Genomic DNA, 57,671 nt, shown 5'->3' with positions numbered 1-57,671 from the left:
AATCCAATACAAACTGAAGTGCTTTATAACAAAGCTTTAGAATATGCAAGCTTAACAGGTAATGAAACTGTATTTGATGCTTACTGTGGAACCGGGACAATTTCTTTATTTTTATCACAGAATGCCAAGAAAGTTTATGGAGTTGAAATAGTTCCTGAGGCTATAGAAAATGCTATAGAAAATGCCAAACAAAATAAGGTTAGTAATGTAGATTTTATTGTAGGACAATCTGAAAAAGTTATTCCTGAACTAATAGAAAAAGGTATAAAAGCAGATGTAGTGGTTGTAGACCCTCCAAGAAAAGGCTGTGAAAAAGTACTTTTAGATGCGATAGCTAAAATGCAGCCAAAGAGAATAGTATATGTATCCTGTGACCCAGGAACACTAGCTAGAGATTTAGGAATATTAAATGATTTAAATTACAAAACTGTAGAAGTTCAACCGGTAGATATGTTTCCGCAAACTGCTCATGTCGAGTGCGTGGCGTTGATAGAGAAAAAATAAGCTGATATCAAAGGGTTTGAAAGTTTTTAAGTAAATAATGAAGTGTGTTTTATATTCCCTCAGACTGATGGTTTGGGGGGATTTTTTTGTCTGTTACTTTAAGTAATTCGGTAAATCGCTGGGTAAAAATAATAGCTGATTATGTACTATTTTACTTTAAAAGAGTAGAATAATTTCGATTTAGAAGTTGTTATAATAATTTTTGGCGGTGTCCTCAAAATGTTGTCAAAGGTATAGTAACTCCTTCTATGATTTTAGTATTCTACCATAGAAGGAGGTGATAAGTTTACATAAAATATTTTACAACCTCTATATGACACCGCAATATAGGGATTGATATTTATCTAGCCTAATTAATCTTGCGCTTGAACATTAATTTTTCATGCCAGTTTTTATCGTACTTAATAGAGATATAACCTATTACAGACATTGCAAATGCACCAATACAGTCTACCAACAAATCCGCCATTGTATCTGAAAGCGCATAGTGCCCTACGAACAAGGTTCCGTTCTCCGTTCCGAATTTCTGCATATTGGTTCCCAATAATCCGTCTGCAGCATACTCATAAAACTCCCAAACGACACCAACAGTTACAGCAAAGCAAAAGGAGAAAAATGCGACAAATACAGGTGTAAGATAAATCGGGACTTTTTCGGTTTTGTTCAGAAAACTTATTACGGTAAATCCTAGTGCACCTATCATAGCACCACTGAATGTATGTAAAATCATATCCCAGTTGGGAATTCTGTAGTAAAAGTTCTTTACCTCTCCCAAATAAATTGCACAGTAAAGAAATGCAGAATAAACAAATATCATATTTGTTGGTATGTTTACTTTTAAACGTTTTTCTGTAAAGCCCGGAAGCAGCATTGCAAATGTGCCGAGTATACACTGCAAAAGCATCAAAAAGTAATCGCTCTTTACTCTTACATCGGGATTATAAAAGGATGCAACTGTCGGTGCCATAATCATTCTGATTGTTACAAAAACAGAGGATAATATCATTGTTACAAAAACAAATTTTATAAAATTCCTTTTGCTAAATATTTTTTTCATTCGTTTACCTCCTATTTTCAATATTATTATCATCAGAAAACAATATTTCAACATCTTGATTTCTATCGTCACTTATCTTTGAAAAATATATCTTTCTGTACAAATATTTTATTATAATTAATAATCGTTCTTAATAAATTATATCACTTTTATACACTCAAGGCACGTTGAAACAGTAATTAAGCTAGAGCGGAAATTATAGCCAACGACCCAAGCTAGTTAGAATATAGCAGCTAACAAATAAGTATAATGAAAGCGAAGGTAACATAAAAAAATACCTTCGCTTCATTGTATTATCTTGGTTCTGGTGCCACTATAGCTTCTAAAGCCGGAGACTTTCCAGTTAGACCAACTGTATAGATAGTATAGTAAGTATTAGGCTCTAGATTAACATTAGAAACGGTTAATACTATATCTTCAGTATCAGTAAGAGTGATTATGAAGGTATATGTTCCTGGAGGAATACAAGCGTAATCTGTAATGCCTTTATAACCCACATTTCTGAATACTTTTGTACCATCAGATAACTTTATATCGACAGCTGGTGAATTTGGAGAAAGATTAATAAATCTTATACAAGCTCTTCCAAAATTTTGAGCAGTGGTTGGTTCCTGTATGGTATATAAACTAATGTTAGGAAAAGTTCCTATTATGGCTATATTAAATACAGTATTTGCAGGAATATTTATATTACTATCTATAACAGGATTCGTAGTTTGTCCTGAAGGATAAACTTTAATATTATAGTTACCAGGAGGAACAGGAATATATTGTGAAAATTCCTTGTAAGCAAGATTCGTTACTATAAGATTTCCGTTGGCATAAATGTCTAGAGCTGGGGAATTGGGAGAGGCATTGAATATTCTAATATAAGAATTTATTTGATTAGCTCTGTAGTAATAATCTGTCATATCTGCTGATGGACAATAAAACATTGACTTTCTCCTTTATATTTTTAATCTATATTATAATATGAAATAAGTATTAAAATGTTCGTTTCATAAAGAATATGTAACATAATATTTCATTTGCAATATTATGATAGAGGAACTAAAAAATAAGGAGATTACTTAATGGGTAACTATAGATAATTACATAATCAAGACTGTGTAAAAAAATTGTACGTAAATATTAAAATTTTAGTTTGATAATCTATTGACAATTTTACATTTATGTCTTATCATATAAAATAAATTTAAAAAATTTCAATATTACAAAAATAAGGAAGAGGATTAGTAGAAATTTAAGCTTTTTTAAAGAGAGGGAATGTAAGGTGAGAGATTTCCAAAAAGCCATTTTGAACCTACCTCGGAGTTCTGTACTGAAATAGTAGTAGGATACAGCGGCTAATTTCCGTTAAAAAATTAAGAGTGAATATATTTTTGCAAGTATATTAATAAGGGTGGTACCGCCGATACAGCCTCGGTCCCTATTTGGGATTAGGGGCTTTTTATATTGCATTTAATTACCTTTTATTACTAAATTGCGCAATGTTGGTAATAATATCAGTTGATGATTGTTTTAAGTATCAAATTCTAATTAAACTCAAAAATTATTGGAGGAGTATTCAAATGGATAATGGAAAGAAATTAGTAGAACAAATAACACCTATGGATGTTGATTTTGCACAATGGTACACAGACATTGTTAAAAAAGCAGAGCTTGCCGATTACTCAAGCATTAAAGGATGTATGATCATTCGTCCTAATGGTTATGCAATTTGGGAGAACATACAGAAATATGTAGATGCAAAACTTAAAGAGTATGGACATGAAAATGTTTCTATGCCAATGTTCATACCAGAAAACCTATTACAAAAAGAAAAAGATCACGTTGAAGGATTTGCACCTGAGGTTGCATGGGTAACTCATGGTGGAGATGACGAGTTAGCTGAAAGATTATGTGTTCGTCCAACATCAGAAACATTATTCTGTGAACACTATGCTAAGATTGTTCAATCTTATAAGGATTTACCAAAGCTATACAACCAATGGTGTTCAGTTGTAAGATGGGAAAAGACAACTAGACCTTTCTTAAGAACAACTGAATTCTTATGGCAAGAAGGTCATACAATCCATGAGACTAAAGAAGAAGCAGAAGGTCATACACTTAAAATATTAAACATGTATTCTAGATTATGTGAAGATATGTTAGCAATGCCAGTAGTCATGGGTAAAAAGACGGAAAAAGAGAAATTTGCTGGTGCAGATGACACATATACGATTGAAAGCTTAATGCATGATGGAAAAGCACTACAAGCAGGTACTTCACACTATCTTGGTCAAAATTTCTCAAAGGCATTTGCAATTCAGTTCTCAGATAGAAATGGAAAACTAGAGTACCCACACTATACTACATGGGCAGTAACTACAAGATTAATTGGAGCAATAATAATGGTTCATGGTGATGATAGTGGTTTAAAATTGCCACCAAGAATTGCACCAACTCAAGCGGTAATTATTCCTGTTGCTCAGCATAAAGAAGGAGTACTTGAAAAGGCAAAAGAATTAAAGGAAAGATTAGCTAAGGTTGTAAGGGTTAAGCTTGATGACAGTGATAAGATGCCAGGTTGGAAGTATAGTGAATATGAAATGAAGGGTATTCCACTAAGAATAGAAATTGGTCCAAAGGATATAGAGAAAAATCAAGCTGTGTTAGTAAGAAGAGACAACAGAGAAAAAATAATTGTTTCATTGGATGAAATTGAAACAAAGGTTCAAGAGATGTTAGATATTATTCATAATTCAATGCTAGAAGAAGTTACAAGAACTAGAGATGAAAAAACTTATGTAGCAACAACTATGGAAGAATTTGAAGATATCATTGAAAATAAACCAGGATTTATTAAGGCAATGTGGTGTGGAGATAGAGCTTGCGAAGATAAGATAAGAGAGGTAACTGGAGCTACATCTCGTTGTATGCCATTTGAACAAGAGGTTGTTTCAGACACATGTGTATGCTGTGGCAAAAAAGCTAAACATTTAGTTTACTGGGGAAGAGCATATTAAAAATAAAGTTGTTATAATTATAAAAAGTAGATTTTTGATGAATAAAGAATGAGGAGATACTAGCCTCATTCTTTATTCATTAAAAGTTAATTTAAGTTATTGAAGCTTTAAGCAATAATTACTATATAGATTAAGTTTGACTTTATTTTTAATTAGCTAGATAGTATACTTTAATAAAGATTTTAGAATAAAAGAGGTGAATCTCTGTGTATGAAAGTATAATTTTAAAGAAGGCAGAAGCGGTAAAAGATAAACTTATAGCTATAAGGAGAGATATACACGCCCATCCCGAAATAGGATTACATGAAACTAGAACTGCAAAAATAATAGCAGAGATGCTGGAACAGTACGGTATAGAGGTCCAAAGAAATGTTGGAGTTACAGGTGTCGTTGGTCTACTTAGAGGCAAATACCCAGGTAAAACCATACTTTTAAGAGCAGATATGGATTGTTTAAAAATTGCAGAAGAAAATAATATTAAATATAAATCTGAATACCCTAACTTAATGCATGCCTGCGGGCATGATGCTCATGTTGCATGGCTTATTGGTGCTGCTGCAATTTTGTCTGAGCTTAAGGATAAAATAAAAGGAAATGTAAAGTTCTTGTTTCAGCCTGCAGAAGAGAAGGAAGGTGGAGCAGAAAAAACAATACATAGTGGGGTATTAGAGAATCCCAAAGTAGATGCGATTATAGGAGCTCATGTTTGGCCTAATATTGAAGCTGGTAAAATAGGGATCAAATCTGGACCATTAATGGCTGCGTCAGATAACTTTAAGATAAGCATATATGGGAAAGGTGGGCATGGAGGACAGCCGCATAAATGTATAGATCCAATAGCTGTTGCTTGCGAGATATATATGGCCCTCCAAACTGTAATAAGTAGGAAGGTAGATCCATTAGAGCCTGCTGTTATAACCATAGGAAAATTTAATTCAGGCTCAGCTCATAATGTAATACCGGATAAAGCAGAGATGGAGGGAACTATAAGAACGTTAACCTATGAAGTTAGAGATAAAATCCCTGATATTATGGAATCTATTATCAAAGGTATAAGTTTAGCCAATGGTGCTAAATATAATTTTGAATTCATTCCATATCATGCACCAGTGATAAATGATAGTGAAGTTACATCAGTTGTAGGAAAGGCTGCCAGCAAACTACTAGGACATAAAAATGTAATTATAGTTGATAAGCCTACTATGATAGGTGAGGATTTTTCAAGCTTTGAGGAGAAAATACCAGGGACATTTTTTTGGGTAGGTACATACAACTCCAAGAAAGGAATTATTAAGCCTCTTCATAATCCAGAATTTAATATAGATGAAGACATAATATATAAGGCCGCTGCTGTTTTTGCTGAATGTGCCATAGTTTACTTGAATGAGAAATAAAATATAGATAATTTAAAAATTACTTTAAAACAATTTGTAAAAACTATTAGTAAAAGTAGTTTTATTGTTATAATATAATTATGTAATTTATAATTATGTTGATATGGAGGCTCGACATGTTTGGTAATAAAAAGTTTGATGGTAATAAACTTAAATATGGAATTTATTATGCAATAGCGGTTGCTATTATTATGTTTTTTCTTAATGATTATGTGGTTAATGTAAAAACTCAACATATAAAGTATAGCGATTTTATGACATATGTTTCTCAGAATAAGGTCAAAGAGGTGCAAATAACAAGAGATAAAATAGTTATTACTCCTAAAACTAAAGAAGGAGAAAAGAGCAAAATATTATATACTGAGAAAGTTGATGATCCTGATTTAATTAAAAAACTAGATGCAGCACATGTACAGTATGGGGGAGCCCCTCAAGAGAATAATCCAATAAAGAATTTTTTTATAAATTGGATACTTCCAATAATAATATTTATGTTTCTTGGTAGAATTCTTTTTGGAAGACTTGATAAGAAAATGGGAAGTGGGGTTATGTCATTTGGGAAAAATACAGCAAAGATATATGCAGAAAATGAAACAGGCGTAAACTTTAACGATGTAGCCGGGCAAGAAGAGGCTAAGGAATCTTTGGTTGAAATTGTAGACTTCCTTCATAATCCTAAGAAATATACGGATATAGGAGCTAAGCTTCCAAAGGGAGCTCTGCTTGTAGGTCCTCCAGGAACAGGAAAAACCTTATTAGCAAAAGCAGTAGCTGGAGAAGCGAAAGTACCATTTTTCTCTATATCAGGATCAGCATTTGTAGAAATGTTTGTAGGAATGGGAGCTTCCAGAGTCAGGGATTTGTTTGAACAGGCACAGGAGAAAGCACCTTGTATAATATTTATAGATGAAATAGATGCTATAGGTAAAAGCAGGGATGGTAACATAACTGGAAATGATGAGAGAGAACAAACCTTAAATCAATTGCTGGCAGAAATGGATGGATTCGATTCATCTAAAGGTGTTGTAATCCTAGCGGCGACTAACAGACCAGAGGTATTAGATAAGGCTCTTTTAAGACCAGGTAGGTTTGACAGAAGAGTAATAGCAGACAGACCAGATTTAAAGGGTAGAGAAGAAATACTAAAGGTTCACTCAAAGGGTGTTAAAATGTCTGAGAGTGTTGATTTAAATGCTATAGCTAAAGGAACTCCAGGTGCGGTAGGTGCAGATTTAGCTAACATAATTAATGAGGCTGCTTTGAGAGCGGTGAAAAGTAACAGGAAAGAAGTAATGCAAGAAGACCTAGAAGAAGCTGTTGAAGTAATAATTGCTGGTAAGGAAAAAAAGGATAGAATATTGTCTGATAAAGAAAAAAGATCAGTAGCTTTCCATGAAGTAGGTCATGCGTTAGTAGCAGCACTTTTAAAGAATACAGACCCAGTTCATAAGATTACAATAGTTCCAAGAACTATGGGAGCATTAGGATATACTATGCAGCTCCCAGCTGAAGAAAAATACCTAATAACAAAGGAAGAAATGATAGATCAAATATGTGTAATGTTAGGTGGAAGAGCTGCGGAAGAAGTAGAGTTTAACACTATGTCTACAGGAGCTTCCAATGACATAGAAAGAGCAACACAAACGGCAAGAAGTATGGTAACAATGTATGGAATGTCAGAAAGGTTTGATCTGATGGGTCTTGAATCTATTCAAAATAGATATTTAGATGGAAGGCCAGTGTTAAACTGCAGTGCTGAAACTGCTGCTATTATAGATGAGGAAACACTGAAAATAATAAAAGAGGCCCATAAGAAGGTTATAAACTTACTTAAAGATAATAGAACTTTGCTAACAGAGATATCCGAGAGGTTGTTAGAAAAAGAAACACTTATGGGAAATGAATTTATGGAGATGGTAAAAGGGGATAAATCATTGGAAAATTCTTCGGTAGAAGAACAAGAGTAGAATGGAGATTTTCACTATGAAAAATAATGATTTGGAAAAGGAATTGAAAAAGGAATTTGAATTTGCTGTTGAGCAAGAAAAGCTTAATGATGTAGTTGAAGAAATAAAAAATCAAATTCTTAAATATACAAATAAAAGAAGAGAAGTTACAGAAGGCATTATAAATCTAAGAAAAAAGAATATTGAAGAATATAGAGATGATGAAGATAAGTTAATAGAATATTTTGATCATGAAAGATTTGTCAGGGAAGAAACATTTAGAATTATTGATAGAAAGTTAAGGGAGCTTACTATACTTAGTAACTCTCCTTACTTTGGTAAAGTTAATTTTGAAGATGAATTTGGAACTGAGGATATGTACATAGGCAGATTTGGATTAACTAGAAGTGATGAGTATGAGCCTGTAGTAATTGATTGGAGATCACCTATTGCTGCTTTGTTTTACGCAGGTAAACTTGGAGAAATAACTTATAGGGGACCTTTAGGAGAAATAAATGCCAATGTTTTATCTAAAAGGCAGTTCATAATAAAAAAAGCAGAGTTACTTGGAATGTTTGATACAAGTGTAGATGTAAAAGATGAGATACTTCAAATGGTATTAAGTAAAAATACCGAAGAGAAGTTAAAAGATATAATAATGACAATACAAGCTGAGCAGGACAACTTGATAAGACAGCCACGTAATCAAGTTACTGTAGTTGATGGGGTTGCGGGAAGCGGTAAAACCACTATAGCACTACATAGAGTAGCTTATCTATTATATAATTATAGAAATGTATTACAAGATAAGGTTCTAATTTTAGGACCTAATAGCATATTTATGGATTATATATCAACAGTTTTACCTAGTCTTGGAGAAGTAGGAGTAAAACAGCTTACATTTAAAGATTTTGCTATGGATATTTTGAACTTGGAAGAAGTAATGAGCTTCAAAGATTATATGGAGAAAATATTAAGTGGAGATAAGGTATTTAATGAAGATATAGCATATAAAGGATCGTTAGAATATATCAAGAAACTAGATAAGATCATAGAGGATTTGGATTATAAACATTTTAAAATAGAAAGTGTAAAATTCTATGACAAAGCTATAGTTAATGTGGAAGAAATAGATGAAATGTTTGATTACCACTTTAAATCCATGCCTTTATTCAGAAGAAGTAGAAAAATAAAGAGAATAATATATTCTAAAATAAAAGACGAGAGAGATAACATAATAAGGCAGATAAAAAAGGAACATCAAGAGGCAATTAGCAAACTGTCAGAAGAGGAATTAAAGAATCAGCGTAACAATCTTGAGTTTATAAAAAGAAACAGAATAAGAGAAACGATACAAGAAGTAATTAGAATTAAGAGGAAATTGCTATGGCTAGATAACCCGAATATTATCGAACTATACGATGAGTTTAATCAGGGTAAGGAATTAACCTACGATGATTTAGCAGCGATTATTTATCTAAAGATAAAGCTAGAAGGATTAAAGTACAGTAGTGAAATAAGACATATTGTTATAGATGAGGCACAAGATTATTCTCCATTACAGTTTCGCATAATACAGGAGTTAACAGCATGTAAATCTTTTACTATAGTAGGTGACAGCAATCAGAGAATAATGCCTATAAGTGGAAATCCAGCGATGTTAGATTTGGAAAATATATTAGTTGGTTTAGATGTACACACCTTTACCCTTTCAAAAAGCTATAGATCTACAAAAGAAATAATTGACTATGCTAATAAATACATAGAAAATAATGAAATTGCTGCTATTGTTAGAAATGGTGAAGAGGTCATAGAAAAACAGGTAAATAATTTGAATGATCTTGCATATGAAATAATTGAGGATGTTTCTGAGCTGAGAAAAAAGGGTTATGAAAGTATTGCTATAATTTGCAGAGACTTAGCGGAAACAGATACTATAGGTAAGCTCCTTAAGAAAAATATTCATATAAAGGAGTTAGATAGGGAAGACATAATTTATACAAGCGGAGAAGTTATATTGCCTAGCTATTTTGCTAAAGGCTTAGAATTTGACGCTGTTATATTTATTGACACTGAAAAAGATGTTTATAATGAAGAAAATAAATTAAAATATGTAATGGCCACAAGGGCATTACATCAACTACATGTTTATAGAACTCCCTCGATTAAATAAAAGAGCTTTCAAATTTTGAAGGCTCCTTTATTTATATAATTTTATTATGTAATTTGTAAAATTATATAAATAATTTAGTATATTTTATAAATTTAAAATATACATCTAGTTAAATTTCAATTATTTTATTAAAATAATTATAGATAGATTAAAATTATTTAAGAAAGGATTTGTGTAAGAGATGAGTACAAGCATTGAATTAATAAAAAAAGCAGAACTGGCTCATATTTTAGATAGGGAAGAAATAATTAAAATATTAGAAGATGATAACTGTAATGAGGAACTTTTTAATGCAGCAGATAGAGTGAGAAAAGAATATGTTGGAGATGAAGTGCATTTAAGGGGATTAATAGAGTTTTCTAATATGTGCAAAAGGAATTGTTTATACTGTGGGCTAAGGGCATCTAACAAGAACGTAAAAAGATATAGATTATCACCAGATGAAATAGTAGACTTGGCTAAAAAAGCAGTTAGTTATGGATACAAAACAATAGTAATGCAATCCGGAGAAGACGATTTTTATACTGTAGACAAGATGAAATACATAATATCTAATATTAAGAAACTAGATGTGGCAATTACCGTAAGTGTAGGAGAGAAAACTTTTGAAGAATATAAGGCTTATAAAGAAGCTGGAGCTGATAGGTATCTAATCAGAATAGAGACTACCGATAAAGCCTTATATGAGGATATGGATCCGGGGATGAGCCATGAGGAGAGAAAAAGATGCTTAAAGGATATAAAAGAATTAGGTTATGAGGTTGGTACAGGTTGCTTAGTTGGTTTGCCAAATCAAACATTAAGTTCACTAGCTGATGATATTTTATTCTTTAAAGAAATAGGAGCAGATATGATAGGAATTGGACCCTTTATTCCCAATGAAGATACTCCTTTGAAGGATGAAAAAGGTGGAGAATTTACGACAAGTTTAAAAGTTATGGCAATAACAAGATTATTAATGCCTGATGTGAACATTCCGGCAACTACTGCTATGGAGAGTCTCAATAAAAATGGAAGAATTATAGCACTTAGGAGTGGAGCTAATGTAGTTATGCCAAATGTAACTGAAGGTGAATATAGAAAATTGTATGCTCTTTATCCAGGTAAGATTTGTACAGGTGATACTCCTGCACACTGTAGAGGCTGTATCACAGGGAAAATTACTTCAATAGGTAGAATTGTTTCAGATACTAAAGGATTCAGAATAAAGAAATAAGGAGAACAGGGTTTATGGTTATAAACCCTGTTCTTTCTTATAATCTTCTTCATATTTTAAAAGTTTATTTATTAAATTATTATAAGTCTCATCTATATCTTTAAAAAGCATATTACCTATATAATATATTTCAAGGTCATCATGAAGTTTTTTAGCAGAGGATATAATAGAAAGTCCTTTATTTAAAAGATCATAAAAAATCTCTTTATCCCTTTGTAATTCATCTTTATCAACAAGAGAATAGTCTACAAGGTTTTCCATATAAATTTGAATACCATTAAATTTCTTATTGTTTATTTCGTTTGAAGTTACTATTGCAGTTTTTAAAGCTGGTATTATAATATGCTCAATTCTTTCAGGAATAAGAGGATCATGATATATTTCAACAAAAAGACCTCTTTTCAATGATTCGTTTACCATAAACTTTAGAATTTGTGTTTTACCAGTACCTGGTCCACCATTTAATACATATACTTTCTCACAATCAGCACATAGTTCATCCATGAAAGTTATAATACCATTAGGTGTAAATGCTGTAGCAAATAAGTGCCTTTCACTTCCTATATTAGTAGGTTCATATTGAGATAAAATCTTACTCTTTAGCTCTTCTTCTAATGATGCCAACTTTGAATAGTCTAAAAAAACTTTATTATAATTACTCCAATCATCATGCACAAGCTTTGCAGCGCCTATAAATCTATATGCTCTTTGAAATGTAGCTTGAATCTGCTTGTTTGTTTTTATTATATTTTCTCTATACTTTTTAAAACCTTCTTCATTCCAATGGGCTCCCATATTTAATACTTCATCTACTGCACCAGGATTTTGAGGGTCCACTACATGAGGTGAAGCTTCTTAAAGACACATGAAGAATTACATTCTTTTTTTCGATTCTAAATAGAGAACCCTAACAAATTTTTTTGTGTTAATACGAATTCTAGATATTGAAGGTTTAGTGTCATTTTCTAATTCCAACATTACTTTTCTAATTTCAGTAAAATCAAAGAACTTTGTTGCATACTCCTCAAATTTAGGATTGGAATAATCAGTAAGGCCAAGAGAAGCAAGATGATTCAAAGCCTGAAATATTGCTCGTCTAACCCTCTGTTCAGAAGCTTTTATCTCCTTTTGTAAATCTGGAGCAGTAGCTGATATTCCTAATTTCTTACTTGCTACAGTAGTAAAAATGTCTTTAAGAGGAGGAAATTCATGTTCAAAGGGAGATTGCTTCTCCTGTTGAAATAAATATTCTAGCATATCTAACAAATCTTTGCTTCCACTTTCGCCGATCATTCCTAATTCTGTTAATAGAAACTGACCTGCCAAGGTTATATTTTTATTTATAAAGTTATTTTCATCTTTTTGTTTTTGTTTACCAAATTCTAATACATTCAAGGTTTTTTGAATATCATATATAGATTTTTGCAGTTTTATATGTTCAACTACTTTTTGAATGACACTTATTACTTCTAAACGATTAATTGGCTTAGTAATGTAATATTCAACGCCCAGAGAATACGCTTTACCAACCATTTCTTTATCTTCAACCTGAGAAATCATAATAATTTTTCCGGGAAAATCTCCACTTAAATCATGTATGGTTTGAATTCCATCTTTAATAGGCATTAATAAGTCAATAACAAGAATATCTACTTTCTTCAAGCTAAGTAAGTGACTATCTATAATAGAACCATTATCTGCTTCGCCAACAATCTCACCAAGATCATAATCCTCAATTATTTCAGCTAACATTGAGCGGATAGCCTCATCATCGTCAACAATAAAAAATCTCATATTACCACCCTTTCTCCACTAGACTGCTAATTGGTAGTTGTATAGTAAAAACGGTTTCATTTTTTTCAGGGTTACTCTCAACAAAGATGCAGCCTTTAAGATTATTTACTACTTCTTTAGCGTAAGGAAGGCCCATGCCAGTTGAAGGTTTACCAGTTACATCATATTTCGTAGTATACCCCGGCTTAAAAATTAATTCGGTTTTTCGTTTTGGAATGCCTGCGCCAGTATCGAAAACTTTAAATTCAATATGCTTTGCACTTCTGCTGATAGATATTTTTATTAAACCTGTATTTTTTATAGATTCTACAGCATTAGAAACTAAATTGTTTACAAGAGATAAAGTAGTATAAACATGTAAAGAAGGTATTGAATCCTCAATATTTAGAATAAATTTAATATCTTTTCCCAAAGACTGAGCATATTTATGATTTGTTTGAATAATAATATTTCCTATTTCAGTTATACTCATATAATCCGTTGAGTTTTCTGCAGAAATCATCTCTGAAAGACCAGAATAGATTCTTTGGTTATCCTTCTTGATTTCATGTACCTGACCAGCAATACCTAATATTTTTTGAGTTAGTCCTTCTGAGTCTAAGGAACATTCATTATTTAGTAAGTTCTCATATAATTCATAACAATCTCTAGTAATTTCCTCAGCATCTTTCAGAGACTTTTTCAGTTGAATAGATTCCTCATATAAACCAGATATAAGTAAAAGCATATGCTGATTTTGCTTTTGCTGTTGTATTGATGATATTTCAGCTTCATGAAGTTTTATGGCATAAAAGAACCCAAGAGCGAAAAAGCTCCTTATAATAGCAATAATGACAACTTCATTTAAAATAGGCAAAGTAATAATATCTCTTAGAAAGTAGTGTCTAATAGATAACTCAACAATGCTGGAAGCTGTTTCTATTATAACAGATAAAAGGCCAACTATCAGTGGATGGCGATGTAAATTATTCAATCGAGTTACATGAAACATGTAAGAATAAGTCATGTAATAAAAAAATGTTGGAAAATGAAGCGTAAAAGAGTAATCAAATGGAAGTCCTCTGGCGCTAGAATCTAAAGCGATCCGGAACAGAAGAACAGAAGTTCCAACAAGAACTCCACATATAACTAAAGGTATTTTTCGTATTCCTAGTAAAAGTAAGAAAAATACTGGAATACCAAAGCTAATTCGAAAGGTATTAGGAAAAGGATATAGTTTTAATTCGCCAGCTAAAGGCACTACAATAATCATTAAAATAATAATATACAAATTCCCCTTTAATGAAACATTTCTCAACTAGTCTACACTCCCTTAAATTTAGTACAAATTGATATTCTGTAAATAAGAATATCAAAAAAAATGTCAATATACTAGTATAATGATAAACTTTTGTATTTACTAGGCAAAGCAATCAATATACTAAAATGAATTTTAGTATATTGTATATTTTATTTATCAGAATGATTTATACTTTAAATAATTACAACTAGGATTAAATCATTTGGCAGAAATGATTTAATTCTAATTATTTTTAAAAATTTCAAAAACTATTTTATAGATTTTCGTTAGATTTTATAGTTTGGACTATAAAATTCTAATATAGAAACTAATAGTGCAATTAGTAAAGCATAATTTAGTAAAGCATAATATGGAAAATAATAATTAAAAGAGAAAGGTGAGATAGAATGAAAAAATTTAAACTTGGGTTAGCGACACAAATTGTTATTGGTCTTATTCTTGGAGTTATAGTTGGTGCTGTGTTTTATGGTAACCCGGCAGTTGGAGTTTACTTACAACCAATTGGAGATATCTTTTTGCGTTTAATTAAAATGATAGTTGTGCCAATTGTATTCTCAGCACTTGTTGTTGGTATTGCAGGGGCAGGAGATATAAAACAAGTTGGTAAATTGGGCGGAAAAACTATACTTTATTTCGAGGTAGTAACTACAGTAGCTATAGTATTAGGATTAGTTATAGCAAACCTGTTCCATCCAGGTACAGGGATTAACATGAATGAACTTGTAAAAACAAACATTTCAAGTTATGTAAGTACAAGTGAATCAGTTGCACATCATGGATTTGCTGAAACATTTGTAAATATAGTTCCTACAAACGTAGTTGATGCTATGGCAAAAGGAAATATGCTTTCAATAATATTCTTCTCAGTTATGTTTGGCTTAGGGGTTTCCGCAATTGGAGAAAAAGGAAAAGTAGTTCTTAAATTTTGTCAAGGAACTGCAGATGCTATGTTCTGGATGACAAATCAAATTATGAAAGTTGCTCCATTTGGTGTATTTGCATTAATGGGTGTAAGCGTTTCCAAATTTGGAGTTAAATCTCTAGTTCCGCTTGGTAAACTAGCTATTACTACCTATGGCGCTATGGCATTCTTCGTTTTAGTTGTACTAGGTTTAGTGGCAAAAATAGCTGGAACAAGTATTATAAAAATTATAAAAATCCTAAAAGATGAACTTATACTTGCGTATAGTACATCAAGCTCAGAAACAGTTTTGCCTAAAATCATGGAGAAAATGGAGAAATTCGGTTGTCCAAAATCAATTGCAACATTTGTTGTTCCAACTGGTTATTCATTTAACCTTGATGGATCTACACTTTATCAAGCAATTGCAGCAATATTTATTGCACAAATGTACGGAATACACCTATCAATAGTACAGCAAATTAATTTAGTTGTTGTATTAATGCTTACCTCAAAAGGTATAGCTGGTGTACCAGGGGTATCATTTGTTGTACTACTTGCTACACTTGGTTCTGTAGGTATTCCACTAGAAGGACTAGCATTCATTGCGGGAATTGACCGTATACTTGATATGGCAAGAACAGTTGTAAATGTTATCGGTAATTCACTAGCTGTTGTAGTTATATCAAAATGGGAAAAACAGTATGATGCAGAAAAAGGAGATAATTACTTTAAATCATTAAAGGGTGCTTCTGTTGAAGGTAACGCAGCATAAAATTTGATATATTTTATTCAATCCCCTCATATTTTAATTATGGGGGGATTTTTTATGCAAAAAAAAGAAATTGAACTTAAAATATCTGAAACATTTAAAAATAAAAATGAAGATGAAAAGAAAAAGGTTTTAGAGGACTTAGTTTATAAAATAATAAAAGCTAAAGAAAAAGTATGAATTTATAGAATCTGGCCAGCTTTTCTGAAGGTTTTATTTAAAATAGAATACATTCTATATTTTAAGTAATATAAATGGGGTGCTTAACAGAATGAGTAAGGTTGCTATTTATTGCAGATTAAGCGATGAGGATAAAAACAAGAAAAGTTATATGGATGATAGTGAGAGTATACAAAATCAAAAGAACTTATTAATGAAGTATGCTTTAGAAAAAGGTTGGGATATTTACAAAATATATAGTGATGATGACTATTCAGGGCTTGACGTGGATAGACCAGAGTTTAATAAAATGATTAGAGATGCGGAAATGAGTAAGTTTAATATCATCATTTGCAAAACCCAATCAAGATTTACAAGAGATATGGAATTGGTAGAAAAGTATCTTCATAATAAGTTTTTAGAATGGGGTATAAGGTTTATTGCTATTGTTGATGGTGTTGACACACTTGATAAAAACAATAAAAAATCACGTCAGATAAACGGATTAATAAATGAATGGTATTGTGAAGACATATCAAAGTCAATTAAAGCTACTTTTCGTATGAAACAAAAGGCAGGTAAGTTTATCGGATCATTTCCGTGCTATGGCTATTCTAAAGATCCTAATGATAGAAACAGGTTAATTATAGATAAGGATGCGGCAGAAATAGTGAAAATAATATTTAGTTTATATACAGATGGAAATGGAACGCAGCGTATAGCAAATATATTAAATGAAAAAAATATACCTAATCCTACAAAATACAAGCAAATAAAAGGGTTAAGATATAAAAATTCCTCATTAAAAAATGATTACGGGCTTTGGAACAAGACTACGATTAAACGAATCCTAAAAAATCAAGTATATATCGGCAATATGGTACAGCATAAGTGTAAAAAAATAAATTACAAATCTAAAAAAATAAAAACTCTCCAGCAAAGAGAATGGATTATCGTGGAGAATACTCATGAAGCAATAATAGATAAGGGAACTTTTGAAATTGTTCAAAGACGAATTAGCTCCAGAATTAGAAGTACTTTAAGTGGAAAGGCACATTTGTTTTCCGGAAAGGTCAGATGTTTGGATTGTAAGAGTACGATGGCAAAGAACTGCAATGGAAAAGGTCAAAATTACTTAAGGTGCAGAAAATATTTAATTGATACAAAGAAAAGATTATGTACGAGTCACTCAATAAGTTTAGAAAGATTAGAAAAAGTGATTTTAGGAAAAATAATAGAATATATGAATTCATATTGTAACATTAATGAATTAGCTAAAAAACTATCAGAGGATAATGATGTTGCAAACATGTTAAAGGGATTAAATGTACAGTTAGGCAAATTGGAAAGAGATATAATTTATAGAAATGAAGCATTAAAGAATGCCTATATTGATAAAGTTAGTGGTGTAATATCAAAAACACAATTTAATGAATTAAGTTCATTATTTTCAAAGGAATTAGATAATTTACAATTAAAGAAAAAAGAATTAAAATCAAAGATCAATGATTTAAATGAAAAAAGCTTCTCCTCTGATTATTATAAAAAGTTAATAGAAGAATATAAATATTCGACAGACTTTTTACGGTCAATTGCAAATGAATTAATTGACTATATCGAAATAGGGGAAAAAAGTAAAGAAAACTTAGAACAACATATATCAATTTTTTGGAACTTTTAATAAGTGCCTTTACAGGAAGCTTACATGAGGTGCAGTACCATCAAGTATAGCAACATTTAGACCTTTAATTACCACACCATCTAGAGAATTGTTATCTGATGAGCAGTGATGATATTCAATATCATATCCTTTAGAATTAAAGAATTCACCTACCTTTTTCATGAGAGTTGATTTTCCAGTGCCAGGGCCTCCTTTAATACAAATCTTTCTTCTAGCAATGTCCTGGTTAATAATATACTGATAAAATGAATAGAATCCATAACTGGTATTTCCACCTGGAAACAAATTTCTAATAGTACCTTTCATAAATACACTCTCCTACCTAATTACAATCATTATATAATATGCAACAGCATTTAGTTTTGATATATTATTTAGAATATTTTTATTTAAGGTGCTTAAGAGTATAGTGAAAAGCTATACTTTTTTATTACTAAAAAAGTGATATTTTGTTATAATTATAAAGTATTGATTTTTTTATTGAAAAATAGAATGAGGTTATCATTTTTAAATTTTACTTTTAAGTTTGGAGGAAGAGTTATGACAGAAGAATTAAAAAAAGCTCAGGAATTAGTAGATTTTATTTATGAGAGTCCTACAGCATTCCATGCTGTAGATAGTGTAAAAAAGATTCTTTTAAGCAGAGGATTTGAAGAAATTAGAGAAGAAGACAAATGGAATCTAAAAAAGGGAGGCAAATATTTTTTAAATAAATACGACTCCGCTTTAATTGCATTTGTTGTAGGAAAAGGTGAAGTAGAAGAAGAAGGCTTTAGGATAGTAGGTGCTCATACAGATTCACCAGGTTTTAGAATAAAACCTAATGCTGATATGGAAGTAGAAGGAGCATATGTAAAACTAAACACAGAAGTTTATGGCGGTCCGATAATAAATACTTGGCTAGATAGACCGTTATCTATAGCTGGGAGGGTAACTATAAAAAGCGAAAACCCTTTTTCTCCACAAGTTAAACTGTTAAATATAAAAAGGCCAATTTTAATAATACCTAATCTTGCTATACATATGAACAGAAATGTGAATTCGGGAGTAGAATTAAATAGACAAAAGGATATACTACCACTGCTTTCATTAGTGAATGAAGAATTTGAAAAAGGAAAATATCTTATAAAGACTATTGCCAATGAATTAAGTGTTAAAGAAGAAGATATATTAGACTTTGACTTATATCTTTATGAGTATGAAAAAGGCAGCATTATAGGATTAAACAATGAGTTTATATCCTGTGGAAGGTTAGATGATTTAATAATGGTACACTCAGGCATCAATGCTTTAACTAAAGTAGATGCAGGGAATACTACTAACATTATGGTTTGTTTTGATAATGAAGAAGTTGGAAGCACTACCAAACAAGGGGCAGATTCACCAATGCTGTCTAATATACTAGAGAGGATTATGATTTCAATGGGAAAAGGAAGAGAGGATTATTTCAGGGCTCTTTCCAATTCTTTTATGATATCATGTGATTTAGGGCATGCGCTTCATCCGAACTATGGCGAAAAGAGCGATCCTGTAAATAGACCAATAATTAATAAGGGACCAATAATAAAAGTAAGTGCAAATCAAAGTTATACTTCAGATAGTGTATCTAGTGCTGTTTATAAAAGTATATGTGATATAGCAGGAGTGCCAGTTCAGTTCTTTGTGAATCGTTCAGATGAAAAAGGAGGATCTACCATTGGACCTATATCTTCAAGTCACGTAAATATACCTTCAGTAGATATGGGCTTAGCTGTTCTTTCAATGCACTCAATAAGAGAACTAGGTGGAGTAAAAGACTATATATATGCTGAAGAATCTTTTAAGGAATTCTATAGATACAATAAATAACTTGTTCGTTATAAATAATCTATATTTTTTATAAATATGCAATAAAATTATTATTAATAAAGAAATTAATTCTATATGATGAAGAATTGTAAAGAAAAAATAAATTATATTAACATAAAAATAATCTTGAAATGTATAAATACTTATGTTAAACTAATTATAATTTAATAACGAAACTTACCTTAGGGTAGAGGTGCTGTAATTAATAGTAGTTGCTTTTAGTCGGCGGACAGTGAGAAGTGAGGAAAGGAATTATGGCCGAAGAAAATAGTTTGGTGAAACTATTTTCTGGCTTTGCATATAATATATGCAGGGCTGTCATCTAAGATTCTGTAAATGATTTACCGAATTTTAACTATATAGATATAGTTCCAGCTATGGGGATGGAGAGCTACAAAGGGTACACAGAGTTGCGACGATATTTTTTGTGCAGCAAAGGTGTTCCTTTGCTGCTTTTATTTTTATAAATTATGGTATGTTTCACACAAGAATAATTTTAAGGGAGTGATGATATGGCAATTGTTGTACAAAAATATGGTGGAAGTTCTGTAGGAACTATAGAAAAAATAAAAAATGTTGCTCAAACAGTAGTAAGAAGAAAACAAGCAGGAGATGATGTAATAGTTGTAGTATCTGCTATGGGAGATACTACAGATGATTTAATAGGACTTGCAAATGAGGTTACAAGCAATCCTGATAAAAGAGAATTAGATGCTCTTTTATCAACTGGAGAAATGATGTCTAGTGCGTTGCTTGCTATGGCAATTAAGGCTTCAGATTATGATGCTATCAGTTATACAGCATACCAAATAGGGATAAAAACCACTGGACAACATGGTAAATCGTTAATAGATGATATAGATGGGGAAAATATAAAGAAGAGTCTATCAGAAGGAAAAATTGTAATAGTAGCAGGATTCCAAGGTATAAATGAAGAAGGACATATAACCACTCTTGGAAGAGGTGGTTCAGACACTACTGCTGTTGCGATAGCAGTGAAATTAGATGGGATATGTGAAATCTATACCGATGTAGATGGTATATATAGTGTAGATCCTAGAAAATATAAGGATGCTAAAAAGTTAGATGAAATAGATTATGAAGAAATGCTTGAACTTTCAAGTCTTGGAGCTCAAGTTATGCACTCTAGATCTATAGAACTTGGACAAAAATATAATATTCCAATATACGTTGGATTAAGTAATAGTGATATTAAAGGAACAGTAATTAAGGGGGTAAATAATATGAATATGGAGAGTAAACCAGTAACAGGATTAGCAACAAGTGATGATGATGTAGCTATAACAATAAGAGACATAGAAAGTGATATAAATACTGTATCAAGCCTATTTGAAAGTGTAGCAAGCAAGAGAATCAATATTGATATGATAAGCCAAACAGCACCTGTAAACAATAGAGTTAACTTATCATTTACTATACCAAAAGTTGATTTAAGTGAGTGCTTGGAAATAATTAAGCCATTCTATTTAGAGGAGAATCAAATTGCTATAGATCAGGATATAACAAAGTTTTCTGTGGTGGGTATAGGAATGAAAACTACATCAGGAGTTGCATCTAAAATGTTTAAACTTCTTAGTCAAAACGACATAGGGGTAAAGATGATTACAACTTCAGAAATAAGAATTACCTGTGCAATTAAACAGAAAGATAAGGTAAAAGCAATTAACGTTATTGCAAGTGAATTTAACCTATAACCAAAATTACCCAGTGTTCCGACTAAAAGGAGGAAAATTGATTATGAAATTAGCTGGTACTATGGATATAAAAAACAATACCCTTTATATTGGTGGAGTTAGTACAATAGACTTGGCAAAAAAATTTGGTACTCCTCTATATGTAGTTGATGAAGAGTTAATAAGAAGTCAGTGCAGAAGATACTATAACTCATTTAGAGCTAGTGAAAACAAAAATAAAGTAGCTTATGCAGGAAAGGCATTTTTAACTTTGGCTATGTGCCAAATTATAAAAAGTGAAGGTTTATGTTTAGATGTAGTTTCAGGTGGAGAATTGTATACTGCATGGAAAAGTGAATTTCCTATGGAAAAAGTATATTTTCATGGTAACAACAAAACTTTAGAAGAAATAGAGATGGGAATTAACTTAGATGTAGGTAGATTTGTAGTAGATAATTTCTATGAGATAGAAAAAATCAATGATATAGCTAAGGAAAAAAATAAGGTTCAGAAGATTCTACTAAGAATTACCCCAGGTATAGAAGCACATACACATGAGTATATAAAAACAGGACAAATAGACTCTAAATTTGGTTTTACATTACTAAACAATAAAACTATTGATGCTGTGAAAAAATCTATAGCGCTTTCTAATATAGAGTTAGTTGGACTACATTGCCACATTGGTTCTCAGATATTCGATACAAAGCCATATGAGGATGAAGTGGAGATTATGCTCTCAATAGTTAAAAACATTAAGGATGAGACTGGTTATGAAGTTCAGGAGTTAGACTTAGGTGGCGGATTTGGAATATACTACACAAAGGGTGATACTCCTAAAAAAGTAGAAGAATTTTGCCATGTAATATTAAGCAAAGCAGAAAGTGTTGCAAAAGAGCTTAATATAAATCTTCCTATATTAGTCATTGAGCCAGGCAGATCAATTGTTGGAAATGCAGGAATTACGCTTTATACAGTGGGATCAATAAAAGAAATACCAGATATAAGAAAGTATATAGCAGTAGACGGAGGAATGACAGATAATATAAGACCAGCTCTTTATAATGCTGAATATCAATGTATAATAGCTAATAAAGTAGAAAGTAATTCTACAGAAACTGTTACTATATCAGGTAAATGCTGTGAGTCAGGAGATATATTGCTGAGTAATGTGAAAATCCCAGAGGCTGAAAGTGGTGATATCCTGGCAGTGCTTACTACAGGAGCATATGGATATTCTATGTCAAGCAATTATAATAAGATACCAAAACCTGCAGTAGTTATGGTGAAAGATGGAGATGCTAAACTAATTTGCAGAAGGCAGACTTTTAAAGAAATTATAGAAAATGAATTATTATTATAAACAGAGTTCTTGGCATAAGGTGGAGTTGTCTACGACCACTGGGCAATTCTGCCCGTTAAATGCCATTTAGGCATTTAACCTCCAGCTGATGCTTAGAACTCGTTATCCAGGCGGATAAAAAACGTTAGAAAGTTTTTATACTTTCCAGCGTTTTTTTTGTTTTAATAGAATTCATATTTTGTGATTTGCTGGGAATAATAATCAAAGCACTAATTCTCTTTACACGAAAGGATGGATTGATATGCTCTATATTATATTTCTGGCAATAACTGTTGCAGTATTTGGCATATACATGCTTAACATACTATCAAATGAAAATGATGAAGAAAATGAAAATGTAATGGATGATGTGCCAACTCTAAATGTAAATAAGGAAGGGCTAAGAAAACATGCAATAGAAATATCTGCGTACTCTGCAGAAGCTAGGAAAGTAAATTGTAGAAAACAGCTAATAAAAAGTTTAGATAATAGCTATAAAATGATCTTAAAAGACTATGACTATATTGATAAAGAAGTTAGACAAAACAATGAGGTTATTCAGGCCGCTGAGTGGTTATTAGATAATCTCTATTTAATTCAAAAAGAATATAAAGATATAAAAAATAATATGCCAGAGTCATATTATAAAGATTTACCTATTATGAATAAAGGTGTAATGAAAGGCTATCCTAGAATCTATTATATAGCGGTTGAAATGGTATCCCATACAGATGGAAGGGTTGATGAAGATACTATAGAAACCTTTATAACTGAATATCAAAAGAATACCATTCTCGCCAGTGGTGAATTGTGGGCTCTACCTATAATGATAAGAATTGCATTAATTCAAAATATAAGCAAAATAACTGAAAGAATAGCTTTTGCACAAAGAGAAAGAAAAAAAGGCGATGAAATTGCTGATAGGCTTATAAATGCTGTTAATAATGAAACAGTAACACAGGAAATCGATAAGCTTTTGGAGCAAAAGATAAGATTTACATCACATTCGACAGAGAGGCTTTTAAAAACTTTAAGAGATAATGGGATTGAAAATTCAAATATATATGAATGGATAGATAATCAACTAGAAAGTCAAGAAACAAACTCTGAAAAAATTATAAATATTGAACATCAAAGACAGATGGCATATCAAGCTTCTATAGGAAATTCAGTAACTGGTATAAGAGAAGTTGCCGCGCTAAATTGGAGAGAAAATTTTGAAAAACTTAGTTATGTAGAAGAGATTTTAAGAAAAGACCCTTTACATATATACGAAAATATGGATTTTGAGTCTAGAGACTATTATAGACATAGCGTAGAAAAACTTGCTAAGCATATGAATGTTGCAGAGTCTTTTGTAGCAAAAAAGGCAGTAGAATGTTCAGAAGAAGCATTTGAAAAAGGCGATTGTTATGAATATGAAAAACATGTTGGGTATTATATAGTAGATAAAGGCGTACAATGCTTAAAGAATAAAGTTAACTTCAAAGACAAAGGAATAGCTAACATAAATAATAAATTTATTAATGAAAATATTGGGCTATATATTGGAGCAATGATCTTAGGAACAGTTATACTAACATTTTTAATACTGTTGCTGAGCTATTATAATAATCCTCAGATGGAGCCTTGGAAATACATCTTAATTACACTAGTGGCTATAATTCCCTGCAGTGAAATTATTATATCTATTTTTAATTATAGTATAAGCAAATTAGTTGAGCCAAGATTCATACCTAAGATTGAATATACAAATGAAATACCTAAAGAATTTAGCTCTATCGTAGTTATTCCAACTCTACTAAATAACGAATCTAGAGTAAAAAGTTTGATAAAAGATATGGAAGTATACTACCTTGCTAATAAAGAAAAAAACCTGTACTTTGCTCTATTAGGAGACTTCAAAGATAGTAAAAGTGAAGAAGAAGAAAATGATAGAAATATAATAGATACAACACTTAATTTAGTTAAAGAGCTTAATCAAAAATACAGTGAAAATGGTGGGGATATATTTTATTTTTTTAGTAGATACAGGCAATATAACTCAAAAGAGGGAATTTGGATTGGTTGGGAAAGAAAAAGAGGTAAGCTGGTAGAATTCAATAATTTGATAAGAGGTAATCAAAACACAAGTTATAATGTAGTAAGCGGCGATGTAAAGAACTTATATGGTGTAAAGTATGTAATAACATTAGATGCAGATACTCAACTTCCAAGAGATAGTGCTAAAAAATTAATAGGGGCAATGTCGCATGTGTTAAACATACCATACTTAGATGAACATCAGAAAAGAATTATTAGAGGGCATGGCCTAATGCAGCCAAGGGTGAGCGTAGGTACACTAAGTGCCAATAAAACATTATTTTCAAAGATTTTCTCAGGGGAATCGGGAATAGATATGTATACAAGTGCTATTTCAGATGTATATGAAGATCTATTTGACGAAGGAATTTTTACAGGAAAAGGTATATACGACATAGATATTTTTAATAAAGTCCTTGCAGATGAAATACCTGAAAATTCAGTACTAAGTCATGATCTACTTGAAGGGTCTTACATGAGGGCTGCATTAGTTACTGATGTAGAACTAGTGGATGGGTATCCTGCATATTATAATTCTAGTTCTAAAAGGCTTCATAGATGGGTTAGAGGTGATTGGCAGCTTATTCCATGGTTGTTTAAGAAGACTTCACTCAACAAATTATCTAGGTGGAAAATATTTGATAATTTAAGAAGAAGCCTTTTGTCACCAGCAATCATGATCCTAATTATAGTATCGCTATTTTTATTTTACAACCCAGATACATGGCTTATAATAGCGTTTTTATCCTTGCTTTGTCCTGTATTTTTTGGTGTTTCAGAAGCTGTGGTTTCACAAAACAAAGGAATAAGTTTTGCAGGAAAAGTGAAAAATGGAAAGAATCTTATTGAACAATTTTTTCTTATTTTCTGCTTTTTACCTTATCAATCATATTTAATGTTAGATGCTATTATTAGAACAATTTATAGACTGTTTATAAGCAAGAAAAAGATGCTGCAATGGCAAACTGCAGCAGACGTAGAGGCTAATTCCGGAAGAATGTTAAAAGATTTTATATCAGCTATGTGGATAGGAAGTATAATAAGTGTTTTGACTTTAATTATATCCTTTAGAAACTCCTTAGAAACAACAATTGTAATGGCTCCATCCTGCATTCTATGGTTTATAAGTCCGTATATAGCATATAAAATAAGCAAAGAGATAAAGGAAGAAAAAGAGGAATTAAATAAAGAAGAAGAAAAAGTATTAAGACGATTAAGCAGAAAAACCTGGGCATATTTTGAGGATTTTGTAAATGAGGATAACAATTGGTTAGCACCAGATAACTATCAAGAGGACCCTAATAATGGTGTAGCACATAGAACATCTCCTACAAATATGGGAATGGGTATTACATCTAATTTAGCTGCTTTTGATCTTGGGTACATTGGAACCTTAGAATTAGTAGATAGAATAGATAGAGTAATTTCCAGTATGAACTTACTGGAAAAGTATAAAGGTCACTTTTATAATTGGTATGATACAGAGACTAAAAAACCTCTTTATCCTAGATATATTTCTACTGTAGATAGCGGAAATTTAGTTGGGTATGTATGGCTTACTATAGCTTCATTAGATGAATATGTTAATAATCCAGTAATTAATGATAGATTATTGAAAGGTTTAATGGACACTTTAATACTTGCAAATGAAGAGATAGAAGATGAGTTGCAAATAAGCAATTACTATAATGATAAAATTAATGAGCTAGCAAATATGGAATTTAACATATTCTCATGGAGAAAATCACTTTTAAGTCTCTTAAGTCAATCAGTGGATATAGAGAAAAGTCAGAGATACAAGGATCTATATTGGAATCATAAACTAATAGATTATGTAAATAAAAGACTAGAAGAACTCCAAATGTTATTTCCTTGGGTTGACTTAGCGTCGGAAAACTTAGAAAAACTTAAAAATATAAAAGATAGTTTTATAAAGTTATCTGACAAAACACCATTAAGTGATATATTGAAAGAAGTTGATAACCTAAGAAATCAATTAAATAACGTAAATTTGCAAGAAAAAGAGCAATGGTTTAATGAAATAGAGCAATCACTAGAAAGTAGTAAAAAGGAAATAAATAATCTATTATATAAAGTTAAAGATTTAAAACAAAAATTAGATTCTATGGCTGATAATACAGAATTCAGGATGTTATACAATAAAAAAAGGCAGCTTTTCTCAATTGGCTATGACGTAGAAAAAGACAGATTGGATAACTGCTTTTATGATTTGCTTGCATCAGAAGCAAGGCAAGCAAGTTTTGTATCAATAGCTAAGGGAGATATAGAACAAGAACATTGGTTTAAATTAGGTAGGTCTATAACTTCCATGGGTAAAAGCAAAGGATTAGTTTCCTGGAGTGGAACTATGTTTGAATATTTCATGCCCCTCATAATTATGAAAAGCTATCCTAATACGTTATTAGGCGAAACTTATAAAGCTGTGATTAAAGGTCAGAAAAAGTATGGAAAAGAAAGAGGGGTCCCTTGGGGAATATCTGAATCGGCTTTCTATTATTTTGATGTTAATCTAAATTATCAATATAAAGCCTTTGGTGTGCCAGGAATAGGTTTAAAACGAGGGCTTATGAATGAACTAGTAATCTCTCCATACTCTACGATTATGGGACTATTGATAGATATAAAGGGGTCCTTGGACAACATAAAAAGGCTAATAGATTTAGGGTTAGAAGGAAGATATGGATTTTATGAATCCATAGATTATACACAAGAAAGACTTCCGAAAGGTAAGAAAAATGCTATGGTGAAATGTTTTATGGTTCACCATGAAGGCATGAGTCTAATGTCTTTAAATAATGTTTTAAATAATAGTATTTTTCAGGAAAGATTTCATGAAATTCCTAGGGTAAAGGCTGCAGAACTTTTGCTTCAGGAGAAAGTTCCTAAAGCTGTAGTGTATGATAGAGAATATCAATATGATGCTTTTGACATTTCTGTAGAAAAACAAAATATAGCTGTAAGAAGATATACTACTGCAAGGACAGAAATGCCAGAAACTCATTTGATGTCAAATGGAAGCTATTCCTTAATGATTACTAACAGTGGGAGTGGTTACAGCAAAAAAGATGATATGACAGTTTATAGATGGAGAGAAGATGTGAGTTTAGATGATACGGGGATGTTTTTTTATATAAAAAATATTAACTCAAATGAATACTGGAGCACAGCTTACGAACCATGTAAATATGAGGGAGAAGAATATGAAGTATTATTTTCATTAGATAAGGTAGAGTTTAAAAGAAAAGATGGTAATTTAAGAACCCGTACAGAAGTTACTGTTTCTAATGAGGATAATGCAGAAGTGAGAAAAATATCTATAACAAATCATAGTGAGCATACTAGAATAGTGGAAATTACAAGTTATTGTGAAGTAACGCTAGCACATTATAATGCAGATTTAGTCCACCCTACCTTTAGTAATTTATTTATTAAAACTGAATATATTGATGATTTAGGATGTATTATTGCAAATAGAAGGCCTAGGTCAAGAAAAGATAAGCAGCCTTGGCTTATGCAAACTGTTGCATTTGAAGGAAATACTGTAGGGACTATTCAATACGAAACAAGTAGAGCTAATTTTATAGGAAGAGGAAGAGATTTATCTAATCCTCAAGCAATGGATAATGATACTCAATTAAAAATGACAGCAGGAGCTATACTTGATCCTATAATTAGTATGAGAGTGAGGATGAAAATAGAAGCAGGAGAAACCTGTACAGCAGCCTTTACTACAGCAGTAGGCGATTCAAAGGATGAAGTAGTAGAACTTGCCAAAAAGTATGCGGACATAAGGAATATAAGTAGAGTTTTTGAACTTTCATGGAGTGGAGTGCAGCTTGAGATGAAATACTTAGGAATAAAATCTGCTCAAGCAAATTTATATCAATTAATGGCTTCAAAAATTCTATTTTTGAATACATTATTTAAAGACAGAGACAAATATATTATGAATATAAGAAAAGGGCAATCGGCTCTGTGGGCCTATGGTATTTCAGGAGATTTACCTATAGTATTGATAATAGTTAGAGAAGAAAAGCATATAGGTTTAGTAAGGCAGCTTATAAGTGCTCATGAGTATTGGTGCCTAAAAGGATTGAAGGTGGATCTAGTTATACTTAATCTACAGGAAAATTCCTATATTCAATCTATGCAGGATGTTGTAAGAGATTTAATAAGCTCAAGTCATGCCAGGGATAAACAAAATAAAGCCGGCGGGGTATTTCTTCATAATACAGCTACTATAGCAAAAGAAGATATAGAGTTATTAATGGCTGTTTCAAGAATTGTAATAGATGGAGATAAAGGTTCACTAATGGTTCAAATGAATGAAGAAAACAAAGAAGAAAGTGAAAAGGAATTATTAGTTATAGAACCACAAAAATATAACTATAACTCATATAAGCCATCAATAGCTAAATTAGATTATTATAATGGGCTAGGTGGTTTTAGCAGCGAAGGTGATTCATACATTATAATTCTTAAGAATTATGATAATACTCCTGCACCTTGGATAAATGTAATTTCGAATGGAAACTTTGGTTTTCATGTTTCAGAAAGTGGTATTTCATATACATGGAATAAAAATAGTAGAGAAAACAAGTTAACTACATGGTCTAATGATCCTGTTATAGATAGTGAGGCAGAAGAGATATATATACGCGATGAGATGGATGGAAGTGTATGGAGCATATCACCTAAGCCTATAAGGGATAGTGGAGACTATATAATTGAACATGGATTTGGATACTCTAAATTTGAACATGAGGCACATGGCATTCTAGGGAATATGAAAATGTTTGTTGACATGAATGAAAATGTTAAGGTATGCAGGATAAAACTTAAAAATATTACAAGTTCTAAGAGAAGATTATCTATTAGTTACTATGCGAAGCTTGTTATGGGTGTAGCTCATGAACAAACAGCACAGTATGTATTTACTGGATTTGATAAAGAGAATAATTATATCTATGCAAGAAATCCTTATAGTGAACATTTTGGAAAACTAATTTGTTACCTTAAAGTTATCGGTGGAGAGGAGTTATCTTTTACTGGGAACAGGAAAGAATTTGTAGGAAGAGGAGGAGATATAAAATCTCCTGAGGCACTTAAGTCGAAAAAGTTGTCTAATACCGTTGGTGCTGGTATGGACCCTTGTCTTGCAAAGAATGTTAAGATAACCTTAAATGAAGGAGAGGAAAAAGAAATATTAGTACTCTTTGGACAGGAAGAAAGTTTCGAAAAGATATCTCATATAATAAATAAATATAGTACTGAAGGTATTGCTGAAAAAGAATTAAATAATACAAAAAATTTCTGGAAGGAATTATTTAATATTATACAGGTAGAAACCCCAGATAAGTCTATGGATCTAATGATAAATGGATGGCTTATGTATCAGATTATATCCTGTAGATTCTGGGCAAGGACCGCGTTCTACCAATCAGGTGGGGCTTATGGGTTTAGAGACCAACTTCAAGATATTATGCCTATTACATACCTTGAACCTGAAATATCAAGAAAGCATATAGTCTATAGCGCCTCAAAGCAATACCTAGAGGGAGATGTTCAACATTGGTGGCATCCTGTAGTAGAAAGCGGAATTAGAACAAGATTTTCAGATGATTTACTATGGCTTCCTTACGCTACTGCAGACTATATACAAAATACAGGAGACTACAGCATATTAGATGAAGAGGTAGGCTACTTAGAAGATGAGGAATTAAAAGAAGGAGAAGATGAGAGATACAATATATCAAGAAAATCCGATAAAAAAGGAACTATATATGAACACTGTATAAAAGCAATAGAAAAATCCTTAAAGTTCGGAAGTCATAATATACCGCTGATGGGATCTGGAGATTGGAATGACGGAATGAGCACTGTTGGAAATGAGGGAAGAGGAGAGAGTGTCTGGTTAGGATGGTTCCTATATAGTATTCTTGATAAATTCATAGAAATATGTAAAATAAAAAATGATGAAGAAAAGGTTGCAAAATACAGTGATTTAAAAGAGTTTATTAGGGATAATCTAGAGAAAAATGCTTGGGACGGTGGTTGGTATAGAAGAGCCTACTTTGATAATGGCGTGCCTTTAGGTTCGGTGCAAAATGATGAATGTCAAATAGATTCACTATCCCAGTCTTGGGCTGTTATTTCCGGTGCTGCAAAAGAATCTAGAGCAAAAGAAGCTATGGAGGCTTTAGAAAGGAATCTAATTAAGGATGATAAGGGAATAGTATTGCTTCTTACACCAGCCTTTGATAAGTCGACTTTAGAACCTGGGTATATTAAAGGGTATGTTCCAGGAGTAAGGGAAAATGGCGGCCAATATACGCATGCATCTATATGGGTGATATTAGCTTTAGCTAAAATGGGATATAACAATAAGGCATGGAAGATATTTAATATGATTAATCCAATAAATCACGCTAAATCATATTTAAATTGTCAAGTTTACAAAGTAGAGCCATATGTAATGACAGCTGACGTCTATGCAGTAGAACCTCATACAGGTAGAGGAGGATGGAGCTGGTATACTGGAGCTGCAGGATGGATGTATAGAACAGGAATTGAGGCTATACTTGGACTTAAATTAATAGGTAAACAAGGCTTTATGGTAAATCCGTGTGTACCGGATGAATGGCAGAGTTATAATATTTACTATAACAGACAAGGCTGCAAATATAGTATACAAATTAAAAGAGCTGAGGAAAAAGGAATTTGGCTTGATGGAAATAAGTTAGATAGTGGAATCATTCCTTTTTTAGGTGGAGGAGAACATGAAGTTAGGGTTTTAATATAACCCTAATTTCAATGATTTAAAAATTATCGATAATAACTTAATTAAAAAAAGGAAATTAGAAAAAGATGCAGAATAATATAATTAAAATCAGAAAATTCAATGAAAGGGAGGAATTATTATGACAGAGGTTAGACAGGTTTATAAATGTGAGATTTGCGGCAATATGGTTGAGGTAATTCATAAAGCAGGAGGAAGCTTAGTTTGTTGTAATAAGCCGATGACACTGCTTGTAGAGAATACAGTAGATGCAGCAGTTGAAAAGCACGTGCCAGCAATAGAAAAAATAGAAGGTGGAGTAATTGTAAAAGTTGGAGAAGTAGAACATCCAATGGTTGAGGAACACCACATAGAATGGATAGAAGTACACACTGCTAACAAGCTTTATAGAAAATGGCTTAAGCCAGGAGAAAAGCCAGAAGCAATATTCAAAATTGACGAGGAAGTGTTATTTGCAAGAGAATATTGCAATATACACGGACTGTGGAAAAAGTAAGCAGAGAACCAAAATCTTTGATTTTGTGTGAATCGCTTACTCATCTGAGTTTGCGAAGAGGAGTTTCATATAAAAAAATAAGTATAAAAGTATTGACAAATCTTCTTTTAAAGAATAATATATTTTAAAAGAATCAAATAATATAAATCCGTTGATAGAAAGTAAGTAGGTTTAAAAACAGATTTAAAGAGAGCTGTAGGTGGTGGGATTATAGCAATTATGATTAAACCGAATGGGTTCTGGAGGATCGGAATGAATAAAAAGTAGTTCCTGGACGTTAATCTTACGTTATAAAGATAGGATATTTTTATGTATCTGAGTTGAGGAAAAGACTATATTGCTTGTCTTTTTGAAATTAGGTGGCACAGCGACATTACGCCCTATGATTTAAAAAATCATAGGGTTTTTTTATTTACAATAATTAAATAAATGAGGTGAATTTTTATGGAAGAAAATAAGAAGATAATATTTAGTGGAATTCAGCCATCAGGAAACTTGACATTAGGTAACTATTTAGGAGCTTTAAAAAATTGGGTTAAGTTACAGGATGAATATGAATGCTATTATTGCGTAGTAGATTTGCATGCTATAACAGTAAGACAGGAGCCAAAAGATTTAAGAAGAAGAACACTAGAAGTACTTGCAATATACTTAGCAGCAGGGCTTGATCCGGAAAAAAATACTATATTTATTCAATCACATGTTCCTGCTCACGCTGAAGGAGCTTGGTTGTTAAATTGCTTCACTTATACTGGAGAATTAAGTAGAATGACGCAATTTAAGGATAAATCTCAAAGATACGGAGAATCCATAAGTGCGGGGTTACTAGACTATCCTGTTCTAATGGCTGCAGATATACTGCTTTATAATGCTAACTTAGTTCCAGTAGGAAAAGATCAAAAACAGCATCTTGAGCTTACTAGAGACATTGCTGAGAGATTTAATAGCTTATACAGCCCTACGTTTAATATACCTGAACCTTATATTCCAGAGTTAGGCGCAAAAGTTATGGATTTACAAGAGCCTACAAAAAAGATGTCAAAGTCAGCAGACAATCCTAATAGTTATATATTAATAATGGATCCTCCAGATGTAATAAGAAAGAAAATTAGCAGAGCTGTTACCGACAGTTTAGGTATAGTAAAGTATAATGATGAACAACCAGGAGTTAAGAATCTAATAACAATATTAAATGCTATAACAGGAATGAGCATAGATCAAATAGAGAAAAAGTATGAAGGTCAAGGATATGCTCAATTTAAATTAGATGTTGCAGATGCTATAGTTAATGAGTTGGAGCCTATACAAAAAAGAATAAACGAAATATTAAATGATAAAGAATATCTTGAGAGTATATATAGAAAGGGTGCAGAAAAAGCAAATTATGTTGCAAATAAAATGCTAAGAAAAATGCAGAAAAAAATAGGATTTATACCAAGATAAAGGTAGGATAAAGTTTTTATCCTACCTTTTGACCTTTTAATATAAACTTATTTATTACGTGAGCCACGCCATGTTCTTCGTTGGTTTTGGTAATATAATTAGCAATTTCTTTTAACTCAGGAAATGCATTGCCCATAGCTACGCCTAGTCCAGCATACTTTATCATGTGTATGTCATTACCGGCATCACCCATACAAATAACCTCTTCTTGGTTTATGCCTAAATTTTTAGCTAAGACTTCGACGCCAAATCCCTTATTAACTTTCTTATTTATAAACTCTAGAAAGAAAGGAGCGCTTCTGACGATTGTATATCTATCGTTGATGTCATTAGGAAGATTCTCTATGACTTTATTCAATATACTCTCATCATCTATAAACATAACCTTTACTATGGTAGTATCTTTGCTTATGTTATCAAAATCAACTATTTCAAGAGGTATACCATTCATAGTAGCTTCCAACTCACTATACTTATTGAGCTTAGGAGTTATACAGGAAGAGGTCGTTAGAGCATGAATATTTACATTAAGTTTTTTACTCAAAGTATATAGATATTTAAGATCATTTAAATTCATAAAATTTTTAGCTATAATCTCACCAGTTTTAGTATTTTGAACTACTGCACCATTAAAGGCTACGGCATAATCACCGTCGTTTAATAAATTTAATTGCTTTAAATATTTTTCAATACCTTTAGTAGGTCTACCAGTTGCTAAAACTACCTTGATGCCATTTTCTTTAGCTTTCTTAATTGCTTCGAGATTTTCTTTAGATATAGTCTTGTCCTCTTTTAAAAGAGTTCCATCCATATCAAGTGCGACTAACTTGTACATTTTAAACCTCCAATATTACATATTTTCAAAGATGTCTTATATAAATTATTATATCATTTAAGCTGTCGAAATAAATTTTGTAAATTCTTAATATTAGGCTATCTAAGGTAAATAAATATAAAATTAAACGTTTACGTTGTGAAAATATTTTTTTATTGAAAAGAATTGTACGAAATGATATAATCTTAAATCACTTAAGTTGACATTAATTAATAATAAAGTTAAAATCATTGTTGGAAGCAATAAAAGAAGAGGAGAGAGAGCTGTGGCGGACTTAGTAAAAGAGATTGAAAGAAGAAGAACATTTGCTATAATATCCCACCCCGACGCTGGTAAAACTACGTTGACAGAAAAGCTATTATTATACGGAGGAGCAATAAGGCTTGCTGGTTCCGTTAAAGCTAGAAAAGCATCAAAACATGCAGTATCAGACTGGATGGAAATAGAGAAACAAAGAGGTATTTCAGTTACATCTTCAGTTATGCAATTTAACTATGATGGATTTTGTATAAATATATTAGATACACCAGGACACCAAGATTTCAGTGAGGATACCTACAGAACGTTAATGGCAGCAGACAGTGCTGTTATGGTTATCGATGCTGCAAAAGGTGTGGAAGAGCAGACAAAAAAGCTTTTCCATGTATGTAGTTTAAGAGGAATACCTATATTTACATTCGTAAATAAAATGGATAGAGAAAGTAAAGATCCATTTGAACTAATGGAAGATATAGAGAATGTTTTAGGAATAAAATCATATCCAATGAATTGGCCTATAGGTTCAGGGGCAGATTTCAAAGGTGTATACGATAGAGAGAAAAAATTAATTGAGGCTTTCAATGGTGGAAACCACGGACAAACTGCAGTGCAATCAATAGAAGGTCAAGTAGATGATTCAGTATTTAAGGATCTACTTGGAGAACCCCTGCACGAAAAGTTAAAAGAAGATATTGAACTACTCGACATAGCTGGCGATGAATTTGATATTAAGAAAGTAAGGGACGGCTCACTTACTCCGGTATTCTTTGGTAGTGCTTTAACTAACTTTGGTGTGGAGCCATTTTTAAGAGAGTTCTTGGGCTTAACTACAGCACCTTTGGCAAGAGAATCAGACCAGGGAGAAGTAGAGGTTTTTAATGAGGATTTCTCAGCTTTTGTCTTTAAGATTCAAGCTAACATGAATCCAGCACATAGAGATAGAATTGCCTTTATGAGAATTTGTTCAGGCAGATTTAAAAAGGGGATGGAAGTGTTCCATATCCAGGGTGGAAATAAAATTAAACTTGCACAGCCACAACAATTTTTGGCTCAAGATAGAGAAATTGTGGAGGAAGCCTATGCAGGTGATATAATTGGAGTTTTTGATCCTGGTATTTTTAGTATTGGAGATACTTTATGCTCAAGCCCTAAAAAGTTTAAATTCGAAGGCATTCCTATATTTGCTCCAGAGTTTTTTGCAAGAGTTAAAACTATAGATACAATGAAAAGAAAACAATTCATAAAGGGCGTAACTGAGATTTCACAAGAAGGTGCAATCCAGGTGTTCAAGGAGCTCCATATAGGAATTGAAGAGATTATAGTAGGGGTTGTAGGAGTACTACAATTTGAAGTATTAGAATACAGAATGAAACATGAATACAATGTAGATATAAAAATGGATAGACTTTCATATAAATATATAAGATGGATAGAAAGTTCAGAAGTTCCAGTAGATAAACTTACGTTAACAAGTGATACAAAAGTAGTTAAAGATTTAAAGGATAGAAATATATTAATATTCCAAAGTGAGTGGGCAATAGGATGGGCACTAGACCATAACAAGGGGCTTACGCTATCTGATATTGGTAAATCTGAATAACTATATAAATAAAAGGGTTAAACTAAATTTTAGTTTAACCCTTCTTATGTTATTGTAATAAATTTGTATAGTAATTGCTTATATAGGTTGAAGGAATGCTTTTATAGTAGTAAGAGCGAAGTATGCTTTGTATTAATATTTTGCCTTTATCTAAGACAAAATCAACTAATTTAACAGTTCCATAAGCAAATAACATTCCAGCCAATACATCTATAACCCAGTGTATCTCTAAATACATTGTAGAGAATATTACACTTAAGCAAAAGAATCCCCATACATACTTAAATAGCTTATTTTTTTCTCTCATAACTAATAAAAATGCTGCAAAGGCTATAGAAGTATGCATAGATGGGAAGCAATTTAGTGATACACCTGCTGCTTGTGCAGGAGTCATGTTTCTTGCTAGTCCATCAGGATGGCCAAGTACGTACCATACTTCTTGTAAATGGAAAGTAAGATAAAAAGGTGTTATTAGAAAAACTTGTACTATATGTCCGGATAATGCATATCTAACCATCTTTTTAAAGTCCTTAGATATAGCAGCTCTATAAATAGGCAACAATATAGGAAGAACAAATCCATTATTATAAACCATTCTTAAAATCCAAGTAAGAGTCTCGGGTTTGTAGACACGTAAGAATGCAGCATCGTTTAATGGTATCTTGCTAAAAATAGGATTTAAATCCACTACAATATTTTTGCTCATTTGCCAGCTTAGCATTTTTCCCCAAAATGCATATCCATGAACATTTATATATGATAAAAACATTAGAAAAGGCACAGCAAGTAATAAGTAAGGAATCCATTTAACATCTTTGCGAATCTCAGAATAAGCTGTAAATGCTGCAAATGCTAATAAAAATTTAAAAGCTTTATAGTCAACTCCTGTATTAGCGTATACGATTTTCATAGCGTTGTATAAAAAATAGAGACCTATAATAATAAAATAGTATTTATTCAAGAAGTCAAAAGCTTTTAGAAGCATAGCTTTAGATGTTCTTAATACTCTTTTTTTCATGAAATTTAACATAAATTAAATCCTCCCTTCATACACAGAATAAATTATATCATGAGTATTAGGACAAGTACACAAGTAAATATAGTTATGATGCCACAAAAAGTCAAAAAAATAGTAAAGAGCTCAGATAAAATCTGAACTCTTATTTATTAAATATGTTACATTGTCTTCTTTCTTCCAAATAGAGCATCTACTATAAATACTAATGCTGCTACAAGTAATAGAAGATTTATAAATCCACCGCCGATTCGGAATATCAAACCTATAAGCCAAAAGAATAAGACTATGCCGCCTAACCAACGTAAAAAAGTCATATATATTACCTCCTGTAAAATATTAAAGTACTTACATATTAAAGCATTACTGATAATGTTATTATTAGCATTACCAATAAAAATTATTAGTAAAACAATTATTTATTGTATAAAATATATTTCATACATTGTATCGTTACATTTTGAATTTATATAAAAAAATAATATAATAGTAAACAGAAAAGAGCTATAACCTATAGTGATATTGCTTTGTAATTTATGATGATAGGGCATATTCAAATTTTGTATGCCTAAAGAAAAGGAGTGGAATGGAACAATGGAAAGCAAAAAAGTAGCATTAGGTAATGGAAAAGTTCAAGATATGGTACAGATAGCGCTTATGGCAGCAATAACCTATATTGCTACAGCGGTAATTAATATACCTAGTGGAGTTATAGTTAAAGGTGTGGTTCATCTTGGTGACAGTATGGTATTTTTAGCAGCAGTACTGTTAGGGAAGAAAAAGGGATTTTTATCAGCAGCAATTGGTATGTGCTTGTTTGATTTACTTTCCCCATATGCTATATGGGCGCCATTTACATTTATAATAAAGGGAACCATGGCATACATTGCAGGGGTTATTGCTTATAGAAATAATTACGAAGGAAACAATATATTAAACAATATACTAGCATTTGTACTCGGTGGTATATGGATGATAGCAGCATACTATGGAGCTGGAGTAATTTTGATGCACTTTACCACAAAAATAGCTTTTACTCAGGCTTTTGTGCTAGCAGCAGCAGAAATCCCAGGAAACATTGCACAGGTAGTTGCAGGCATTGTCTTAGCAATACCATTAGGAAAAGTATTGAAGAAGGCAAACGTAATAAGGAAATAGAAAAAGAGAGGTTTAAAACCTCTCTTTAAATTATTATCTATTTCTCATGCTATTTTTTTCAGCTTTTCTTGCTCTTCTGCAATCTGGGCATCTTACTGGATCATTTTCAAATCCTTTTTCTTTGTAGAAAGCTTGCTCGCCTTCAGTAAATATAAATTCTTTTCCACAGTCTTTGCATACGATAGTCTTATCTGCCATTTTTAAAAACCTCCTTAAGATCATAGGACTAATTTTGTTCTTGATAACTTCCTCCTATGACCTAGGAGATATAAGTACCTTGAAAAAATTGACCTATATTAAGATTAACTACAAAAATTATTATATCACATTCTTTTAAAAAAACAATATTTTAATTTGCCAACAATAGGGTAAAAATATATAAATAATGATAATGCAAGCATTAAATTATAATAATAAATGGATTATAATTAATTTAACAAATATATTTATTAAAAATTTGAATATAAATATTTATATAAGAAATTTGAGGTTGTTGATATGGATAAGAGAAGATTTACAAATTTACTGAAAAAGACAGAAGGCACCAAACTAGATTTTAAGCAATATATAGAAATTGATACGGATAGCGGAAGAAAAGAACTAGCAAAAGATATATGTGCTATAGCAAACTCAAGAGGGGGAAGAGGATATTTAGTTATAGGAATAGAGGATAAGACTAAGAAGGTACTAGGGATAGGAGATTTGGAATTAAATGAGGAAAAGATACAGCAAATTATAAGTTCGAGAATAGAACCGCCTGTGCCTATTTCACTAGAATTTTTAGAGGTTGATAAAAAAAAGGTTGCGATTATAAATATTTATGATGGACCGCAAAAGCCTTATCAAATGCGTGATAATGGGGCATTTTATATAAGAAGGGGATCAACCAATGACACAATGAGAAAGCAAGAAATAATATCTGCACTGCAAGAAAGTCTAAGTTTAAATGTAGAATTGTGTCCTATTCCTCATAGTGATATAAGCTGCATTGAAAAAAGCATAGTAGATAAATACTTTGCATCACAGGGAATTCAGGCTGATGATGAAAATAGAACTGAACTTATGGAGAGTGCTTCTATTATATATATGGATAAGGATTCCGGTAAGCATATGGTTACATTAGGCGGACTTTTAATATTTTCGAGAATGAATAATGTATATATACCCCATAATATGATAAGAATAACTAATAGAATTAATAAAGATTTTAATGAAACAATTATAATACAGGGTGATTTATTATCAATGCTAGATAAAAGCGAAGATATGATTAATAATATCCTTCCCAAATCATATCCAACTGAAGCTTTAAATGAGGGGGTTAGAAATGCTGTACTATACAGAGACTATACAGTATTTTATAAAGAAATAGAACTCATAATTGATCATAATAGCATTGCTTTAATTAGTCCTGGCACCTTAGTTAAAGATAGGAATGGAAGCTTTGTGAACTACATAAAAAGAAATATGTGGGTATACGAGAAAATAATTGCATTAGATAGCAAAGGTAGATTTCTTAAATCTGGAAGAGGATTTAATAGAATGCAAAAAGCTTTTAAATATAAAGGAAAAGTAACCTTTATAGACTCATTTAAGGATAGTGAATTTAAGGTTATATATCCTGGAATAAAAAATTTCAAGTAGCTTCGCTTTACAAAGGCGACTTAATATGGAAACATCACTAGTTTTATAGCGACAGCTTATTATGTAATAATATGTAGGAATATTTTTTCAAGATTATTTCTTAAATCATTGAAAAAATATTCTGAATATTATATAATTTACTTATAAGTATGGCACCTAAATATTAAAGTAAGGGGTGGTAAACATGATTTATGTATTTTGTAACAAAAGAGGCTCAGGAAAAACAAAGGCATTAATTAGCTTGGCAAACGAGAAATTAGAAGTAGGCAAGGGGCATGTTGTCTACATTAACGATGACAATAGACCGATGTTTCAGCTTAATAGGGGAATAAGATTTATTTCAACAGGTGGATTTAACTTAAAAAAGCAAGAGAGTTTTTACGGGTTTTTGTGCGGCATACTTTCGGAAGATTATGATATTGAGACAATTTTTATTGACGGATTGTTTAATATTATAGAAGAGAATCTTCAGAATGCGGCACAATTATTTTGTTTAATGGAAAAATTATCAGTGGAGAGTGGTGTTGATTTCTATATAAACGTAAATGGCGATACTGAAATGCCTGAATTTATTAAAAAATACGTAGCATAATTGAGAGGAAAATAAATATTAATTTATATAAAAGGCTGGACCGATTGGTCCAGCCTTAAGTGTATTTAATATTTTAATATAAACTCTATTATAGATATAATCAATTCAAATAAAATTAGAATAATAACCATTATTTCAAGTTTTGTGCCTCTTTTTTCATGAGATAAAGAGGCAAATACATCTGTAATGTCTTGAAGTATTTCAGTTTTATGATTTATTTTCTTATATCTCTCATCTAGATCGAAAAGTGAACTGATTTGAATAAAGAAATTTTCTATATCCTCATTATCCCATGCTGCTTTAGGTTTATCTAAAAGCATAAGATATGATATGGTATTATATTTAAATCTTAATACTTTAGCAGAGGTTTTAGCTATTTCCTGATCAGACATATTAAACTTACCTGTGTCAAGATAATTTATTATATTCTCGATACCATCTAAAAGTTTATCTGTTTCAGTCTCAATTTTTTTTAAGGAAGTAGACTTTGCTAATACCAATGATATTATATCAAGATAGTAGGGTATAAACTCATTTGATGTCATTAAATCATTATACAAGGAATAATCATATTGTGCATCTACTTCAAGTTTATATTCATCAATATATTCCGTTGGATTATTATTTTTAAGATTAGGCTCTATATTTTTTATGTATTTGATTATATCCTGAATTTCATGGAATTCCATATTTATAAAAACTAAGGTTCCAAAATAATATATGTAAATCCATTTATTTTCTGTTTCTCTAACTATGCCACTCAATTTTCTGTCAGACAATACTAAAGGGTCTTCCCACTTAAATTTACGGGTGATACCAAAATGAGAAGCAATGGCATTTAAATTAATTTCATTACATAAAACTAACGATTTAAAAGACCAACTTTGCATAAATTACATCCTTTCGGTAAAACATTAGGCATCTGAAAGAAAATAATAAGTCAAAATAGACTAGCATACTGACTAGTCATTTTTGAAGATGCCTTATATACATATAATAAATATTAACATAAAAAACTAATTATATGTATTTAAATATTGATAAAAAAATACTTTAATTATATACTATAAGTTATAGCTAAGAATGACAAATTGAAATAGTTAGAAAGGAAGTGCTTTAAATGGCTAGCGTTTATGATACATTGCTAGAACGTGGATATATAAAGCAGGTTACTCATGAAGAAGAAATAAAAGAATTGTTAGAAAAAGAAAAGATAACATTTTACATAGGATTTGACCCAACTGCAGATAGTCTTCATGTAGGACATTTCTTACAAATGATGGTTATGGCACATATGCAAAGAGAAGGGCACAGACCTATTGCATTATTAGGTGGGGGCACCGCAATGATTGGTGATCCAAGTGGTAAGACTGATATGAGAAAAATGCTTACAAAAGAGCAGATACAACATAATGCAGATAGCTTTAAAAAGCAATTTGCTAAACTTATAGACTTTAATGATGGAAAAGCACTAATGGTAAATAATGCGGATTGGCTGCTTAATCTTAATTATGTAGAGTTTTTAAGAGAAATAGGAGTACATTTTTCTGTAAACAGAATGCTTACTGCTGAATGCTATAAGCAAAGACTTGAAAAGGGATTAACTTTCCTTGAATTTAATTATATGCTAATGCAAGGATACGATTTTCTTGAGCTAAATAGAAAATATGGTTGTGTGCTTGAAATGGGTGGAGATGACCAATGGTCAAATATATTATCAGGAGTAGATTTAATAAGAAGAAAAGAAAGTAAACCTGCTTTTGGTATGACATTTACACTATTAACAAATAGTGAAGGTAAAAAGATGGGCAAAACAGAGAACGGAGCTGTATGGCTTGATAAGGATAAAACCTCACCATATGAATTCTATCAATATTGGAGAAACGTTGGTGATGCTGATGTAGAAAAATGTTTAGCATTGTTAACTTTCTTACCTATGGATGAAGTAAAAAGACTTGGAGCGCTTCAAGGTTCTGAAATAAATGAGGCCAAAAAAGTTCTTGCTTATGAAGTTACTAAGATTATACATAGTGAAGAAGAAGCAGAAAAAGCTAAAGCAGCAGCAGAAGCTCTATTTGCAGGTGGCCAGGATATGAGTTCTGTGCCTACTGCAGCTGTAAAGAAAGAAGAGTTAGGATGTAGTATAACAGAATTGCTTGTAAATACAAAAATACTTCCATCAAAAGGTGAGGCAAAAAGATTAATCCAACAAGGTGGCCTTACAATAAATGATGAAAAAGTAACAGATATGAATATGATAATAACAGAAGAAAACTTCAACGATGGCAGTATGCTTATAAGAAGAGGAAAGAAAAACTACAACAGAATAGTGATAGAATAAAAATAATACGATGTATTATTTTTTAGAGGACAGTTGACAGAGAACAGAGGACAATGAAGGTAAGTTTTCTTCCTGACGTCGGAAAACTAATTTATATTATAGAACCCGTTTCACTAAGTTGAAACGGGTCTTATAATGTAATTAAAGATTTTTCGTAGTGTAATGAAGAAAAATCCTCATTCTCTGTCAATTGTCAATTGATAAAAATTTTGTGTCATAAAATTTATATACTATGTTTCCACATTATAATTGCATCTTCTCGATTGTCGCCATAATATTCTTTTCTTATGCCTTCCTCAACAAAGCCATATTTTTTATATAGACTTTGTGCAACTATGTTAGATTTTCTAACTTCTAATGTTATACTATTTATTGATTCTATTTTGCAAATTTCAATAAGAGCTTCTAGTAAAAGTTTTCCTGCACCTATGCCTCTATATTCTGGATGTACAGCTATATTAGTTATATGGCCTTCGTCGAGTATGAGCCACATGCCTGCATAACCAATTACTACCTCTCCTTTTTTTGCAACTATGTATCTCGCAAATTTATTGTTTTCTATCTCCTTTTGGAATGACTCTCTACTCCATGGTGTTGGAAAACACAGAGTATCAATTACTAAAACACTATCAATATGTTCTAACTTTAAGGAAAGTATATCAATATCATTCATTTTCTATACCCCTTGATTTTTTTTCATACTCCCTTTCGGCCTGTGACTTTCTTAGATAAATAGGGGCAAAGGTATATAAGTCATCATAAATCCCATTCTTTAGAAGGCTTAAGCCTAGTTCACCTAATGAAGATGCTCGAGTTAAGTTAAGGTGTGCAGGTGCGAAACTTATGTTTTTTATGCTAGATTTTAGTCTTTCTTTAAATTTAGGAATTGCATCTCCAATAAAGCATACACGCTCTTCGTACTGATTGAGTACAGTAATTAATTCATCAACTGAAATTATCATATGCTCACCTATAATATTTAATCTATCTTCCTCAAACCTATACAAGGCTGTATACACATTATCTCTAAGGGCATCTAGAATAGGACATACTATGCCATTAGTATAAGCTAAATTATAGGCTAGAGCATCCAGTGAGGAGACCCCAACAAATGGTTTTCCAGTACCTTGACTTAACCCCTTTACAGCTGAAGCTCCGATTCTAAGTCCAGTAAAGGATCCGGGACCTTTTGAAACTACAAATCCGTCTAATGAGTCAATGCTTAATTTTAAATTATTCAGCAGAGTATCCACCATTGACATAAGTACAACAGAGTGCTGCTTTTTATAGTTAAAGGTTATTTCTCCAAGTAATTTATCATCGTCGAGAACGGCACAAGTTGCGGATTCGGTGGATGTATCTAAACTTAAAACTTTCATAATTTATTTTAACTCCTTTATATAGTTATATCTATCGCCATAATAATTTATGGATATTTTCCTGATGTCAATGCCTAGTTCAGGAACCTTTTTTATATCTACCCATATATGTTCCCTAGGGATTAATTCTTCAATAAAGTTTGACCACTCTATAATACTTACAGCATCGCTAAAAATATATTCATCAAAGCCTATAGCCTCTATTTCATCGGGATCACATACTCTATAAACATCAAAATGATGTAGTTTTAAGCGCCCTTCATATTCATTTACTATTGTAAATGTAGGACTTGTTATAGGCTCATTTATTTCGAGCCCTTGAGCAACACCTTTAGTAAAGTGAGTTTTACCAGCGCCAAGGTCTCCAGTAATGCAAATTATATCACCAGAATGCACAAGTTCGCCTAATTTTCTCCCTAACATCATTGTGCTGTCAGCAGTATCTACAATAAACTCCATTATAATTCACCTCATAGTTATTTTATCCAAAATAACACAAAAAGAAAAGAAAGATTAGATAGTATCTAATATTTTATTAGAATTCTGTTTATATTAAATTTATTATTGTAAAATATTTCATAAGAGTTTGCATTGTTAAATTACATTATGTAAAATATATATAATAATATGTTTATGTAACAAGTTAATATATGTTTATACATATTCCTAACTGATATGTTTATAAGTTTCAGAGGTGAATAATTTGAAAAAAAAATTTAGTGTGTTCCTAATTTTTTGTATGGTATTTCTTGTAAGTTGTAGTAAAAAGATTGAAGATACCCAAACCAACCCGGTAGATAACACAAAGATGGAAGTTGTTAAGGATGTAAATTTAAACATTATCACATCAAACAAGCTTTTATACAGTATGATAAAAAGTATAGTTAAAGATAGACATTCGGTTGAATACATGTTCAGTAATAGACAAGACGAATTAAATTTTCAGTTTTCAAGTGATAGCTTAAATAATATAGCAAAAAAAGATTTGTTTATCTATATGGGTGCAGGCTTTGACCCTTGGATGAATAACTTTATAGATAATCTAAATAAGAGTAACGTAGGAGTTATAAATGTATCAAGAGGAGTAAAATTAGTTTCATATAATAAGGTTGTAAAATACAAGGATATTGTTCTAAAAGATAATCCATATTATCTTCTCAATATGGATAACTATAGGATAGCATTGATGAATATAAAAAACGCGGTACAGGACAAAGATCCTAAAAATCGAGATATATATGAAAAAAACTTTTCAGAGACTTTACGAAATGTAGATAACTACCAAAAGGATTTAAAAGCTGTTAAAGACAAATTATCAGATTATACTTTTGTTACCATGGAGGATGAACTGAGTTATTTTATAAAATATAATGACTTTAAGGTAATTGACCTAAGTAAGGAGCAAGCAACTATAGATAATAATACAAAATTAAATATGCAAGCAAAATTGAAGGATAATAAAAACCTGATACTTTTATATAATGATAGTTCTTTGCTTAGGACTTATGAAGATTTGATTAAAAATTATAATATTAAACCGGTTGGGATAAAGGTATATAATGGTGAGGATAGCTATGAAGACGTACTTAAATATAATATTGAGAATTTAGAAGGGTTTTATGAGAAGGAAGTAAATAAAAAATAATAAGAATATCCTAAAATAAATATTTAGAATACTATATTAAGTTTTATAAATATTTTAGTCACTAAAATATTTATTTAAATTATGAAAAAGCACTTGCATATTATAAAAATATGAGGTATAATAAAAGTCGTCTTAGGGGTATAGCTCAATTGGTAGAGTAGCGGTCTCCAAAACCGTTGGTTGCGGGTTCGAGTCCTCCTGCCCCTGCCAAGATAAATCCAGTAGAATTAAGTGTTCTACTGGATTTTTTTGCTTTTTCATATTTTATATTTATAACATTGTTAGGTAAAGAAAATAATTCTATTAATAGTTTAATTCTTAATGGATTTAATGAAAGCTCCCTTATTGGGAAAAGGATACTTTAGTGTAAAATAATAAAGTCTAATTTATTGAAAACTTAATAATATAATAATAAAATAGTAATAAGAACTTGTATAATAATAAGAATTAACAGAATAGAAAGAAAAGAAAAACAAAAGTCTTGCACTAATCAATAAAGGGGGCAGAACTATTGAAAGAAAAATCTGAAGGGATGCCATACAATAAATTATTACAGGAGCTAAGTTATTATAAGCAGACATATGAAGAGCTTAAATTAATAATGGATACAACTTTTGATCAGATAACTGTTACTGATGGAAAAGGAGTGTTGTTAAAGGTTAGCAAATCCTGTCAAGAAACCTTTGGTATATCTGAGAGTGAGATGATCGGGAAAGATGTTTATGAGCTTTCTAAATCAGGAATATTCAATCCATCTATCACAATTGAAGTTTTGAAAAAAAAGAAAGAATTATCATTAATTCAAGAAACTGCATCAGGAAAGAGATTACTGGTAACTGGTATACCAATGATTAATGAAAAAGGAAAGCTTGTAAGAGTTGTGAATATATCAAAGGATATTACTGAATCTGAGATGTTAAAAAAGCAATTAGAGGAGACTGAACATCTTTTAGACTGGTATAGGGATGAAATAAGAAGAAATCAAATAAAAAACAAAGACTATATTGTAGGAAATTCTACTTCGATGAAAAAAATTATTGAGTTAGTTGAACATATTGGAAATATAGAAACTACAATAATACTCCTTGGTGAAACTGGGGTTGGAAAAAGCTTCATAGCAAAAACAATTCATCAAATGAGTAAAAGAAGAGAGCAACCTTTTGTACAGATTAATTGTGGAGCGATACCTGAAAATCTTATTGAATCAGAGCTTTTTGGTTATGAAGAAGGAGCTTTTACAGGAGCAGTTAAGAAAGGTAAAAAGGGTTTATTAGAAGTTGCTGGTGAGGGTACTATTTTTTTAGATGAAATTGGAGAACTGCCAATGCAGTTACAAGTAAAATTGCTTCATGTTTTACAAGAAAAACAAGCATACAAGATAGGGAGCACAGAACCCTTTGACATAAAAGCTAGAATTATATCAGCAACAAACAAAGATTTAAAAAAACTAGTAAGAGAAGGTAAATTTAGAGAAGATCTTTATTATAGACTAAATATTGTACCAATACATATCCCACCTTTAAGAGAGCGTGCTGAAGATATTCCTCTGTTTATAAATTATTTTTTATCAAAGTGTAATCAAAAATATAGTTTATCAAAACAAATATCATCAAATGCATATAAGGTCTTATCTTCATATAACTGGCCGGGTAATATAAGAGAGTTAGAAAACATTGTTGAAAGACTAGTTGTTACATCTAATAAAAATACAATTGAAGAGAATGATATATTTGATATATTTACGCATATCCCAAAATATGTTGGCGAAGTTAATGAGTTTATACCTTTAAAGATAGCTACTGAAGAATTTGAGAAACAAATTTTATTGAAAGCAATAGAAAAATATAAAACAACACGAAAAGTGGCAGATATACTTAAAATTGATCAGTCGACAGTAGTTAAGAAATTAAAAAAGATTAAGAAAGAAAGTTTAAATGATTACATTAATCATAGGTTTTGATGATAAAATTCATCAGAACCTATTTTTTTAAGATGTTTTTTAGACTGACACATATAAGGAAAATTAAAGATTAATCAAGTGAAACAAGAAAAATGAAGGTATTGATAGAAAACTTATATAGTTATACAAATTTGAAAAATTAAGGTAAGTTTAATTGGCATAAGTCTTGCTGTATTGTTAACTGTATATTAAGTTAATCTATATTAATTACTGCTTAATAATATGAACATGTAGAAAAATTATAACTTACGAAATAAGTATTGAACAACCTAAAAACAGAAAGGCTGACTAGGTGATTACATTAATCATAGATTTTGATGAAAAATTTCATCAAAATCTATGATTTAAAATATATTATTAACTAATTTATATAAGAAAAATTAAAAAAATAACCAAGTTAAAGTAAGAAAAGTGATGAGAATGCCAGCAAATTCAAGGAGTTATGATAGATTAGAGAATTTAAATAAATTTAGTTGGCATAAGTCTTGCTAAATTTATGTATGGGGTTAAGATAATAATATAGAGGATTACCTAAGCTTATATAATAGATGAATAAACAAAATAAAGTATATTAATTAAATAATAAATAATAAATATATATAATTTTGACAAATAAATTTAAAACTAAAAGGAGTGTATATTAATGGAAAATACTATGTTTACTTGTGACAAAGAAAGATTGGAGGATAAGATCCTTACGTTTAGTAAATTCGGTGATGCTGGACATGGAGGCATAACAAGATTTTCTTTATCACCAGAAGCTCTTCAAGCAAGGGCAGAATTCCGTAAAAGAATGGAAGCTGTAGGAGCTGAAATTAAAACAGATGATATGGCAAATATGTATGCAACAATTAAAGGTTCAGAAGACCTTCCTGCAATAGCAATGGCGTCACATGTAGATTCAGTTAGAAATGGTGGAAACTATGATGGAGTTTTAGGTGTACTTACAGCAATGGAAGTAGTTGAAACTATAGCTACACAAAAGATTCCACATCGTCATCCAATTACAGCTATGATATGGACTAATGAAGAAGGGTCTCTTTATCCACCAGCTATGATGTCATCAGGAGTTGTTTGTGGTAAATTTGATAAGGAAAAGATGTTAGCATCAAAAAGCCCTAAAGGAAAAACTTTTGGTGAAGCTTTAAAAGAAAGTGGATATGAAGGAGATCAAGCAAACAGATTGAATCCAAAGGATTACGTAGCTATGCTTGAATTACACATTGAACAAGGACCTGTACTTGAAGCTGAAAAGAAGGATATTGGCGTTGTACAAGGTGTTCTTGGAATGGTTAACTATAGAATTAGAACTTATGGACAATCTGATCACGCAGGAACTACTCCAATGAAATATAGACAGGATGCTCTTTTAGCAGCAGCAAGTGCTATAAAATACCTACATGAAGAATTAGACAAACTTGATAGCAATCTTGTTTATACAACAGGTGAAATAGTTTGTCATCCATGCGTACATACTGTTATTCCTGACTTTGTTGACTTCTCATTAGATGCAAGACATCAGGATCCTGAAGTAATTAAGCAGGTTGTTAAAGTTATTGAAAATATTCCTAAGGAGCTTGACAAGTGCAGAGTTGAGTATGAATTACAATGGGCACGTAATACAATTCAATTTAATAAAGAATTAGTTGGTTTGGTTAAAAAGAATGCAGAAGCATACGGATATTCAAATATGGATATTTACAGTGGTGCAGGTCACGATGCTCAGTTTGTAGCTGAAATGTTACCTACAACTATGATATTTGTTCCAAGTAAAGATGGACACAGCCACTGTGAACCTGAATTTACACCTGTTGAAAACTGCTGGAAAGGTGCTAATGTATTATTGCAGACAGTTTTGAATGTAGATAAAAAATAGAGTATAAAAAAGCAAAGAGTCAAGTTGTATTAGAAAAGCTATCTCATAAGTAATTATGGGATAGCTTTTTTATATGTCAAGTAAGGGCAAATATTTGCTGCTTAATTTCAGCTTATATTATTTATTTTTTTATTTTTTTTTAGACAAATATACTTTCGCCTAATCGGCAGTTTTGTGAATAATTTTTCATTAAAAAAGATTATATAATACTGTAAAAAATGAATCTGTACTGTAAAAAGTGAAATCAAACAGTAAAAAATTAATATGTATTTTGATTAAAAAATTATAAAATCGCAATGAAAAAGAGACTTTTTTAACAAATATCTATAAAAATGAATTAAAACAATAAAAAAATGCAAGAATAAGAGAAAGTGATATATTTTGAATAAGACGGAAAACTTGTAAAACCAAATTAAAAATAATGAAAAAATTCAAAAAAGTAATACATAGTTTATAATTATGCAATTATTATATAATATAAAAAAGATAAGACGCTTGTAAAGAATGCCTTGGTTATAATAAAATCAAGAAAAATAAAGTTCTTAGAAAGCTGGATTATTCATTTTAAAGTTTATTTTTAATGTGCATATATATGCATATTGAATGAAAACGATGTGATAAATAGCAATTCAAATAGCCAAAGGAAATAAATGATATCTTGCCAAGAAGAAAATATAATGATAAAATAATTTCGAAAATAAAAAATTAAAATACATAGGAAGAAGGGATAACATGGAACTTTCAAAAAAGAATGGACAAGTTCAAAATGAAACAGGTAAAATGAAACATCCACCAGGATTGTATCTGCTATTCTTCACAGAAGCATGGGAAAGATTCAGTTACTATGGTATGAGAGCTTTGTTAGTTTTATATTTAACAACAAGCTTAATATCTGGTGGTTTAGGTTTTGATAAGGCTGAAGCAATGAGCCTGTATGGTACATTTACTTCGCTAGTTTATCTTACTCCATTAATCGGTGGATATCTTTCAGACAGATTTTTAGGACAAAGACTAGCCATTACTATCGGTGGTATAACTATGGCTGCTGGACAGTTTGCGTTATTCTCAAACCAAAGTAAAGGCGCGCTATATTTAGGATTATTTTTACTTATAATCGGAAACGGTTTCTTTAAACCAAACATATCAACATTAGTTGGACAATTATATCCAGAGGGAGATAAAAGAAAAGACGCTGCTTTTACAATCTTCTATATGGGTATAAACCTAGGTGCATTTATAGCTCCGTTTGTATGTGGTACATTAGCAGAGCAAATATTTGCAGTTAGACAAGGAGAACAAATAATTCATTATGGATTTAAGTTCGGTTTCTTAGCAGCTGGTATAGGTATGGTTCTAGGACAACTTCTATTCAATTTATTAGGAAATAAGTATTTAGGCGAGATTGGTAAAAAGCCAGTTGGTAGAGCTAAGAGTAAAGATGATAAATCATCAGAAGAAGCAAATAGACCACTTACTGCTCAAGAAAAGAGAAGAACTGCAGTTATATTCATTGTAACAGCATTTGTTGTATTCTTCTGGGCTGGTTTCGAACAAGCAGGAAGTTCATTAACAATATACACTAAAGATTTTATAAACAGAGATGCGTTTGGTATGCAATTGCCAGTATCTTGGTTCCAATCATTAAATCCGGTATTTATAGTATTATTTGCACCAATCGTAGGTAAAATATGGATGAAATTATCAAATAGACCTCAAGGAGATATGAATATTCCTACAAAAATGGCATTAGGTATGGTACTTTTAGGAATAGGATTCTTATTAATGGTAGGAGCTTGCTTACAAAGAGGAAATGCAGGAGATAATGTAGCTGTAAAAGCTAATATATTATGGCTTGTTGGAGCGTACTTCCTTCATACAATGGGAGAACTTTGCTTATCACCAGTTGGGCTTTCAATGGTAAGTAAATTAGCACCAAAGAAACTTGCATCATTACTTATGGGAGTTTGGCTATTGAGTTCATCTATTGCAAATAAACTTGCAGGAGTATTAGCATCATTTATGGATTCACTAGGACACATACAAATATTTGGTGGAATAGCAGTTGTATCAATAGTTCTTGGTTTAGTATTGCTATCATTAAACAAAAAACTTACAGCTATGATGGAATAATATATACTTAAATTATAGAAGTCATGGTAAAATAAACGTAATTGTTTATTTTACTGTGGCTTTTTTTATAATAATTTGGAGGTAATAAAAATGATAGAAAATAAAAAATATAGAGATTTAATTAGTAGTTTGAAAAAATTGAATAAAGTAGTTATTGCATTTTCTGGAGGAGTAGATAGCACTTTTTTAGTAAAAGCAGCAAAAGAAGCTCTAGGAGATAATGTTATTGCGGTAACTGTGGTATCACCATATATACCTAAATGGGAGATTGAAGAAGCAAAATCAATTACGAAAAACATTGGAATAAGGCATGAACTTTTAGAGGTGCCTGTAATTATAGATGAAATAAAATTTAATCCCTTAGATAGATGCTATTTATGCAAAAAAGCTGTTTTTACTAAAATAAAAGAATTAGCAAAAAAATGTGGATTTGAATATGTAGTTGATGGTACAAATGCTGATGATACGAAAGATTATAGACCAGGTCTTAGGGCGCTAAGTGAACTTGATGTTAAGAGCCCACTTTTAGAAAATGGAATAACAAAATCAGAAATACGAGAATTTTCAAAGAAACTTAATCTTCCTACTTGGGATAAACCTTCTTATGCTTGTTTGTTATCTAGAATCCCGTATGATGAAGAAATAAAAGTTAAAGATCTTGATAAAATAGAAAAATCAGAAAAACATCTTATGGATTTAGGTTTTAGGGCTATACGAGTAAGATGTCATGGAGATTTAGCTAGGATAGAAGTTCCGAAAGAACAGATATCTAAAATAACTGAAGGTGATTTGGCTGAAAAAATATCAAAATCACTAAAGGAATTCGGATTTAAATATGTAACTTTAGATATGGATGGTTATAGAACTGGTAGTTTAAATGAGGGATTGGTATAGAATACAAAGTCTGAATAATAGTTATTAAACTTTTATTCGGGCTTTATTTTTTATTTATAGTAACTTTTAAGTTAGTATAACTAGTTTATTTATCAAATTAATACATTTGAAATAAGATATGTCGAAATATAAAAGTATAAGGTTAACTAAAAATCAATGGATTTAGCCATGTAACTGAGAATTTTCTGAAATCTGTTAAATTAAAATAAAACTTTACTAAAAATTTAACAAACTCTAAAAGGTTATTTACAATAATTGCATAAAATTATGATTAAAATCATATATTTATTGATTATAGATAAATTTTTTTATTTGTCAACTAAAGTGATGTAATTTATTCTATAAGAATTTTGAATAGTATAAAGTGTATATAAAATAAAAAAGATTTTGCAATTAAAGAAGAAAATGTGATAAAATATATCTGAGAAGGCATAAAATATTAAATTTTTTTAGTAATTTTTTAAAAAAATGGTAATATATATATAATGCATAGTAAGAATTTAAAATTTATTTATAAAAAGCACAAGAGATTTTATAAGCAAAAACTATTTTTATTATTGTTCCTATATCCAATCCTTCAACAAAATATTTGGATTTTTTTTAAAAATGAATGTTTAAAATTTAACATTTTTTCTTAAGACATCTTTTCTTTTTTATATAAAAGCATTATAATTATAATTGTGGTCATTCAAAATATTTCAAATAAATTAAAAATTAGGGTTTTAGGTAAGAATAAGGAACTAATTCTTCAATTATAATAGAGTTAGTTTTGGTAAGGAGGGAATATTAAAAATGAGTGAAAAAGTACTTTCAATTGACAAAACTACGTTGGACATGCTTGATAAGGCTAAAAAAGACGGGGTGGAAACAGCTTGGGACAGAAAAGAAGCTCTAAAAGCACCTTGTGGATTTGGTGCTGCTGGTGTATGTTGTAGAAACTGTACCATGGGACCTTGTAGGGTAAGCCCAGTTCCAGGTAAAGGTGCAGAAAGAGGTATTTGTGGTGCCACAGCAGATGTTATCGTTTCCAGAAACTATGCTAGAATGGTAGCAGGTGGTACAGCAGCTCACTCAGACCATGGTAGAAGCATTTGCTTAGATTTATACCACACAAGTCCAGATGGAGACATAAAAGTTAAAGATGAAAAGAAATTAATGAAGGTTGCAGCGAGATTTGGAGTAAAAACTGAAGGTAGAGATATATATGAAATAGCTCATGAACTTGCAGCAACAGGTTTACAAGATTATGGAAGACAATTTGGAGAGCCTTGCCTACCACCTACACTTCCAGAGAAGAGAAGAGAGATATGGAGAAAATTAGGAATATATCCAAGAGCTGTTGATAGAGAAATAGCTTCTGTAATGCATGCAAGCCATATAGGTTGTACTGCAGATGCTGAAAGTATGATTAAAATAGCTATGAGATGTTCATTAACTGATGGTTGGATGGGATCATACATGGCTACAGAATTCAGTGATATTATGTTTGGAACACCAAAAGCTAGACATACTGAAGCTAACCTAGGCGTTTTAGAAGATAATCAAGTAAACATAGTGTTACATGGACATGAACCAACTCTTTCAGAAATGATAGTTGCAGCAGCTGAATTGCCAGAAATGATTGAATTAGCAAAATCTGTTGGAGCAGATGGAATAAACCTTTGTGGTATGTGTTGTACAGCTAATGAAGCTACAATGAGACATGGAGTTAAATTAGCTGGTAACTTTATGCAACAAGAATTAGCAGTAGTAACTGGAGCTGTTGAAGCTTTAGTAGTTGACGTACAATGTATATTCCCTGCATTAGCTAAATTATCAGAAAGCTATCATACTAAATTCATAACAACTTCACCAAAAGCTCGTATTAAAGGATCAACTTTCATAGAGTTAGATGAAGAAGACAGAATGGGATCAGCTAAGAAGATAATAACAGAAGCTATAATGAACTTTAAAAATAGAGATAGAAGCAAGGTTATGATACCAGAGCTTAAATCTGAAGCAGAAGTTGGCTATAGTGTTGAACAAATATTAAATAAATTAGATGGAGTTGTTAACTCTCATATAGGACCAATGCAATCAGCAAAACCTCTAGCAGATGTAATAGTTGCAGGAGTTATAAGAGGAGCTGCAGGTGTAGTTGGATGTAACAATCCAAAGAACGTTCATGATGAAGGACATATAGAAGTAATTAAAGGCTTGATTAAAAATGATATAATAGTAGTAGTAACTGGTTGTTCAGCTCAAGCAGCAGCTAAACACGGATTACTTAGAAAAGAAGCAAGAGAACTTGCTGGTCCAGGACTTAAAAAGGTATGCGAGCTAGTAGATATACCACCAGTACTTCACATGGGATCATGCGTAGATATAAGCCGTATTTTAGAGTTAGTTGGAACAACTGCAAACCACTTGGGTGTAGACATGAGTGACTTACCAGTAGTTGGTGTAGCTCCAGAGTATATGTCAGAAAAAGCTATAGCAATAGGTACTTATGTTGTAACTTCAGGTATAGACACATGGCTTGGAGTAGTTCCTCCAGTTACAGGTGGTCCAGAAGTTGTGGATATCTTAACTAATAGAATAGAAGAGTGGGTAGGAGCTAAATTCTTTGTAGAACCAGATCCACATAAAACTGTTGAGCAAATAGTTGCTAGAGTTAACGAAAAACGTAAAAAGTTAGGAATATAAATATTACACTAAATTTATAAGCAAAAGTTATGCCAAATATAAAACAGTGTAAAGTTAACATTTCTAGAACTAAAATATCAAAATGATACCAAAAATAACTCAAAATGATAACAAACTCTAATTTGTTATCATTTTGAGATAAATTATAATTGAATATTAGTTTTTTATAGCAAGCTACACATAACAGTTCTGGCGGCACAAAAGGAGGTACTACATATGAAAATGAAAATGGCTATCACAGGAAAAGGCGGAGTAGGAAAAACTACATTTTCGGCTATAATGAGCAGAATATATGCAGAAGAAGGGTATAATGTTTTAGCTGTAGATGCGGATCCAGATCCTAACTTAGCCTTAGCACTAGGTTTTCCTCAAGAGTTAATTGATGAAATTGTTCCTATATCAGAAATGAAGAAGTTAGTAGCAGAGAGAACAAACTCTACACCAGGATCTTTTGGTAAAATGTTCAAGATAAATCCAAAGGTTGATGATATTCCAGAAAGATATTGTAAAGAGCATTATGGTGTAAGGCTTTTAACAATGGGAACAGTAGATACAGGTGGAACTGGATGCATTTGTCCAGAGAATGTTCTTCTAAAAAAACTTACATCCCATTTGATTCTTCAAAATAAAGATATTGTGATTATGGATATGGAAGCCGGTATAGAGCATTTAGGAAGAGGTACTGCTCAGGGGGTAGACGTATTCATTGTTGTTGTAGAACCTGGAATAAGAAGTATACAAACATATAAGCATGTAAAAAAGCTTGCAAAGGACTTAGGGATAGAAAAAGTTTTTGTAGTAGCAAATAAGGTTAAAAATGAAGAAGATGAAAAATATGTACTTGAAAATATAGATACAGATGTCTGTCTCGGATTTATACATTATCGTGAAACTGTGGGAAGTTCTGATAGGGTTAATAAATCTCCATATGATTGCAGTAATGAAACTGTACAGGAGATTAAAAAAATAAAAGAAAAATTAGAGATGGGGGTATTCTAAAATGGGTTTTAAGTCAGATATTGAAATTGCACAAGAGTGTAAAATGCAAGACATTAGAGAGGTAGCTGCTAAGTTAGGTTTTACAGAAGATGATATCGAGCTTTATGGAAAATATAAAGCAAAGGTAGATTACAATCTTTTGAAGAAAACACCAGGGAAAAATGGTAAATTAATACTATGCACAGCAATCAATCCAACACCAGCAGGTGAAGGAAAAACTACTACATCAATAGGTGTAGCTGATGCTTTGTCAAAAATAGGTAAAAATACAATAGTTGCATTAAGAGAACCTTCACTAGGACCTGTATTTGGAGTAAAAGGAGGAGCAGCAGGCGGCGGATATGCTCAAGTTGTTCCAATGGAAGATATAAACCTTCACTTTACAGGTGATTTCCATGCAATAGGAGCAGCAAATAACCTTTTAGCTGCAATGATAGACAACCATATATATCAAGGAAACGCTTTAGATATTGACCCAAGAAGAATTGTTTGGAGAAGATGCGTTGACATGAACGACAGACAATTAAGATTTGTTGTTGATGGTATGGGTGGAAAAGCAAATGGAATGCCAAGAGAAGATGGATTTGACATTACTGTTGCTTCAGAAATAATGGCTATATTCTGTTTAGCAACTGATATAAATGATTTAAAAGAAAGATTAGCTAGAATAGTTGTAGGCTATACAAGAAGTGGAGCTCCAGTAACAGCTGGACAAATAAATGCTCAGGGTGCTATGGCTGCATTACTTAAAGATGCTTTAAAACCAAATTTAGTTCAAACACTTGAAGGAACACCAGCATTTGTACACGGTGGACCATTTGCAAATATAGCTCATGGATGTAACTCAATAATGGCTACAAGAATGGCTACTCATTTTGCTGACTATGTAGTTACAGAAGCAGGATTCGGTGCTGACCTTGGAGCTGAAAAGTTCTTAGACATCAAGTGTAGAATGGCTGGATTAAAACCAGATGCTGTTGTAATAGTTGCTACAGTAAGAGCGCTAAAATACAACGGAGGAGTACCAAAG

The 57,671-nt window shown here is 31.4% G+C and carries 41 protein-coding genes, 1 tRNA gene, 1 pseudogene, 1 riboswitch and 2 other annotated features (1 of these 46 running past the window's edge); of the genes and pseudogenes, 29 read left to right on the top strand and 14 right to left on the bottom strand.

Translation table 11 applies throughout. The annotated features are described in order from the left end of the window. Nucleotides 1-504, top strand: partial view of a 23S rRNA (uracil(1939)-C(5))-methyltransferase RlmD gene (gene rlmD / locus I6U51_RS10925; RefSeq protein WP_211142684.1) — the final stretch only. The gene continues 900 nt to the left of window position 1, outside the view; only the last 504 of its 1,404 coding nucleotides appear in the window; its start codon lies off the left edge, out of view; the stop codon is at nt 502-504. A 349-nt stretch (nt 505-853) separates the two neighbouring features. Here the strand turns inward: rlmD and I6U51_RS10920 are convergent, their stop codons facing one another. Together I6U51_RS10920 and I6U51_RS10915 are read right to left on the bottom strand one after the other, a co-directional pair. Beyond that, nucleotides 854-1,561: a DUF2238 domain-containing protein gene (locus I6U51_RS10920; RefSeq protein ID WP_211142683.1), complete on the bottom strand. Its 708-nt coding sequence runs from the start codon at nt 1,559-1,561 to the stop codon at nt 854-856. Nucleotides 1,562-1,854: 293 nt separating this feature from the next. Continuing rightward, nucleotides 1,855-2,496 (bottom strand): DUF4397 domain-containing protein, encoded by a 642-nt coding sequence (locus I6U51_RS10915; RefSeq protein WP_211142682.1) that lies wholly within the window; start codon nt 2,494-2,496, stop codon nt 1,855-1,857. Between the two features lie 278 nt (nt 2,497-2,774). Beyond that, nucleotides 2,775-2,995 (top strand) — a binding site (T-box leader). A 137-nt stretch (nt 2,996-3,132) separates the two neighbouring features. On the opposite strand from I6U51_RS10915, the gene proS reads away from it, so the two are divergent. The 5 genes from proS (at nt 3,133) to hydE (ending at nt 11,298) form a co-directional block, all read left to right on the top strand. Continuing rightward, nucleotides 3,133-4,569 (top strand): proline--tRNA ligase, encoded by a 1,437-nt coding sequence (proS, locus tag I6U51_RS10910; protein WP_211142681.1) that lies wholly within the window; start codon nt 3,133-3,135, stop codon nt 4,567-4,569. A 206-nt stretch (nt 4,570-4,775) separates the two neighbouring features. Beyond that, on the top strand, nt 4,776-5,963 hold the full coding sequence (locus I6U51_RS10905) for an amidohydrolase (protein ID WP_211142680.1): 1,188 nt from the start codon (nt 4,776-4,778) through the stop codon (nt 5,961-5,963). Between the two features lie 116 nt (nt 5,964-6,079). Next, nucleotides 6,080-7,930, top strand: coding sequence for an ATP-dependent zinc metalloprotease FtsH (gene ftsH / locus I6U51_RS10900; RefSeq protein ID WP_211142679.1), 1,851 nt, complete (start codon nt 6,080-6,082; stop codon nt 7,928-7,930). 16 nt (nt 7,931-7,946) lie between these two features. Then, a complete protein-coding gene (locus tag I6U51_RS10895; protein ID WP_211142678.1) occupies nt 7,947-10,082 on the top strand; it encodes a HelD family protein in 2,136 nt (711 codons plus the stop codon). Between the two features lie 181 nt (nt 10,083-10,263). Then, complete coding sequence (hydE, locus tag I6U51_RS10890) at nt 10,264-11,298, top strand: [FeFe] hydrogenase H-cluster radical SAM maturase HydE (protein ID WP_211142677.1); 1,035 nt, start codon at nt 10,264-10,266, stop codon at nt 11,296-11,298. An 18-nt stretch (nt 11,299-11,316) separates the two neighbouring features. Here the strand turns inward: hydE and I6U51_RS10885 are convergent, their stop codons facing one another. From I6U51_RS10885 to I6U51_RS10875, 3 genes are read right to left on the bottom strand one after another with little or no spacing between them, the layout of a single operon-like run. Beyond that, nucleotides 11,317-12,135 carry an ATPase gene (locus I6U51_RS10885; RefSeq protein ID WP_211142676.1) on the bottom strand — a complete coding sequence of 273 codons (819 nt, stop codon included), beginning with the start codon at nt 12,133-12,135 and terminating at the stop codon, nt 11,317-11,319. Nucleotides 12,136-12,171: 36 nt separating this feature from the next. Then, on the bottom strand, nt 12,172-13,092 hold the full coding sequence (locus tag I6U51_RS10880) for a response regulator (protein WP_211142675.1): 921 nt from the start codon (nt 13,090-13,092) through the stop codon (nt 12,172-12,174). A 1-nt stretch (nt 13,093) separates the two neighbouring features. Continuing rightward, on the bottom strand, nt 13,094-14,389 hold the full coding sequence (locus tag I6U51_RS10875) for a sensor histidine kinase (protein ID WP_246517260.1): 1,296 nt from the start codon (nt 14,387-14,389) through the stop codon (nt 13,094-13,096). 389 nt (nt 14,390-14,778) lie between these two features. Here I6U51_RS10875 and I6U51_RS10870 point away from each other — a divergent pair, with 389 nt between their 5' ends. The 3 genes from I6U51_RS10870 (at nt 14,779) to I6U51_RS10865 (ending at nt 17,905) form a co-directional block, all read left to right on the top strand. Further along, complete coding sequence (locus I6U51_RS10870) at nt 14,779-16,068, top strand: cation:dicarboxylate symporter family transporter (RefSeq protein WP_211142674.1); 1,290 nt, start codon at nt 14,779-14,781, stop codon at nt 16,066-16,068. Nucleotides 16,069-16,122: 54 nt separating this feature from the next. Further along, nucleotides 16,123-16,245 (top strand): hypothetical protein, encoded by a 123-nt coding sequence (locus I6U51_RS25095; RefSeq protein WP_281395957.1) that lies wholly within the window; start codon nt 16,123-16,125, stop codon nt 16,243-16,245. A gap of 91 nt (nt 16,246-16,336) precedes the next feature. Next, nucleotides 16,337-17,905 (top strand): recombinase family protein, encoded by a 1,569-nt coding sequence (locus I6U51_RS10865; protein WP_211142673.1) that lies wholly within the window; start codon nt 16,337-16,339, stop codon nt 17,903-17,905. Between the two features lie 21 nt (nt 17,906-17,926). On the opposite strand, the pseudogene I6U51_RS10860 reads toward I6U51_RS10865, so the two are convergent. Beyond that, a pseudogene (locus I6U51_RS10860) lies at nt 17,927-18,211 on the bottom strand (P-loop domain-containing protein); the annotation flags it as partial. A 234-nt stretch (nt 18,212-18,445) separates the two neighbouring features. Between I6U51_RS10860 and I6U51_RS10855 the strand changes: the two are divergent. The 6 genes from I6U51_RS10855 (at nt 18,446) to trpS (ending at nt 33,630) form a co-directional block, all read left to right on the top strand. Continuing rightward, nucleotides 18,446-19,753, top strand: a complete 1,308-nt coding sequence (locus tag I6U51_RS10855) for a M18 family aminopeptidase (RefSeq protein WP_211142671.1) — start codon at nt 18,446-18,448, stop codon at nt 19,751-19,753. A gap of 180 nt (nt 19,754-19,933) precedes the next feature. Then, nucleotides 19,934-20,155, top strand: a riboswitch (Lysine riboswitch). Between the two features lie 110 nt (nt 20,156-20,265). Continuing rightward, nucleotides 20,266-21,468, top strand: coding sequence for an aspartate kinase (locus I6U51_RS10850; RefSeq protein WP_211142670.1), 1,203 nt, complete (start codon nt 20,266-20,268; stop codon nt 21,466-21,468). A 43-nt stretch (nt 21,469-21,511) separates the two neighbouring features. Continuing rightward, the gene (gene lysA, locus I6U51_RS10845) at nt 21,512-22,810 is read left to right on the top strand and encodes a diaminopimelate decarboxylase (RefSeq protein WP_211142669.1); all 1,299 of its coding nucleotides are present in this window, start codon (nt 21,512-21,514) and stop codon (nt 22,808-22,810) included. 241 nt (nt 22,811-23,051) lie between these two features. After that, nucleotides 23,052-31,694: a glycoside hydrolase family 94 protein gene (locus I6U51_RS10840; protein ID WP_211142668.1), complete on the top strand. Its 8,643-nt coding sequence runs from the start codon at nt 23,052-23,054 to the stop codon at nt 31,692-31,694. 118 nt (nt 31,695-31,812) lie between these two features. Further along, complete coding sequence (locus tag I6U51_RS10835) at nt 31,813-32,187, top strand: desulfoferrodoxin (RefSeq protein WP_211142667.1); 375 nt, start codon at nt 31,813-31,815, stop codon at nt 32,185-32,187. A 142-nt stretch (nt 32,188-32,329) separates the two neighbouring features. Continuing rightward, nucleotides 32,330-32,573: a binding site (T-box leader), on the top strand. A 58-nt stretch (nt 32,574-32,631) separates the two neighbouring features. Further along, complete coding sequence (gene trpS / locus I6U51_RS10830; protein WP_211142666.1) at nt 32,632-33,630, top strand: tryptophan--tRNA ligase; 999 nt, start codon at nt 32,632-32,634, stop codon at nt 33,628-33,630. Between the two features lie 16 nt (nt 33,631-33,646). On the opposite strand, the gene yidA is transcribed toward trpS, so the two are convergent. Next, nucleotides 33,647-34,465, bottom strand: coding sequence for a sugar-phosphatase (yidA, locus tag I6U51_RS10825; RefSeq protein ID WP_211142665.1), 819 nt, complete (start codon nt 34,463-34,465; stop codon nt 33,647-33,649). A 265-nt stretch (nt 34,466-34,730) separates the two neighbouring features. Here yidA and I6U51_RS10820 point away from each other — a divergent pair, with 265 nt between their 5' ends. Then, nucleotides 34,731-36,323, top strand: coding sequence for a peptide chain release factor 3 (locus I6U51_RS10820; protein ID WP_211142664.1), 1,593 nt, complete (start codon nt 34,731-34,733; stop codon nt 36,321-36,323). Between the two features lie 49 nt (nt 36,324-36,372). On the opposite strand, the gene I6U51_RS10815 is transcribed toward I6U51_RS10820, so the two are convergent. Both I6U51_RS10815 and I6U51_RS10810 read right to left on the bottom strand, forming a co-directional pair. Continuing rightward, nucleotides 36,373-37,353 (bottom strand): phosphatase PAP2 family protein, encoded by a 981-nt coding sequence (locus I6U51_RS10815; protein ID WP_211142663.1) that lies wholly within the window; start codon nt 37,351-37,353, stop codon nt 36,373-36,375. Between the two features lie 146 nt (nt 37,354-37,499). Next, nucleotides 37,500-37,655: a DUF5670 family protein gene (locus tag I6U51_RS10810; RefSeq protein ID WP_211142662.1), complete on the bottom strand. Its 156-nt coding sequence runs from the start codon at nt 37,653-37,655 to the stop codon at nt 37,500-37,502. A gap of 277 nt (nt 37,656-37,932) precedes the next feature. Here I6U51_RS10810 and I6U51_RS10805 point away from each other — a divergent pair, with 277 nt between their 5' ends. Then, nucleotides 37,933-38,496 carry an ECF transporter S component gene (locus I6U51_RS10805; RefSeq protein WP_211142715.1) on the top strand — a complete coding sequence of 188 codons (564 nt, stop codon included), beginning with the start codon at nt 37,933-37,935 and terminating at the stop codon, nt 38,494-38,496. A gap of 33 nt (nt 38,497-38,529) precedes the next feature. Here the strand turns inward: I6U51_RS10805 and I6U51_RS10800 are convergent, their stop codons facing one another. Then, nucleotides 38,530-38,694 carry a zinc-ribbon domain-containing protein gene (locus tag I6U51_RS10800; protein ID WP_178906136.1) on the bottom strand — a complete coding sequence of 55 codons (165 nt, stop codon included), beginning with the start codon at nt 38,692-38,694 and terminating at the stop codon, nt 38,530-38,532. 300 nt (nt 38,695-38,994) lie between these two features. On the opposite strand from I6U51_RS10800, the gene I6U51_RS10795 reads away from it, so the two are divergent. Both I6U51_RS10795 and I6U51_RS10790 read left to right on the top strand, forming a co-directional pair. After that, complete coding sequence (locus I6U51_RS10795; RefSeq protein ID WP_211142661.1) at nt 38,995-40,140, top strand: AlbA family DNA-binding domain-containing protein; 1,146 nt, start codon at nt 38,995-38,997, stop codon at nt 40,138-40,140. Between the two features lie 184 nt (nt 40,141-40,324). After that, on the top strand, nt 40,325-40,732 hold the full coding sequence (locus I6U51_RS10790) for a hypothetical protein (protein WP_211142660.1): 408 nt from the start codon (nt 40,325-40,327) through the stop codon (nt 40,730-40,732). A gap of 65 nt (nt 40,733-40,797) precedes the next feature. On the opposite strand, the gene I6U51_RS10785 is transcribed toward I6U51_RS10790, so the two are convergent. Beyond that, nucleotides 40,798-41,622, bottom strand: a complete 825-nt coding sequence (locus tag I6U51_RS10785) for an RMD1 family protein (RefSeq protein WP_211142659.1) — start codon at nt 41,620-41,622, stop codon at nt 40,798-40,800. Between the two features lie 230 nt (nt 41,623-41,852). On the opposite strand from I6U51_RS10785, the gene tyrS reads away from it, so the two are divergent. Further along, nucleotides 41,853-43,073 carry a tyrosine--tRNA ligase gene (tyrS, locus tag I6U51_RS10780; RefSeq protein ID WP_211142658.1) on the top strand — a complete coding sequence of 407 codons (1,221 nt, stop codon included), beginning with the start codon at nt 41,853-41,855 and terminating at the stop codon, nt 43,071-43,073. 223 nt (nt 43,074-43,296) lie between these two features. Here tyrS and rimI read toward each other — a convergent pair whose 3' ends face one another. Genes rimI through tsaE form a run of 3 tightly spaced genes read right to left on the bottom strand, consistent with a single transcriptional unit; the run spans nt 43,297 to nt 44,911 of the window. Further along, nucleotides 43,297-43,746: a ribosomal protein S18-alanine N-acetyltransferase gene (gene rimI / locus I6U51_RS10775; RefSeq protein WP_178906141.1), complete on the bottom strand. Its 450-nt coding sequence runs from the start codon at nt 43,744-43,746 to the stop codon at nt 43,297-43,299. Further along, complete coding sequence (gene tsaB, locus I6U51_RS10770) at nt 43,739-44,452, bottom strand: tRNA (adenosine(37)-N6)-threonylcarbamoyltransferase complex dimerization subunit type 1 TsaB (RefSeq protein WP_211142657.1); 714 nt, start codon at nt 44,450-44,452, stop codon at nt 43,739-43,741. The genes rimI and tsaB overlap by 8 nt, the downstream gene beginning before the upstream one ends. Before the next feature lie 3 nt (nt 44,453-44,455). After that, nucleotides 44,456-44,911, bottom strand: a complete 456-nt coding sequence (gene tsaE, locus I6U51_RS10765) for a tRNA (adenosine(37)-N6)-threonylcarbamoyltransferase complex ATPase subunit type 1 TsaE (RefSeq protein WP_211142656.1) — start codon at nt 44,909-44,911, stop codon at nt 44,456-44,458. Between the two features lie 280 nt (nt 44,912-45,191). On the opposite strand from tsaE, the gene I6U51_RS10760 reads away from it, so the two are divergent. From I6U51_RS10760 to I6U51_RS10720, 9 genes are all read left to right on the top strand, one after another. Continuing rightward, the gene (locus I6U51_RS10760) at nt 45,192-46,097 is read left to right on the top strand and encodes a metal ABC transporter substrate-binding protein (protein ID WP_211142655.1); all 906 of its coding nucleotides are present in this window, start codon (nt 45,192-45,194) and stop codon (nt 46,095-46,097) included. A gap of 134 nt (nt 46,098-46,231) precedes the next feature. Next, nucleotides 46,232-46,307, top strand: a tRNA-Trp gene (locus I6U51_RS10755). Nucleotides 46,308-46,608: 301 nt separating this feature from the next. Further along, nucleotides 46,609-48,057: a sigma-54 interaction domain-containing protein gene (locus I6U51_RS10750; RefSeq protein ID WP_211142654.1), complete on the top strand. Its 1,449-nt coding sequence runs from the start codon at nt 46,609-46,611 to the stop codon at nt 48,055-48,057. A 643-nt stretch (nt 48,058-48,700) separates the two neighbouring features. Beyond that, on the top strand, nt 48,701-49,933 hold the full coding sequence (locus I6U51_RS10745) for a Zn-dependent hydrolase (protein ID WP_211142653.1): 1,233 nt from the start codon (nt 48,701-48,703) through the stop codon (nt 49,931-49,933). A 732-nt stretch (nt 49,934-50,665) separates the two neighbouring features. Next, nucleotides 50,666-52,063: a peptide MFS transporter gene (locus I6U51_RS10740; protein WP_211142652.1), complete on the top strand. Its 1,398-nt coding sequence runs from the start codon at nt 50,666-50,668 to the stop codon at nt 52,061-52,063. Between the two features lie 90 nt (nt 52,064-52,153). Next, complete coding sequence (larE, locus tag I6U51_RS10735; RefSeq protein ID WP_211142651.1) at nt 52,154-52,957, top strand: ATP-dependent sacrificial sulfur transferase LarE; 804 nt, start codon at nt 52,154-52,156, stop codon at nt 52,955-52,957. A gap of 792 nt (nt 52,958-53,749) precedes the next feature. Beyond that, complete coding sequence (gene cooS, locus I6U51_RS10730) at nt 53,750-55,642, top strand: anaerobic carbon-monoxide dehydrogenase catalytic subunit (protein WP_211142650.1); 1,893 nt, start codon at nt 53,750-53,752, stop codon at nt 55,640-55,642. Nucleotides 55,643-55,864: 222 nt separating this feature from the next. Beyond that, nucleotides 55,865-56,641, top strand: coding sequence for an ATP-binding protein (locus I6U51_RS10725; RefSeq protein WP_211142714.1), 777 nt, complete (start codon nt 55,865-55,867; stop codon nt 56,639-56,641). 1 nt (nt 56,642) lies between these two features. Continuing rightward, nucleotides 56,643-57,671: formate--tetrahydrofolate ligase (locus tag I6U51_RS10720; RefSeq protein ID WP_211142649.1), on the top strand; the 1,029-nt coding region annotated here is incomplete at its 3' end.

It is taken from the genome of Clostridium aciditolerans (assembly GCF_016316925.1).
GTDB classification, from domain to species: Bacteria; Bacillota; Clostridia; order Clostridiales; family Clostridiaceae; genus Clostridium_AM; species Clostridium_AM aciditolerans.
Note: the sequence above shows the minus strand (reverse complement) of the source record. Positions and strands in the feature narration are given on the sequence as shown.

What these genes read in the sequence shown, in the direction of transcription:
- I6U51_RS10815 (WP_211142663.1), bottom strand. Translation starts at nt 37,353, where the DNA reads ATGTTAAATTTCATGAAAAAAAGAGTATTAAGAACATCTAAAGCTATG.
- I6U51_RS10810 (WP_211142662.1), bottom strand. Translation starts at nt 37,655, where the DNA reads ATGACTTTTTTACGTTGGTTAGGCGGCATAGTCTTATTCTTTTGGCTT.
- I6U51_RS10855 (WP_211142671.1), top strand. Translation starts at nt 18,446, where the DNA reads ATGACAGAAGAATTAAAAAAAGCTCAGGAATTAGTAGATTTTATTTAT.
- I6U51_RS10880 (WP_211142675.1), bottom strand. Translation starts at nt 13,092, where the DNA reads ATGAGATTTTTTATTGTTGACGATGATGAGGCTATCCGCTCAATGTTA.
- I6U51_RS10915 (WP_211142682.1), bottom strand. Translation starts at nt 2,496, where the DNA reads ATGTTTTATTGTCCATCAGCAGATATGACAGATTATTACTACAGAGCT.
- I6U51_RS10850 (WP_211142670.1), top strand. Translation starts at nt 20,266, where the DNA reads ATGGCAATTGTTGTACAAAAATATGGTGGAAGTTCTGTAGGAACTATA.
- tsaB (WP_211142657.1), bottom strand. Translation starts at nt 44,452, where the DNA reads ATGAAAGTTTTAAGTTTAGATACATCCACCGAATCCGCAACTTGTGCC.
- I6U51_RS10835 (WP_211142667.1), top strand. Translation starts at nt 31,813, where the DNA reads ATGACAGAGGTTAGACAGGTTTATAAATGTGAGATTTGCGGCAATATG.
- larE (WP_211142651.1), top strand. Translation starts at nt 52,154, where the DNA reads ATGATAGAAAATAAAAAATATAGAGATTTAATTAGTAGTTTGAAAAAA.
- rimI (WP_178906141.1), bottom strand. Translation starts at nt 43,746, where the DNA reads ATGAATGATATTGATATACTTTCCTTAAAGTTAGAACATATTGATAGT.
- I6U51_RS10745 (WP_211142653.1), top strand. Translation starts at nt 48,701, where the DNA reads ATGGAAAATACTATGTTTACTTGTGACAAAGAAAGATTGGAGGATAAG.
- I6U51_RS25095 (WP_281395957.1), top strand. Translation starts at nt 16,123, where the DNA reads ATGCAAAAAAAAGAAATTGAACTTAAAATATCTGAAACATTTAAAAAT.
- I6U51_RS10865 (WP_211142673.1), top strand. Translation starts at nt 16,337, where the DNA reads ATGAGTAAGGTTGCTATTTATTGCAGATTAAGCGATGAGGATAAAAAC.
- I6U51_RS10805 (WP_211142715.1), top strand. Translation starts at nt 37,933, where the DNA reads ATGGAAAGCAAAAAAGTAGCATTAGGTAATGGAAAAGTTCAAGATATG.
- yidA (WP_211142665.1), bottom strand. Translation starts at nt 34,465, where the DNA reads ATGTACAAGTTAGTCGCACTTGATATGGATGGAACTCTTTTAAAAGAG.
- trpS (WP_211142666.1), top strand. Translation starts at nt 32,632, where the DNA reads ATGGAAGAAAATAAGAAGATAATATTTAGTGGAATTCAGCCATCAGGA.
- lysA (WP_211142669.1), top strand. Translation starts at nt 21,512, where the DNA reads ATGAAATTAGCTGGTACTATGGATATAAAAAACAATACCCTTTATATT.
- I6U51_RS10725 (WP_211142714.1), top strand. Translation starts at nt 55,865, where the DNA reads ATGAAAATGGCTATCACAGGAAAAGGCGGAGTAGGAAAAACTACATTT.
- I6U51_RS10760 (WP_211142655.1), top strand. Translation starts at nt 45,192, where the DNA reads ATGGTATTTCTTGTAAGTTGTAGTAAAAAGATTGAAGATACCCAAACC.
- I6U51_RS10790 (WP_211142660.1), top strand. Translation starts at nt 40,325, where the DNA reads ATGATTTATGTATTTTGTAACAAAAGAGGCTCAGGAAAAACAAAGGCA.
- I6U51_RS10785 (WP_211142659.1), bottom strand. Translation starts at nt 41,622, where the DNA reads ATGCAAAGTTGGTCTTTTAAATCGTTAGTTTTATGTAATGAAATTAAT.
- I6U51_RS10795 (WP_211142661.1), top strand. Translation starts at nt 38,995, where the DNA reads ATGGATAAGAGAAGATTTACAAATTTACTGAAAAAGACAGAAGGCACC.
- I6U51_RS10870 (WP_211142674.1), top strand. Translation starts at nt 14,779, where the DNA reads ATGAAAAAATTTAAACTTGGGTTAGCGACACAAATTGTTATTGGTCTT.
- tyrS (WP_211142658.1), top strand. Translation starts at nt 41,853, where the DNA reads ATGGCTAGCGTTTATGATACATTGCTAGAACGTGGATATATAAAGCAG.
- tsaE (WP_211142656.1), bottom strand. Translation starts at nt 44,911, where the DNA reads ATGGAGTTTATTGTAGATACTGCTGACAGCACAATGATGTTAGGGAGA.
- cooS (WP_211142650.1), top strand. Translation starts at nt 53,750, where the DNA reads ATGAGTGAAAAAGTACTTTCAATTGACAAAACTACGTTGGACATGCTT.
- I6U51_RS10920 (WP_211142683.1), bottom strand. Translation starts at nt 1,561, where the DNA reads ATGAAAAAAATATTTAGCAAAAGGAATTTTATAAAATTTGTTTTTGTA.
- I6U51_RS10895 (WP_211142678.1), top strand. Translation starts at nt 7,947, where the DNA reads ATGAAAAATAATGATTTGGAAAAGGAATTGAAAAAGGAATTTGAATTT.
- ftsH (WP_211142679.1), top strand. Translation starts at nt 6,080, where the DNA reads ATGTTTGGTAATAAAAAGTTTGATGGTAATAAACTTAAATATGGAATT.
- I6U51_RS10840 (WP_211142668.1), top strand. Translation starts at nt 23,052, where the DNA reads ATGCTCTATATTATATTTCTGGCAATAACTGTTGCAGTATTTGGCATA.
- I6U51_RS10740 (WP_211142652.1), top strand. Translation starts at nt 50,666, where the DNA reads ATGGAACTTTCAAAAAAGAATGGACAAGTTCAAAATGAAACAGGTAAA.
- proS (WP_211142681.1), top strand. Translation starts at nt 3,133, where the DNA reads ATGGATAATGGAAAGAAATTAGTAGAACAAATAACACCTATGGATGTT.
- I6U51_RS10800 (WP_178906136.1), bottom strand. Translation starts at nt 38,694, where the DNA reads ATGGCAGATAAGACTATCGTATGCAAAGACTGTGGAAAAGAATTTATA.
- hydE (WP_211142677.1), top strand. Translation starts at nt 10,264, where the DNA reads ATGAGTACAAGCATTGAATTAATAAAAAAAGCAGAACTGGCTCATATT.